This is a genomic window from Pseudoalteromonas sp. P1-25 (genome assembly GCF_001401805.1).
In the GTDB taxonomy this organism is placed as follows: Bacteria; Pseudomonadota; Gammaproteobacteria; order Enterobacterales; family Alteromonadaceae; genus Pseudoalteromonas.
Genome location: NZ_LKDW01000002.1, coordinates 288,357 through 346,027, shown reverse-complemented (window position 1 = coordinate 346,027; position 57,671 = coordinate 288,357). Strand labels below are relative to the sequence as shown.

The 57,671-nt window shown below is 41.1% G+C and carries 53 protein-coding genes and 9 tRNA genes (2 of these 62 cut by a window edge); 19 read left to right on the top strand and 43 right to left on the bottom strand.

The features are described 5' to 3' along the window. From AN393_RS03170 to AN393_RS03145, 6 genes are all read right to left on the bottom strand, one after another. Positions 1 to 69 (bottom strand) — tRNA-Cys (locus AN393_RS03170); it reaches 5 nt to the left of the window's first position. Positions 70 to 96: 27 nt separating this feature from the next. Then, positions 97 to 172, bottom strand: a tRNA-Gly gene (locus AN393_RS03165). Positions 173 to 380: 208 nt separating this feature from the next. Then, positions 381 to 926: a CDP-diacylglycerol--glycerol-3-phosphate 3-phosphatidyltransferase gene (pgsA, locus tag AN393_RS03160; RefSeq protein ID WP_055013860.1), complete on the bottom strand. Its 546-nt coding sequence runs from the start codon at positions 924 to 926 to the stop codon at positions 381 to 383. A gap of 42 nt (positions 927 to 968) precedes the next feature. Then, positions 969 to 2,792, bottom strand: coding sequence for an excinuclease ABC subunit UvrC (uvrC, locus tag AN393_RS03155; protein ID WP_055017282.1), 1,824 nt, complete (start codon positions 2,790 to 2,792; stop codon positions 969 to 971). 11 nt (positions 2,793 to 2,803) lie between these two features. Further along, positions 2,804 to 3,454 (bottom strand): UvrY/SirA/GacA family response regulator transcription factor, encoded by a 651-nt coding sequence (gene uvrY / locus AN393_RS03150; protein WP_004589511.1) that lies wholly within the window; start codon positions 3,452 to 3,454, stop codon positions 2,804 to 2,806. Positions 3,455 to 3,611: 157 nt separating this feature from the next. Further along, positions 3,612 to 4,763, bottom strand: a complete 1,152-nt coding sequence (locus AN393_RS03145) for a dicarboxylate/amino acid:cation symporter (RefSeq protein WP_055017281.1) — start codon at positions 4,761 to 4,763, stop codon at positions 3,612 to 3,614. Positions 4,764 to 5,134: 371 nt separating this feature from the next. On the opposite strand from AN393_RS03145, the gene cysK reads away from it, so the two are divergent. Together cysK and AN393_RS03135 are read left to right on the top strand one after the other, a co-directional pair. Continuing rightward, a complete protein-coding gene (gene cysK / locus AN393_RS03140; RefSeq protein WP_055017280.1) occupies positions 5,135 to 6,103 on the top strand; it encodes a cysteine synthase A in 969 nt (322 codons plus the stop codon). 145 nt (positions 6,104 to 6,248) lie between these two features. Further along, a complete protein-coding gene (locus tag AN393_RS03135) occupies positions 6,249 to 6,683 on the top strand; it encodes a hypothetical protein (RefSeq protein ID WP_055013864.1) in 435 nt (144 codons plus the stop codon). A gap of 78 nt (positions 6,684 to 6,761) precedes the next feature. Here the strand turns inward: AN393_RS03135 and AN393_RS03130 are convergent, their stop codons facing one another. Continuing rightward, entirely contained in the window at positions 6,762 to 9,038 is a 2,277-nt protein-coding gene (locus tag AN393_RS03130; RefSeq protein WP_055017279.1) for an acyl-CoA dehydrogenase, read from the bottom strand. Positions 9,039 to 9,205: 167 nt separating this feature from the next. Here AN393_RS03130 and AN393_RS03125 point away from each other — a divergent pair, with 167 nt between their 5' ends. After that, positions 9,206 to 11,053 carry a M2 family metallopeptidase gene (locus tag AN393_RS03125; RefSeq protein WP_055013866.1) on the top strand — a complete coding sequence of 616 codons (1,848 nt, stop codon included), beginning with the start codon at positions 9,206 to 9,208 and terminating at the stop codon, positions 11,051 to 11,053. An 82-nt stretch (positions 11,054 to 11,135) separates the two neighbouring features. Here AN393_RS03125 and AN393_RS03120 read toward each other — a convergent pair whose 3' ends face one another. The 8 genes from AN393_RS03120 to AN393_RS03085 form a co-directional block, all read right to left on the bottom strand. Then, positions 11,136 to 11,939: a putative porin gene (locus AN393_RS03120; protein ID WP_055017278.1), complete on the bottom strand. Its 804-nt coding sequence runs from the start codon at positions 11,937 to 11,939 to the stop codon at positions 11,136 to 11,138. A gap of 469 nt (positions 11,940 to 12,408) precedes the next feature. Next, on the bottom strand, positions 12,409 to 13,203 hold the full coding sequence (locus AN393_RS03115) for a putative porin (protein WP_055013867.1): 795 nt from the start codon (positions 13,201 to 13,203) through the stop codon (positions 12,409 to 12,411). A 198-nt stretch (positions 13,204 to 13,401) separates the two neighbouring features. Next, on the bottom strand, positions 13,402 to 13,776 hold the full coding sequence (locus AN393_RS03110; RefSeq protein ID WP_004589518.1) for a PH domain-containing protein: 375 nt from the start codon (positions 13,774 to 13,776) through the stop codon (positions 13,402 to 13,404). Beyond that, positions 13,776 to 14,684, bottom strand: coding sequence for an ABC transporter ATP-binding protein (locus AN393_RS03105; RefSeq protein WP_055017277.1), 909 nt, complete (start codon positions 14,682 to 14,684; stop codon positions 13,776 to 13,778). Before AN393_RS03105 ends, AN393_RS03110 begins: the two co-directional genes overlap by 1 nt. Then, positions 14,681 to 15,508 (bottom strand): ABC transporter permease, encoded by an 828-nt coding sequence (locus AN393_RS03100; protein WP_055013869.1) that lies wholly within the window; start codon positions 15,506 to 15,508, stop codon positions 14,681 to 14,683. The genes AN393_RS03105 and AN393_RS03100 overlap by 4 nt, the downstream gene beginning before the upstream one ends. Positions 15,509 to 15,672: 164 nt before the next feature. Next, positions 15,673 to 16,851, bottom strand: coding sequence for a cystathionine beta-lyase (locus tag AN393_RS03095; protein ID WP_055017276.1), 1,179 nt, complete (start codon positions 16,849 to 16,851; stop codon positions 15,673 to 15,675). Positions 16,852 to 16,860: 9 nt separating this feature from the next. After that, entirely contained in the window at positions 16,861 to 17,784 is a 924-nt protein-coding gene (gene nudC / locus AN393_RS03090; RefSeq protein WP_055017275.1) for an NAD(+) diphosphatase, read from the bottom strand. Positions 17,785 to 17,935: 151 nt separating this feature from the next. Further along, positions 17,936 to 18,439: an NYN domain-containing protein gene (locus AN393_RS03085; protein WP_055013872.1), complete on the bottom strand. Its 504-nt coding sequence runs from the start codon at positions 18,437 to 18,439 to the stop codon at positions 17,936 to 17,938. A 166-nt stretch (positions 18,440 to 18,605) separates the two neighbouring features. On the opposite strand from AN393_RS03085, the gene AN393_RS03080 reads away from it, so the two are divergent. After that, on the top strand, positions 18,606 to 19,229 hold the full coding sequence (locus tag AN393_RS03080) for a hypothetical protein (RefSeq protein ID WP_055017274.1): 624 nt from the start codon (positions 18,606 to 18,608) through the stop codon (positions 19,227 to 19,229). Next, entirely contained in the window at positions 19,229 to 19,972 is a 744-nt protein-coding gene (locus AN393_RS03075) for a DUF3307 domain-containing protein (RefSeq protein WP_055017273.1), read from the top strand. The genes AN393_RS03080 and AN393_RS03075 overlap by 1 nt, the downstream gene beginning before the upstream one ends. Positions 19,973 to 20,072: 100 nt before the next feature. On the opposite strand, the gene AN393_RS03070 is transcribed toward AN393_RS03075, so the two are convergent. Both AN393_RS03070 and AN393_RS03065 read right to left on the bottom strand, forming a co-directional pair. Then, the gene (locus AN393_RS03070) at positions 20,073 to 21,467 is read right to left on the bottom strand and encodes a DEAD/DEAH box helicase (protein ID WP_055017272.1); all 1,395 of its coding nucleotides are present in this window, start codon (positions 21,465 to 21,467) and stop codon (positions 20,073 to 20,075) included. A gap of 289 nt (positions 21,468 to 21,756) precedes the next feature. Further along, complete coding sequence (locus AN393_RS03065) at positions 21,757 to 22,596, bottom strand: isopenicillin N synthase family oxygenase (protein ID WP_055013875.1); 840 nt, start codon at positions 22,594 to 22,596, stop codon at positions 21,757 to 21,759. Between the two features lie 266 nt (positions 22,597 to 22,862). On the opposite strand from AN393_RS03065, the gene AN393_RS03060 reads away from it, so the two are divergent. After that, positions 22,863 to 24,065, top strand: a complete 1,203-nt coding sequence (locus AN393_RS03060; protein WP_055017271.1) for a bifunctional alpha/beta hydrolase/OsmC family protein — start codon at positions 22,863 to 22,865, stop codon at positions 24,063 to 24,065. A 31-nt stretch (positions 24,066 to 24,096) separates the two neighbouring features. Here AN393_RS03060 and AN393_RS03055 read toward each other — a convergent pair whose 3' ends face one another. Beyond that, entirely contained in the window at positions 24,097 to 25,926 is a 1,830-nt protein-coding gene (locus AN393_RS03055) for an ATP-dependent endonuclease (RefSeq protein WP_055017270.1), read from the bottom strand. Positions 25,927 to 26,027: 101 nt separating this feature from the next. Next, on the bottom strand, positions 26,028 to 26,783 hold the full coding sequence (locus tag AN393_RS03050) for an alpha/beta hydrolase (RefSeq protein WP_055017269.1): 756 nt from the start codon (positions 26,781 to 26,783) through the stop codon (positions 26,028 to 26,030). A 126-nt stretch (positions 26,784 to 26,909) separates the two neighbouring features. Here AN393_RS03050 and AN393_RS03045 point away from each other — a divergent pair, with 126 nt between their 5' ends. Then, positions 26,910 to 27,233, top strand: a complete 324-nt coding sequence (locus tag AN393_RS03045; RefSeq protein WP_055014122.1) for a hypothetical protein — start codon at positions 26,910 to 26,912, stop codon at positions 27,231 to 27,233. 76 nt (positions 27,234 to 27,309) lie between these two features. On the opposite strand, the gene AN393_RS03040 is transcribed toward AN393_RS03045, so the two are convergent. From AN393_RS03040 to aspS, 3 genes are all read right to left on the bottom strand, one after another. Continuing rightward, positions 27,310 to 27,906 (bottom strand): pentapeptide repeat-containing protein, encoded by a 597-nt coding sequence (locus AN393_RS03040; protein ID WP_055017268.1) that lies wholly within the window; start codon positions 27,904 to 27,906, stop codon positions 27,310 to 27,312. 29 nt (positions 27,907 to 27,935) lie between these two features. After that, the gene (locus AN393_RS03035; protein ID WP_055013881.1) at positions 27,936 to 28,166 is read right to left on the bottom strand and encodes a hypothetical protein; all 231 of its coding nucleotides are present in this window, start codon (positions 28,164 to 28,166) and stop codon (positions 27,936 to 27,938) included. Positions 28,167 to 28,369: 203 nt separating this feature from the next. After that, positions 28,370 to 30,148 (bottom strand): aspartate--tRNA ligase, encoded by a 1,779-nt coding sequence (gene aspS, locus AN393_RS03030; RefSeq protein WP_055017267.1) that lies wholly within the window; start codon positions 30,146 to 30,148, stop codon positions 28,370 to 28,372. 247 nt (positions 30,149 to 30,395) lie between these two features. On the opposite strand from aspS, the gene AN393_RS03025 reads away from it, so the two are divergent. Together AN393_RS03025 and AN393_RS03020 are read left to right on the top strand one after the other, a co-directional pair. After that, positions 30,396 to 31,244 carry a DUF72 domain-containing protein gene (locus AN393_RS03025; RefSeq protein WP_055013883.1) on the top strand — a complete coding sequence of 283 codons (849 nt, stop codon included), beginning with the start codon at positions 30,396 to 30,398 and terminating at the stop codon, positions 31,242 to 31,244. A 13-nt stretch (positions 31,245 to 31,257) separates the two neighbouring features. After that, positions 31,258 to 31,752, top strand: coding sequence for a M48 family metallopeptidase (locus AN393_RS03020; protein ID WP_055017266.1), 495 nt, complete (start codon positions 31,258 to 31,260; stop codon positions 31,750 to 31,752). Positions 31,753 to 31,938: 186 nt separating this feature from the next. Here the strand turns inward: AN393_RS03020 and AN393_RS03015 are convergent, their stop codons facing one another. Beyond that, on the bottom strand, positions 31,939 to 32,628 hold the full coding sequence (locus tag AN393_RS03015; protein ID WP_055013885.1) for a DUF3334 family protein: 690 nt from the start codon (positions 32,626 to 32,628) through the stop codon (positions 31,939 to 31,941). Between the two features lie 116 nt (positions 32,629 to 32,744). On the opposite strand from AN393_RS03015, the gene cmoA reads away from it, so the two are divergent. From cmoA to AN393_RS02990, 5 genes are all read left to right on the top strand, one after another. Further along, entirely contained in the window at positions 32,745 to 33,470 is a 726-nt protein-coding gene (gene cmoA, locus AN393_RS03010; RefSeq protein ID WP_004588942.1) for a carboxy-S-adenosyl-L-methionine synthase CmoA, read from the top strand. Positions 33,471 to 33,482: 12 nt separating this feature from the next. After that, positions 33,483 to 34,451: a tRNA 5-methoxyuridine(34)/uridine 5-oxyacetic acid(34) synthase CmoB gene (cmoB, locus tag AN393_RS03005; protein WP_055017265.1), complete on the top strand. Its 969-nt coding sequence runs from the start codon at positions 33,483 to 33,485 to the stop codon at positions 34,449 to 34,451. A gap of 201 nt (positions 34,452 to 34,652) precedes the next feature. Further along, positions 34,653 to 35,705: a phosphoribosylformylglycinamidine cyclo-ligase gene (gene purM / locus AN393_RS03000; protein WP_055017264.1), complete on the top strand. Its 1,053-nt coding sequence runs from the start codon at positions 34,653 to 34,655 to the stop codon at positions 35,703 to 35,705. Then, positions 35,705 to 36,352: a phosphoribosylglycinamide formyltransferase gene (gene purN / locus AN393_RS02995; RefSeq protein WP_004588939.1), complete on the top strand. Its 648-nt coding sequence runs from the start codon at positions 35,705 to 35,707 to the stop codon at positions 36,350 to 36,352. The genes purM and purN overlap by 1 nt, the downstream gene beginning before the upstream one ends. A gap of 16 nt (positions 36,353 to 36,368) precedes the next feature. Further along, a complete protein-coding gene (locus tag AN393_RS02990) occupies positions 36,369 to 37,106 on the top strand; it encodes a DUF3108 domain-containing protein (RefSeq protein ID WP_055017291.1) in 738 nt (245 codons plus the stop codon). Between the two features lie 71 nt (positions 37,107 to 37,177). Here AN393_RS02990 and AN393_RS02985 read toward each other — a convergent pair whose 3' ends face one another. After that, a complete protein-coding gene (locus tag AN393_RS02985; protein ID WP_055017263.1) occupies positions 37,178 to 37,942 on the bottom strand; it encodes a class II glutamine amidotransferase in 765 nt (254 codons plus the stop codon). A gap of 297 nt (positions 37,943 to 38,239) precedes the next feature. Between AN393_RS02985 and fadE the strand changes: the two genes are divergently transcribed. Continuing rightward, positions 38,240 to 40,696, top strand: a complete 2,457-nt coding sequence (gene fadE, locus AN393_RS02980; RefSeq protein WP_055017262.1) for an acyl-CoA dehydrogenase FadE — start codon at positions 38,240 to 38,242, stop codon at positions 40,694 to 40,696. A gap of 3 nt (positions 40,697 to 40,699) precedes the next feature. Here the strand turns inward: fadE and AN393_RS02975 are convergent, their stop codons facing one another. The 15 genes from AN393_RS02975 to dnaQ form a co-directional block, all read right to left on the bottom strand. Next, the gene (locus tag AN393_RS02975) at positions 40,700 to 41,812 is read right to left on the bottom strand and encodes a DUF6136 family protein (protein ID WP_055013891.1); all 1,113 of its coding nucleotides are present in this window, start codon (positions 41,810 to 41,812) and stop codon (positions 40,700 to 40,702) included. Beyond that, positions 41,809 to 42,399 carry an ATP-binding cassette domain-containing protein gene (locus AN393_RS02970; RefSeq protein WP_055013892.1) on the bottom strand — a complete coding sequence of 197 codons (591 nt, stop codon included), beginning with the start codon at positions 42,397 to 42,399 and terminating at the stop codon, positions 41,809 to 41,811. Before AN393_RS02970 ends, AN393_RS02975 begins: the two co-directional genes overlap by 4 nt. A 200-nt stretch (positions 42,400 to 42,599) precedes the next feature. Beyond that, positions 42,600 to 43,733, bottom strand: coding sequence for a PepSY domain-containing protein (locus AN393_RS02965; protein ID WP_055017261.1), 1,134 nt, complete (start codon positions 43,731 to 43,733; stop codon positions 42,600 to 42,602). Between the two features lie 17 nt (positions 43,734 to 43,750). Then, entirely contained in the window at positions 43,751 to 45,790 is a 2,040-nt protein-coding gene (locus tag AN393_RS02960; RefSeq protein WP_055017260.1) for a TonB-dependent receptor domain-containing protein, read from the bottom strand. 111 nt (positions 45,791 to 45,901) lie between these two features. Further along, the gene (locus AN393_RS02955; RefSeq protein ID WP_055013895.1) at positions 45,902 to 47,257 is read right to left on the bottom strand and encodes a histidine kinase sensor domain-containing protein; all 1,356 of its coding nucleotides are present in this window, start codon (positions 47,255 to 47,257) and stop codon (positions 45,902 to 45,904) included. Then, entirely contained in the window at positions 47,254 to 47,967 is a 714-nt protein-coding gene (locus AN393_RS02950) for a response regulator transcription factor (protein WP_055017259.1), read from the bottom strand. The genes AN393_RS02955 and AN393_RS02950 overlap by 4 nt, the downstream gene beginning before the upstream one ends. Before the next feature lie 240 nt (positions 47,968 to 48,207). Continuing rightward, a tRNA-Asp gene (locus AN393_RS02945) sits at positions 48,208 to 48,284 on the bottom strand. A gap of 53 nt (positions 48,285 to 48,337) precedes the next feature. Further along, positions 48,338 to 48,414, bottom strand: a tRNA-Asp gene (locus tag AN393_RS02940). 37 nt (positions 48,415 to 48,451) lie between these two features. After that, positions 48,452 to 48,528, bottom strand: a tRNA-Asp gene (locus tag AN393_RS02935). A 37-nt stretch (positions 48,529 to 48,565) separates the two neighbouring features. Next, positions 48,566 to 48,642: transfer RNA gene (locus AN393_RS02930), tRNA-Asp, on the bottom strand. 31 nt (positions 48,643 to 48,673) lie between these two features. Then, a tRNA-Asp gene (locus tag AN393_RS02925) sits at positions 48,674 to 48,750 on the bottom strand. A 41-nt stretch (positions 48,751 to 48,791) separates the two neighbouring features. Further along, positions 48,792 to 48,868: transfer RNA gene (locus AN393_RS02920), tRNA-Asp, on the bottom strand. Positions 48,869 to 48,895: 27 nt separating this feature from the next. Continuing rightward, positions 48,896 to 48,972: transfer RNA gene (locus AN393_RS02915), tRNA-Asp, on the bottom strand. A 98-nt stretch (positions 48,973 to 49,070) separates the two neighbouring features. Next, positions 49,071 to 50,441, bottom strand: a complete 1,371-nt coding sequence (locus tag AN393_RS02910; RefSeq protein WP_055017258.1) for a TIGR03503 family protein — start codon at positions 50,439 to 50,441, stop codon at positions 49,071 to 49,073. A gap of 8 nt (positions 50,442 to 50,449) precedes the next feature. Then, positions 50,450 to 51,163: a DNA polymerase III subunit epsilon gene (dnaQ, locus tag AN393_RS02905; protein ID WP_055013898.1), complete on the bottom strand. Its 714-nt coding sequence runs from the start codon at positions 51,161 to 51,163 to the stop codon at positions 50,450 to 50,452. A 68-nt stretch (positions 51,164 to 51,231) separates the two neighbouring features. Here dnaQ and rnhA point away from each other — a divergent pair, with 68 nt between their 5' ends. Further along, on the top strand, positions 51,232 to 51,696 hold the full coding sequence (gene rnhA, locus AN393_RS02900) for a ribonuclease HI (RefSeq protein WP_055013899.1): 465 nt from the start codon (positions 51,232 to 51,234) through the stop codon (positions 51,694 to 51,696). Between the two features lie 78 nt (positions 51,697 to 51,774). Here the strand turns inward: rnhA and AN393_RS02895 are convergent, their stop codons facing one another. Next, positions 51,775 to 52,551 carry a class I SAM-dependent methyltransferase gene (locus tag AN393_RS02895; protein WP_004585979.1) on the bottom strand — a complete coding sequence of 259 codons (777 nt, stop codon included), beginning with the start codon at positions 52,549 to 52,551 and terminating at the stop codon, positions 51,775 to 51,777. A 53-nt stretch (positions 52,552 to 52,604) separates the two neighbouring features. Here AN393_RS02895 and gloB point away from each other — a divergent pair, with 53 nt between their 5' ends. Together gloB and AN393_RS02885 are read left to right on the top strand one after the other, a co-directional pair. Further along, positions 52,605 to 53,378, top strand: a complete 774-nt coding sequence (gene gloB, locus AN393_RS02890; protein WP_055017257.1) for a hydroxyacylglutathione hydrolase — start codon at positions 52,605 to 52,607, stop codon at positions 53,376 to 53,378. 184 nt (positions 53,379 to 53,562) lie between these two features. Beyond that, complete coding sequence (locus AN393_RS02885) at positions 53,563 to 55,140, top strand: LysM peptidoglycan-binding domain-containing protein (RefSeq protein ID WP_055013901.1); 1,578 nt, start codon at positions 53,563 to 53,565, stop codon at positions 55,138 to 55,140. A 279-nt stretch (positions 55,141 to 55,419) separates the two neighbouring features. Here AN393_RS02885 and AN393_RS02880 read toward each other — a convergent pair whose 3' ends face one another. From AN393_RS02880 to AN393_RS02870, 3 genes are read right to left on the bottom strand one after another with little or no spacing between them, the layout of a single operon-like run. Beyond that, positions 55,420 to 55,869 carry a flavodoxin gene (locus AN393_RS02880; RefSeq protein WP_055013902.1) on the bottom strand — a complete coding sequence of 150 codons (450 nt, stop codon included), beginning with the start codon at positions 55,867 to 55,869 and terminating at the stop codon, positions 55,420 to 55,422. Continuing rightward, complete coding sequence (gene truC, locus AN393_RS02875) at positions 55,869 to 56,633, bottom strand: tRNA pseudouridine(65) synthase TruC (protein ID WP_055013903.1); 765 nt, start codon at positions 56,631 to 56,633, stop codon at positions 55,869 to 55,871. Before truC ends, AN393_RS02880 begins: the two co-directional genes overlap by 1 nt. Then, the gene (locus AN393_RS02870) at positions 56,626 to 56,946 is read right to left on the bottom strand and encodes a YqcC family protein (protein WP_055013904.1); all 321 of its coding nucleotides are present in this window, start codon (positions 56,944 to 56,946) and stop codon (positions 56,626 to 56,628) included. Before AN393_RS02870 ends, truC begins: the two co-directional genes overlap by 8 nt. A 105-nt stretch (positions 56,947 to 57,051) precedes the next feature. On the opposite strand from AN393_RS02870, the gene AN393_RS02865 reads away from it, so the two are divergent. Beyond that, a protein-coding gene (locus tag AN393_RS02865) for a DUF3549 family protein (RefSeq protein WP_055013905.1) crosses the window boundary here: on the top strand, positions 57,052 to 57,671 show its 5' portion. The gene runs 409 nt beyond the window's last position; 620 of the gene's 1,029 nt are visible here — the first part of the coding sequence; it begins with the start codon at positions 57,052 to 57,054; the stop codon falls past the right edge of the window.

Here is a 57,671-nt window from a genome sequence, read left to right as displayed (position 1 = left end):
GCGGAACCCGGAGTCGAACCGAGGTGGACGGATTTGCAATCCGCTGCATGGCCACTCTGCCATTCCGCCAAACCGTTGGACAACCTAATGAAAACTTGGAGCGGCACACGAGGCTCGAACTCGTGACCTCGACCTTGGCAAGGTCGCGCTCTACCAACTGAGCTAGTGCCGCATTATTATTTAATTATCTGCGTTATTCAACATCTTGCGATGTTTGCGCTGGTAATTAAGTAACTTTGGTTTTCTTTATCTTAGGGGCTATGCCCTCTCAACACGGACGCATTCTACAGAGATTATTAAACGCGTCAACACAAAAAATGCCACTTTTGAACTGTTTGATTATTTTTTATCTAAAACGGTGCGTTATTAGACGTTTACAATCAATTTTTGGTCAATTCACTCCATGCGGCCATTAAATATTGCACCATAGAACTCAGTGTTAAATAGGTAGCTATATACAATAAGGCAAAACTTAAATAGACCATCCACGTGTCAAATTGCCATATCAGGCCAATAATCGCCAGCATTTGCGCTGCGGTTTTTATTTTGCCCATATTTGATACTGCTACATTACCACGTTTACCTTGTTCGGCCATCCATTCGCGTAATGCAGAGATCACTATTTCACGGCTGATGATAATAAGCGCGGGGATTGTCATATACATAGACTGATAATGATCAGAGAGCGCAACAAGTGCAGCACACACCATAACCTTATCAGCTACCGGGTCTAAAAATGCACCAAAAGGCGTAGATTGCTCTAGCTTTCGCGCTAAATAGCCATCAAGTATATCGGTAATTGATGCCAGCCAAAAAATAAAAGCGGCAGCAAAAAACGCCCAGCTATAAGGCAAGTAAAATATCACCAAAAATATGGGGATAAGAAAAAGTCTAAAGGTTGTGAGTGTGTTTGGAATATTCCACATAACTACTTGGATATGTCTTTTTTTCTATATTCGCATGAAGGGCTAGCCCTTGTCATGCAAATGGTTAAATATCTTCTCAGCCATGTCAGGACTGATCCCAGGAACTTTTTTTAACTGTTCTATATTAGCAGCTTTTACCCCTTGCATGCCCCCTAAATATTTTAATAATGTTTGGCGACGCTTAGAGCCTACTCCGTTGATCTCTTCTAATAATGATTGCGTGCGCTGTTTTTGGCGCTTATTACGGTGCCCTGCAATGGCAAATCGATGCGATTCATCGCGTATATGCTGGATTAAATGAAGCGCTGGCGCATCCGAATCCATAGGAATCGTCTTTCGCCCGCCATCTATTAATAAGGTTTCAAGGCCTGGCTTTCTGCTTGTGCCTTTTGCTACACCCACTAACAGCGGCATTTTAGCATGTGGCCACGTAGCAAAGTATTGCTCAGCACGGCCTAGTTGCCCTTTACCACCGTCAATAAATATAACGTCAGGAATTTTTTCTTCATCTACCACTTTGTTATAGCGCTTGTTAAGGGCAAACTCCATTGCTGCGTAATCATCACCGCCGGTTATACCTGTCACGTTGTAACGCCTGTACTCTTTGTTATTTGGCCCTTGCGAATCAAATACAACACAACTGGCTACTGTGTTCTCTCCCATGGTGTGGCTGATATCAAAACATTCCATTCTGTTTATATCATCTAACCCTAGGGTCGCTTTTAATTGTGCATAACGTTTGTTTATAGAATCTTGCGTACTTTGTTTTACGGTAATACTGTTTAGTGCATTTTTATTAGCAAGCTGAAGGTATTGTGCTCGCTCTCCGCGGGTAACCACTTTAAGGGATACTTTGCGCTCACTAATTTGCGTTAGGGCTTCACTCAATGCACTACTTTCTTCAATCTCAAACGGTAAAATAATTTCTTTTGCTATGCGCCCTGTCGCACCCGGCGCTAAATAATATTGCCCTAAAAACGAAGTGAGTATTTCCTCTTGGCCTGAATCTTTAGGCACCTTAGGGAAGTAGGTTTTACTGCCTAACACTTTATGATCGCGGATCATTAATAAGTGAATCCCATTTAGTCCATTTAAGTGCGCAAAACCCACCACATCCATTTCAGCAAAATTACCTGAAATAGACTGTTGCTCCTGCATTTTGCGAAGCAGCATGATTTGGTCACGCACTTTTGCTGCGAGCTCAAAGTTAAGATCTTTACTCGCCGCTTCCATTTTTTTTATTAAATCGGCTATTACTTCGTGCGACTTGCCAGTTAAAAACTTACGTACATAATCAACTTGTTCGGCGTACTCTTGCTCCGTCACTTTATTAACACACGGTGCGGAGCAACGCTTTAGCTGATACTGCAAACATGGACGGCTTCTGGCACGGTAATAGGCATCTTCGCACTGACGAACCGGAAATATTTTTTGCATTAAACGCAAACTTTCTGACACTGCACCAGCGCTTGGGAAAGGCCCAAAGTACTCGCCTTTTACCTTGCGGCTGCCTCTATGAAAGGCTAAACGCGGATGTTTATGACTGGTCAGTAATATATAGGGGTATGACTTATCATCACGTAGTAAAATGTTATAACGCGGCTGATATTTTTTTATAAGGTTATTTTCAAGCAGTAGCGCTTCGGTTTCGGTGTTTGTAAGCGTCACTTCAATATCGCAAATATTACTCACTAACACACGGGTTTTGCTGTCGGTTAGATTAGATCTAAAGTAGCTACTTACCCGTTTTTTTAAGTTTTTAGCTTTACCGACATAAATAACTTGATGTTCACTATCAAGCATACGGTATACACCCGGCTCACTTGATAGCGTTTTTAAAAATTGGGCGTGATCGAATTCAGACATAAATTAAAAAATTAATGAGATACGTCTATATCAATCATTTTATGGCGAATAGCCAAATGAGTAAGCTCTACGTCGCCTCCTACGTTTAATTTTTCAAACATACGGTAACGGTAGCTATTTACTGTTTTTGAACTTAAATTTAAGCGCTCAGCAATATCTTGTGCTTTTTCACCTTTGGTGATCATTAGCATGATTTGTAGCTCGCGCTCAGATAAGCTTTGAAAAGGGTTTTCGTCGGTACGCCCTGTGACTTGCGCAAGGGCAATTTGCTGTGCAATTTCAGGGGCTATATAACGCTGTCCCGCATGAACAGAACGTATAGCACGAACCATTTCATCAGAACCCGCACCTTTGGTTAAAAAGCCATGCGCGCCAATTTGCATCACTTTTGATGGAAATGGGTCTTCGCAATTAACCGTAAGCACAATAATTTTTACGTCTGGGCAATAGCGACAAATCTTTTTAGTAGCCTCTAAGCCGCCCATACCAGGCATGTTCATATCCATTAATACAATATTAGGTGCGTGCTGGCGACAAAACTGTACCGCAGCCTCTCCATCTTTAGCTTCGCCTACCACTTTAAAACCACGTACGTCATCTAATATACGTTTTATACCAGTTCGTACCAGCTCATGGTCATCAACTAAAAGCACATTAATCAATGTAATACCCTCATTAACCTAACAATACGCGACAAACAATCTAATTTGCCACATTACCACAGTTAAAGCGAAACAATAACTAATATTATTGCTTCGCTTTAGGTGTACTCATCTTTTAGCATTATTTTACTACTGCTAAAAACCAGTACTTTAGTTTTTATGACGCTGCTTTTTCGCTAAAACGGTCTACCCAAAGGGCAATAATACCATCGCCTGTAACATTACACGCTGTACCAAAACTATCTTGCGCAAGGTAAAGAGCAATCATTAATGCAACAGCCCCTTCGTTAAAGCCAAGCATGCTGGTTAATAAGCCCAGCGCCGACATTACTGCTCCGCCAGGTGCACCTGGCGCTGCAATCATGACTACCCCTAACATCATAATAAACGGCAGCATCCCCATTAAAGAAGGTACTTCCATGCTTGGCGATAAAAACATTACGGCCATTGCACACGTCACAATCGTAATGGTAGAACCCGATAAGTGAATGGTAGCGCACAGTGGCACAGTAAAGTTTGCTACATCTTCTTTTACGTTATTTGCTTTACTTGATTGCAACGAAACTGGAATTGTAGCCGCGCTCGACATTGTACCCAACGCTGTAAAATAAGCAGGCAGCATATTTTTAACTAACTCCAACGGGTTACGTTTAAGCAGTAACCCTGTAGAAACATACAATACGGTTAACCACAGCCAATGCATAACAAGTGCTGCAATAAGCACTACACCAAATGTTTGCAGTGTATCTACCACGGTCCCTGCTACGGTCATTTCTGCAAATACACCCGCTATATAAAATGGTAACGCTGGAATAATTACTTTAGATAATAATGCATCGATTACATCGCGACCCTGATCAGACACTTTTTTAAGTGTTTCTAACTCAAGTTGGCTCATGCCTATGCCAAATACGAACGCAGTCACAAGGGCTGTCATTACCCCCATCAGCGGTGGGATTTCTAAATCAATAAAACTGCCAATTTCTGTAGCTACTTCAGCTTCAAATGTAATATTTCCACTTAAAAGTGGGATAACCGCACTTACCAATAAAAAAGCAAGCGTACCTGCAATTACTGTAGAGCTATAAGCAAAGCCAACTGTTTTACCTAGTAAATGGCCTGACCCTTTAGGCAAACCAGCAATTCCCGAAGCAATAAAAAATAAAATAATTAATGGGATGGTAAAAGATATGAGTTGGCCAATAAGTTCTTTAATAGTAAATAAAAGCTCAACACCAGTGAGAGGCACATAAAGCCCGACTAAAATACCGGCCACAATACCGGCAATTAATTTTAAGATTAACTTCATTGTGATTGCTTAGTTGAATTGAATATAGATAGAGTGTTTTTAACATGTTTTAGACGCGTTGTGTGATAAAAGTATTCAAGTTATATTCATGTGCACAAATAACACACAAAATCATCTCAATTATTAGCCTATCTCGCGCATTTTTTAACTAAGTGACAAGGTTTACTCTTTAAATTTAAAAATAAGCCCGCATTCTTAATAACTAAAGCAACAATAATAACTAATTTTTATTTCGGCTAGTTATAAGCTCAATAGATATATGTTATAGCCAAACTTTACTTTAGTTTTTTTAAACTCGCAGTAAAGTGTATTTATATAGTTAATAGCAAAGGCTATTAACACATTGATAAGATTGTATCCAAAGGAACATTATGTCTACTATTTTTGAAGATAACTCACTAAGCATTGGTAATACACCACTGGTAAAACTTAATCGCGTAACAGGCGGTAACGTTTACGCTAAAGTAGAATCGCGTAACCCTAGCTTTAGTATTAAATGTCGTATTGGTGCATCAATGATTTGGGAAGCTGAAAAATCAGGTCAGCTTGTTGAAGGTAAAGAACTAATTGAACCTACATCGGGTAATACAGGTATCGCCCTTGCATTTGTTGCAGCAGCACGTGGTTACAAATTAACACTCACCATGCCCAATACAATGAGCTTAGAGCGCCGCAAACTATTAAAAGCATTAGGCGCTAACTTAGTGCTGACAGATGGTGCTAAAGGTATGAATGGCGCAATTGAAAAAGCAAAAGAAATTCAAGCAACCGATCCAGAAAAATACATTTTATTACAACAGTTCGAAAACCCAGCTAACCCTAAAATTCACTTTGAAACAACGGGTCCAGAAATTTTTGAAGCACTTAATGGCAATATCGACTTTTTTGTAGCAGGCGTAGGCACTGGCGGTACTATTACAGGTGTTAGTCGTTACCTTAAAAACGAAAAAGGCCTAGATGTTAAAGCGATTGCAGTTGAGCCAACTAATTCACCTGTTATTAGCCAAACGCTTGCAGGCGAAGAAGTTAAACCAGGTCCACATAAAATACAGGGCATTGGCGCGGGCTTTATTCCTGGTAACCTTGATTTAAGTGTGATTGATGCTGCTGAGCAAGTATCAAACGAAGATGCGATTGCAATGGCTCATGAACTAATGAAAAAAGAAGGTATTTTAGTAGGTATTTCTTCGGGCGCAGCGGTTGTTGCCGCTAAACGCTATGCTGAAAAACCAGAAAACGCGGACAAAAACATTGTGGTAATTTTACCAAGTGCAACGGAGCGTTACTTATCAAGCCCACTTTTTGCAGAAGAATTTAGCGAGCAAGAATTAGTACAGTAAACTTCTCTCCTTGAGATACTAAAAAGGATGCTTATGGCATCCTTTTTTATTATTTATGATTCGATTTTCTATTTATTACGCGGTGCTGCTTTACATCTTGTTTAATTAATCACACACTTTAAAAAATTAATTAAAAAAATACACCATGAAAAAAATAACAACTTATTTAAGTTTTATAGTTTGCATATTTTTAACCGCCTGTGGCGATAACGTGCAAACACTGGGCGACTCACCCGGCGACACAGCCACTGCCTACTTTGATGCGTTATACAATCAAAAAGATTTACAAAAAGCCAGTACAATGGCCACCCCAAATCTCAGCCGCATAATGAAATCTTACGGCACCGCTAAACAATTTGCCCGAAACTTAGTCAACCTACAATACGATGAAGTTGTGATTGAAGTCGATATGACCAATATGAGTGTGCGCGAACAATATGGTGATAACGCCAAAATAAATCTAATTTTTACCGGTTATTTTAATGGCGATAAAATTGACGATATGCGCAGCGTAAAAATGCTTCGTAAAAAAGGGAAATGGTATATAGACAAAATAGTGGCAGACCCTTACGCACGCTAAACGCGAGCTGTAAATACTCAATTATAAAAAAGGCCTCAAATACGAGGCCTTTTGCATTTTAGCTAAATGTAAATTTTATCAAAGCTCACCGGGTTTAAAGTTATCAACCGCAATGGCTTGTTTTCTTAGTTTATTGGTATGGTGCATTGCATCGGCATCAGCTTGCTCTAAAAAGCCTTGCTCTAACGCATAATTAATCGCGCTTTCTATATCCAGTGTCGCAGGTACCTTACCTTTTCGCTGCCATTGTTTTAAGTCTTTAAACTGTGTTTGCATATCGTGCATAGCTAAAAAAGCATTTTCCATCACGCCCGTGCCCGCATTTTCATCTACATAACATAAGTGCGTTAAACGGTTTCTAAACACCCCTGGTTGCGTCATATGCTCGCAAATACTTTGGGCTGTTTCATCACTTGGCTTGTGGTAATGATTCCCCAGCGGAAACACAATGCGTTTAAGTAAAAAGTTAACCACCGGGTTTGAAAAGTTTTTGAAAAAGCCATCAAACGCTTGGCCAATTTCATACAATGAGTTTTCAATTGCGTATTTCACAAACGGTAAGTCAGCTTGCTGACGACCTTCATCTTCAAAGCGCTTTAACACTGTAGACGCTAAATATAAATGACTTAGTACATCACCTAAACGCGCTGAAATCATCTCTTTACGCTTTAGCTCGCCACCAAGTACCAACATGGCTACATCGGTTGTAAAAGCAAGGCCTCGACTCATTCTGCTTAGCTGTTTGTAGTAAACAGCGGTTGCACCACACACGGGCGCTTTAGCAAAACAGCTACGTGTTAAGCCATGCAAAAAAGCCATGCCTGCATTACTGGCTGCAAATAAAATATGCTTCATCAATAAACTATCAAATTGATCAAGTGCTGCATCGTCGTCTTCCATTGCGGCAGCTTCCATTTCTTTTAACACAAACGGATGACAACGGGTGGCACCTTGTCCAAATATCATTAGGTTACGCGTTAAAATATTAGCCCCTTCAACCGTAATAGATACCGGAATGCCCATATAACCATGGGCTAAATAGTTATTAGGGCCCACTTGTATTCCTTTACCTGAGTGAATATCCATTGCATCGTTCATTACCGTACGGCCCATTTCGGTCATATGGTATTTTGCGATGGCGGTCACCACCGAGGGGCTTAATTTTAAATCAATGGCACCGGCAGTCATTAACCGTGCTGACTCAAGTGTATATGTTAATCCGCCAATACGGGCTAGTGCTTCTTGTACACCTTCAAACTGGCCAATAGATACACCAAACTGCTGGCGCACCATGGCGTAAGCAGAGGTCATTTTTGACGCTAAATGCCCTGTTGCCGTACTCAGTGCTGGCAATGAAATACCGCGCCCAGCACTTAAACACTCAACCAGCATACGCCAGCCTCGTCCTGCACCTTGTTGACCACCAATAATCCAATCTAGTGGAATAAATACATCTTTACCGTAAGTAGTCCCGTTCATGAATGCCATATTTAAAGGATAATGGCGCTCGCCGGTTTCTACCCCTTCGTGATCGGTAGGAATTAGTGCGCAGGTAATACCAAGCTCTTTTTCATCACCAAGTAGCCCATCGGGGTCATACATTTTAAAAGCAAGGCCAAGTACAGTTGCAATAGGCGCCAGTGTAATATAGCGCTTAGACCAATTTAAACGCAGGCCTATTACCTCTTCACCATTATGCTGGCCTTTACATACTACGCCAGAGTCAGGGATACTACCTGCATCAGAGCCAGCTTCTGGGCCAGTAAGTGCAAAACACGGCACATCTTTACCGTTAGCAAGTGTTGGTAACCAGCGCTCTTGTTGTTCTTTTGTACCGTAATGTAGTAATAACTCACCTGGGCCTAAGCTGTTAGGCACCATAACCGTCACAGCGGCAGTTAAGCTTTTAGTGGCAATTTTTGACACTATGGTTGAATTAGCAATGGCAGAGAACTCTCTCCCACCAAATTTTTCAGGAATGATCAGCGCAAAAAAGCCTTCTGTTTTTAAGTAATCCCAGACTTCTTTTGGCAGGTCTTTGTCTTTTTGTACAATTTGGTAATCATCTAGCATCGCCAGTAGCGTGTTAACCTGATTATCCATAAAGTCACTTTCTTTAGCACTAAGCTCAGGTTTAGGAAAGTTATGCAGTTTTTGCCAATCTGGGTTACCACTAAATAGCTCACCATCCCACCATACATCGCCGGCTTCCATTGCCTCTCGCTCAGTTTGCGAGAGCGGCGGAAGTACCTTTTTAAACATTTTAAACGTAGGACGGCTGATCAGGTTGAGGCGAATATCTTTGACTGCAAAAATAACCACCACCACGACCAGCAATATTATAAATACCGACATGAGCACATTCCTTTTACATTGAATGAAAATAGTAACTTAATTATGACCCATCTTAGTTTAAATACAATCATTGCGCGATGTGCCACACGCCTTAACGTATTAATTTCATTGTTTTAAACATCGCTGCTATTATCACTCTCTTAATAACAATAAACCAAAGGAATACAATGAACACACCACGCTTTAAATTAAGTATGAGCGCCTTAATAGTCGCAAGCACATTAGCGCTGAGCGCCTGCGAAGCTGAAATAGCCATAGACACTACCGATTCAGCACAATCAGAGTCTCCTCTTACAAAACAAGATGCCAATGCGTTTATTGCCAAAGCCGAGCAAGAACTCAGTGAGCTTTACCTAGAGTCGAGCCGCGCTGAGTGGATTTACGCAAATTTTATAACACACGACACCTCGGCGTTATCTGCCGAGGTTAATCGTAAAATGACCGAGTCGGTCGTACGTTTAGCTAATCAGGCAGCCCAATTTGACGACTTAGCGCTGGATTACGATGCACGCCGCAAGCTTAATAAACTTAAACTTGCGCTTACTTTACCCGCTCCACAGGACGCTGAAAAAACAGCTCAGCTTTCAACTATTGTGGCAGAGCTAGGTGGTTTATACGGTAAAGGTAAATATTGTAAAGACGATGGCAGCTGTTTAAGCCTTGGTGATATGACCGCAAAAATGGCCACCAGCCGTGATTACAACGAGCTACTTGATTTATGGCAAGGGTGGCGTCAAATTTCAAAGCCAATGCGCCCACTTTACGAGCAACAAGTAACCCTAACAAACGAAGGGGCTAAAGAGCTAGGTTATGCTGATACCGGCGCAATGTGGCGCAGCAAGTACGATATGCCCGCCGATGACTTTACAACCGAGCTTGACCGCATTTGGGGGCAAGTAAAGCCACTTTATAACTCACTGCATTGCCATGTACGCGCTAAATTAGGCGATAAATACGGCACCGATAAAGTGCCACAAGATGAGCCTATTCCTGCGCATTTATTAGGAAACATGTGGGCACAAGCATGGGGTAACATTTACGATGTAGTCGCACCAGAAAACGCCGATCCGGGTTACGATGTTACCGAGCTATTAGCTAAAAATAATTACGACGAGCTTAAGATGGTAAAAGGGGCTGAAACCTTTTTTACCTCAATGGGATTTGAGCCACTGCCAGAGACCTTTTACGAGCGCTCATTATTTGTAAAACCAAAAGACAGAGACGTGCAGTGTCATGCCTCTGCATGGAATATAGACAGTAAAGACGATTTACGTATTAAAATGTGTATTCAACGCACAGGCGAAGAGTTCTCTGTTATTCATCATGAGCTAGGCCACAATTTTTATCAGCGCGCTTATAATAAACAGCCTTTATTTTATCAAGAAAGTGCCAACGATGGTTTTCATGAAGCGATTGGCGACACCATTGCCCTTTCGGTTACACCAGGCTACTTAAAAGAAATTGGCTTACTAGAGCAAGTACCTGATGAGTCAAAAGACATTGGCTTACTAATGAAAATGGCGCTAGATAAAGTCGCCTTTGTGCCCTTTAGCTTAATGGTTGACCAATGGCGCTGGCAGGTATTTTCGGGCCAAGTAAAGCCACAAGATTATAATAAAGCATGGTGGGAGCTACGTGAAAAATACCAAGGTGTGAAAGCGCCTATCGCACGCAGCGAAGACGACTTTGACCCTGGTGCTAAATACCACGTACCAGGCAACACTCCTTATACACGTTACTTTTTAGCGCATATTTTACAGTTTGAATTTCATCGTAGTTTATGTGAAATAGCCGGTAACGATAAAGCCATTCACCGCTGCTCTATTTACAACTCAAAAGAAGCAGGCGAAAAACTAAACGCAATGCTAGAAATGGGCTCTTCTCGTCCATGGCAAGAAGCCCTTGAAACCATCACTGGCAAGCCGCAAATGGATGCAACCGCCATGCTTGATTACTTTGCACCGCTGCAACGCTATTTAGATGAGCAGAACAAAGGCCGTAATTGCGGCTGGTAATATAATTAAGCTCAAACATTAAAAACAACAAAGCCCGCTCAAATGAGCGGGCTTTTTATTCATATTCTAATTTTTAGTTAAATTAGAACTGTAAGCTTAGATTTGCGAAGTAAGCATCGTAATCAGAATCATCCCAGTTATTGCCGTAACCTGCTTCTAAACCAACATTATTATTGAAGAAGTGTTGAGCACCAAAAGTGTAATCATCGTTCTTATTAACTGTCACAAATACTGATGTTGCTTTACTAAAATAGTAGTTAGATGCTAATTCCCAGTTACTTGAACCGCCATCAACATCTTCAAACTTACCTTCAACAGTTAAGTAGTTACCTTGCTGTAAATCAACAAAGTACTTAGCTGCTACTGTACGGTAGTCAAACTCATCATCTGCTGTTACTGTAAAGCCGATATAATCAGTGCTGTTTAGTTCGTGGTTATATGCTAGGTCAAACACAAACTGATTGTCAGCATCTTCTACATCTACAAACGTTGCTTTTAATACAAGGTTTGGGTTAAAAAAGTAACCAGCAGAAAGTTCAATTACATCCGTGCTTGAGCCAAAATCCGTATCGAAATTATTGTACTGTGCACCTAATACGAAATCCTGTACAAAATACTCACCGCCAATGTTAGTAACATCTACAAAATCATTATCGCTGTATGAACCATAAACATTTGTTTGCTTATTGATGTACTCAAATTGATCGTAAGGACCTAATGTCGCTTTTGGAGAGAAATAATAAATTGAGTCAACACTTACAGTGTCATCACCATCTACATCCACGTATCCTACATGGCTGATTGATTGGTAAGTATCCGCAGCCATTGCAGTGGTTGCAGCGCTTGATAATAAAATGCTCGAAATGATAACGGCTAATTTTTTCATTTTTAATTCCCTATAAATCTTTTTGTCTATGCTTAGGCTCTCTAGCCAAAGTCGGGGCGCATCCTAACAGTATAAAATGAACAAAAAATGAATGAGTGAACAAATTAAACTCTATACTGGCCACTCACATTGTTAACAGTTTCGAATAAATGTAAATATAAAATGCACCTTAAATCTATCAAAGAGTTATGTGTCATCATTTAAACCTAAAAAGTAACAATTAAGGTACAAACTATCGCTAAACTGAATCCAACTTAACTATTCGATAAACCTCACCAATGTAGCTTCCTTCAGTTATATTTTTTTCATTTTTCAAAAAATTATTTTTAATTTTAAAAATTAACTTAGATGAGCAGAGCAAAAGCCGTAATTGCACTTCGTAATACTTTTATCACGGTTTATTTAAGTTAAAAACAACAAAGCCCGCTACAGTAGCGGGCTTTTTGCTTTTAATTAAGTAAGGGCTTAATTAAAACTGAAAACGCATGTTTGCAAAGTATGCATCGTTATCAGAGTCATCTGCATTGTTCTCGTAACCTACTTTAAGACCAATGTTTTTATTGATGAAGTGCTGAGCACCAAAGCTGTATGTATCTTGCTTGTTGTAGTTAGCAAATACCGAGGTTGCTTTTGAGAAGTAGTAGTTAGTTTCTGCTACCCACTGGTTTTCTGCATCTTCAATGCTCTCGTATTTACCTTCAAACGTTAAAAAATTACCTTGTTGTAAGTCTATAAAGTATTTAGCTGCAACGGCGCGGTAATCAAAATCGTCATCTGCGGTAAGTGTTACACCTACGTAGTCTGTGCTGTTTAGCATGTGATTGTATGCTAAATCAAACAAAGCAAAGTCATCGCCGTCTTTGTTTTCAACAAGCGTTACTTTTGCTAATAAATCAGGGTTAAAGAAGTAGCCACCAGTTAGCTTGTAAAGCTCACCGTTAGAGCCCGAATCTGGGTCAAGGTTTTCGTAAGAAGCACCTACTAAAAATTCATTAATGAAGTACTCACCACCAACATTCGTTAAATCGCCAAAGTCGTCATCAGCGTAGCTGCCGTATACGTTAGTTTGCTTATTGATGTATTCAAACTGATCGTACGGACCTAATGTTTTTTTAGGAGATAGGTAATAAATAGAGTCTACAGCAACAGTGTCGTTGTTATCGCTATCTTTGTAGCTTAAATTACTGATTGAATTGTAGCTGTCTGCAGCAGCCGCAGTGCTAGATAATAAAATGCTTGAAATAATAACTGCTAATTTTTTCATTGTAAGACTTCCCTTTGTGCATTGCTTTTTATGCTTTAGCTCATTGACTAAAGTGGGGACATGCTAACGCTGAGAAACTGAATGAAAACTTAATTAAGCAGTTGTATTTATTAAGTTAATTGTAAGGAGGTGTAAGAAACTGTAAATTTAAAGTAGTTGCAACATATAGTCAACAACTACTTAAAACATGTGCATTATTTAAAGTGCATGCTGGCTAATTACACGATAAACCTCATTAATATTATCGCCCGATTTAAATTCTTTACTAATAGGCGTTGGATCTGACCCTATCCAAATTTTAAGCTCGGCGTCTAAGTCAAAGTGCCCTGCACTTTCTTTACTAAACTTAGTAATTTTAGAGTAAGCAATACTCACCATTTCCATTTTAGAGCCGGTCATACCTTGCTTATCAATTAAAATTAAACGCTTATTAGTAAAAATAAACATATCGCGAATCACCTTATAGGCTTTTTCTACTTGCTCGCCATCTATTAGCGTATTGGCAAGCACTTTTTCTAAATCAGAATCATCTACTTCGCTTGCGTTACCCATTAAACCACTGAGTAGTCCCATTATACTTTCTCCTGTGTAAATATTTGATTTTCTAATGTGTGGCCATTTACCAACTGCCTATATTGCCAATTTTGCTGATGGCAAAAGTTTAATAAAGCAATATCAAGTGGCTCACCGATTGGTTGGTACTCAATCACGTATTCTTTATGTTGGCTCATATACACACGGCTTACACCTGCTAACGCCTGCAGTTGCTGCTCCACATTTTGATACGCCTCGCTGAGCATTAAGGTATAAAAGTGAGTATGCATATTGTTGTCTTTTGTTTGGTGCTCGCTCAAAATGCCCTTATCTAGGTGGAGCACTTGGGAGCATAATCGCTCAAGTTCGGTTAAATCGTGCGAGCTTAAAATAAAGGTGGCCTCGCTACTTAAGCTCGATACCAGCTCGCGCACCTCTCTGGCATGAATAGGATCAAGCCCTGCTGTGGCCTCATCAAGCATCACTATTTTCGGCGAGCCAATCAGCGCTTGCGCTATCGTTACCCGTTTTCGCATACCATGAGATAAATCGCCCGCACGCTGTTTAGCGACTTCTTTTAAGCCAACTAAATCGAGTACGCGCAGCGCTTCATTGTGGCTTTGTTTAGCACCCATACCTTGCAACTTGCCATAAAACGCCAGTTGCTTATCTATATTAAAACGTGGATCTAACTGCGCATCTTGTGGCAAAGCACTCACTTGGTTAAACAATGCAGCGCTTCCAGGCTTATGTCCTAAAATACTCAGCTCACCATGGCTTGGGTTAATATAGCCGCACAATAAACTAAATAATGTGGTTTTACCGGCACCATTGGGGCCCACTAGCGCAACTGGCGCACCTTTACTAATTTCAAAGTTCACATTATTAAGTGCTTGCTTTGCGCCATACGATTTACTCAAGCCGCTGGCTTTTATTAATACGCTCATAGCGAACTCCTTGTAAATAATTTATGTGCAATAGCGATAAATACAGCACTTTGTATAAGTGGTACACCTAATGCGCTTAATAAAGGTAAGTTTTGTCCTGCTAATAACTCAGAGTTAACACCTGGGAATATATAATCGAGCGCATTTAAAGCCGGTACCTGCCATGCCAATATTCCTACAACAATGCCGCCTCCAGCAAAATATAAAATAGCCAATACAATGGCTAAACGTGATGAGCGAGCAAAGGTATTTATTAAACACATTAGTGCGATAAATGGGCTAAGCACTATTACCATGACCATAAAAATAGAAAGTGCGCGAATAAAGCCGCCCATTAACAAGCTGGGATCTCTATAACCAAGCACACCTAGTGTGGCAACAAGGGTTATAGCTAATAAACACGCCAATACACCAAGTTGCCCTAAAAAACGGCCAAATAAAATTTCAAAGCGCGTAGCGCGCAGCGATATAAACCTTAGCGTGCCACGCTCTCTATCGCCAACGGTTTGATCGCTTGATATAAAAATAGCAAACAGCGGAAAGCTATACAAAGCAACCAGCCAGTACATAGCAAATTCGGCTTCAGGCCAATCAAGTAACTTACTTAGGCCAATGCTGCCTGAAATATCGCGCACCATTTGTTCAAAATCAGGTGCACTAATAATGCTAACTGCTTGCCCTATTGGGTAGCGCAATATTAATAACCAAACTAGCGCAAAAGCGGCCATAGCAATTAAGCCGCGTTTAGTTAAAAACATACGTACTAGCTCAAAGCCCGCTATTTGGGTTAATCGCCCTATGTTTAGTAATGATGATGTTGCCATTGGCTTTCCTTAATGACGTTGCTCATGCTTTAAAATTAAGCGTAATATAACCACAGTAAGTGTAAACACCTTGAATTACCAGCAAAAAAAAGCTCACCTTAAGTGAGCTTTGTAACAAACCATTTAAATGTAACAGGCCAAACTCCGTTTATTTTGGCCAAATTTTATAAATGCTGCTGATATACTTTAAGCGCTTGGCTTAAGTCGTTAATTAAATCATCAACGTCTTCAAGGCCAATATGTAAGCGGATCACCGGGCCTAAATCCCAACCGGTTTTAGAGCGAAGCCCTTTCATGGTTAAATTAGCCGTCACTAGGCTTTCAAAACCGCCCCACGAAAAGCCCATTTTAATATGCTCAAGGCTATCTAAAAATGCATCAATGGCTTTTTGGTTACCGGTTTTCATTATAAATGAGAACAACCCATTGCTGCCATCAAAGTCGCGCTTAAAAAATTCATGCCCAGGGCAGGTTTCAAATGCAGGGTGGCGAATATGATCAACTAACTCATGTTGCTCAAGCCATTTTGCCACCTCTATAGCCGCCTTTTCGTGTTGGTTTAAACGCACCGCCATTGTACGTAAACCTCTAAGCGCTAAATAAGCATCATCGGCACTAGTACACTGCCCTAATAAATACGACTGTTCACGCAGGGTTGGCCAGTACTTTTTATTTGCCACTGCGACCCCCATCATTACATCAGAATGGCCAACAATGTACTTAGTTGCTGCTTGAATACTAATATCCACGCCGTGCTCAAGTGGGCGGTAATGCAAGCCATTGCCGTAGGTGTTATCTAGCATGGTCATAATATTATGCTCATTGGCTACCTTTACCATAGCAGGCACATCTTGTATTTCCATGGTAATAGAACCTGGCGATTCTAAAAATAGCACCTTTGTGTTTGGCTGAATATACTCTTTAATACCCGCGCCTATTGTCGGGGGGTAATACGTGGTTGTTATTCCAAGGCCTGCTAAAATTTTATCGCAAAAATCACGCGTTGGTTCATACACGTTATCAACCATTAATATGTGCTCGCCCGCTTTTACAAACGACAATAACGCTTGGCTTATTGCCGCTGCACCGCATGGGTAAAGCGCGCAGCCTTCGCCGCCCTCAAGCTCAGTAATCGCTTCTTGCAGGGCAAAATGCGTACTTGTGCCACGCCGACCATAAAATAAAGTTTTATCGCCGCGGGTTTTAGCCGCGTTTTTTAAATCGGCCACGCTATCAAATACAATCGTAGAGGCACGTTGCACCACAGGATTTACTACACCATGGGTATAGGCTTTTTTACGCCCTGATGACACTAACTGCGTGTTTTTATTTTTGCTCGACATTATTAATCCTTAAACCTTATTTGTAAGCCATTGTTCAATTAAAAAGCGCGAAATTGAATCGACCCGCGGGAGTTTATAATGATCGCCTTCATCGCCCATATTGCCAAACGCCCTCACTTCTTCGCGAGTAAACCATTTAGCATCGTCTAATTCGTCTTTATCTACGTTTATTTGCTCAGTTTTAGCCTCTGCAATAAAACCTAGCATAATAGATGAAGGAAAAGGCCATGGCTGAGAAGCAATGTAACGTACATTTTCAACATCAACGCCCGCCTCTTCTTTTACTTCACGCGCTACAGCTTGCTCTAGTGTTTCACCTGGGTCTACAAAACCCGCCAATGACGAATACATGCCTTGTTGCCATATTGCTTGGCGACCCAATAAACAGCGCTCTACGCCATCTTCAAATACTTTAGTAACCACCATTATTACGGCCGGATCGGTTCGTGGAAATGTAGGGTGCTTACAGTGCTCGTTTTCACATAGGCGTGAGTGCCCTGCCTCTACTAATGTATTTTTACTGCCACAACGTCCACAAAAACTATGCGTTGCATGCCAATAGCATAAACCGCGGGCTAAAGCGGCTATAGAGCCATCTTGTATATCAAGCAGAGGGCCATATTGACGTATATCAATAAACTGTGCGTCGCCTATAACGTGATTGAGTTCGTCGTCGTGTATAGCTGAAACATCTAATGCAAACACACCTTGTTGCTCGGTATTTGAGCCTAAATAAATAGCGTTTGATAAATCTAAATGGGCAATTTGCTGATACGTTAAGTAGCACACATGAGCGGGGTCTTTATAAAGCAAAGTGTGGTTATTATTCACCAAAAGCCACTTACTTTGTGCCGACATTTGTGCGTTTAACCACGCAGCGTTTTTACGAAAATTAGACCCGCGGTCCAATGGCATGTCGCTGTAATAAAGCATGTGAGTCCTCAATAACATGGTATGTCGTAAAATTACCACAACCGCTAAGTAAACCCAATTTATTACAGTAATAAAAAAGCCTATATTAGCTTTATAGGCTCTTTATTAAAAACTCTCATGTTGCAGGCACTTAGCTGCTATATTTCACGCTTTAAAGTAGCAAATTGTCATCAATTAAGTGAAACTGCTCAGCACTTTGTTTAAGCACCTCAGCGGTTAACTTATCGGCGCCGTACACATCGCATGGTACATTGTATTGATTTTTTAAATGCCCGAGCAATAAAGCAAAGTCGCCATCACCAGAGAGCAAAATAACTTTATCGAGGTTTTTACCTTGCTCTAGCATATCTATGGTTATGCCTACATCCCAATCCCCTTTTGCGCTGCCGTCACGGCGCTGAATAAACGGCTTTAGTTTTACCTCAAAGCCAATAGCACGCAAAATATTTTGAAACTGGTTTTGTTTTTCGTCACCACGGTGAATGGCATACGCGAACGCGCACTCTATTGAGTATTGCTGTTTCATAAGCGCCCAGAATGCATTGTAATCAAAGTTTTTACGGTAACTTTCGCGGCACGTGTAATAAATGTTTTGTACATCAACAAAAATACCGACTCGTGGCTTACTAGTTTGCTGATCGTTTTGTAAAGTCATTTGTTTCCTTAAGTACTCACAATTCAGCGTAGCTGAAATAAATAGCTATAAACGAGTGAGCCTTGCAATTTTGTTTTAAGTAACCTAAATTGGTTACTTAATTAAATGTAACCAAATTTGGTTACCTGATTTTATGTAACTGCATTAAGTTACTTTTTGGATTTTTATGATTGGTGTGATCAGCGGCGATATAATTAAATCGCAAAAAATACCTAAGCAACAATACGATGCCATGCTTTATCAGTTAGCGCAAAGTTTGCGTGCAAATTGTGACAAATCATCATTGTGGACCATGTACCGAGGCGATGCCTTTCAGCTACAAATAAACCAAAGTGAGCAATTAATAAAAACCGCTATTATTATTTATTTGCATTTAAAGTCGGCAGGTTATGAGCTGCGCCAAAGCATGGCCTTAGGCGAGATAGATAACCCACGCAGTGATATAAAAACAGCCACCGGCTCGGCCTTTGTGCTCTCTGGGCAAGGCCTTGATAAAATAGCCAACCAGCGCTTTACCTTACAGGTAGCAAAGCACAGCCTAGATGAAAGCTTTAGCCTTAATCTTGCCTTTGTAGATACTTTGCTTAGCAAAATAACGCAAAAACAAGCTAATGCGCTATACGTGTATTTAACTCAAGCCGATAACAGCCATGCAGCTTTAGCAAAAGAGCTCAATACCAGTCGCGAAAACGTGACTAAGTTATTAAACCTAGCAAATTATCATCTAATAGAACGCTTTATAATACATGCTAAGCAGGTCATAACCACGATTTCAAAAGGAAGTGAGTAATGGGGTTTTCGTTATTATTAGTGGCATTAATTATAGGCCACCTAGTCAGTGACTTTTTTTTACAACCAATGAGCTGGGTAAACGATAGAAACACCCATCACTTTAAAGCTAAAAAACTTTACCTGCATGTATTAGTGCACGGTGTGGTGAGCGCTATTATTTTAGCGTTTTGGGAGTATAGCTATGGCTGGCAACAACTAAGCACCGTGTTACTTTCCACAGCGGCAATTATGCTTAGCCACTACCTAATAGATATTGCTAAGTCGTACTCAAATAAAGGGGTTGTGCCCTTTTTACTCGACCAAATAGCGCATATAGCCGTAATAATAGCGCTGTGTATTTATATAACTGATAACCAAAGTTTAATCGCGTACGCAAGCGCACTTGCCACTAACCCGAAAGTACTTTGGGTTGTATGCGGATATTTAATTATATTAAGCCCAAGTGCCGTATTTATAAGAATGATGCTTGAAAGGCTCACCGCTAACTTTTCAAGTGAGGGCAGCTTACCTCTGGCCGGACAAAGCATTGGCATGCTAGAGCGCGTATTAATGCTGAGCTTTATATTACTTGAACAATTTGCGGGGCTTGGTTTTTTGCTTGCAGCCAAGTCGGTCTTTAGGTTCGGTGATTTAAGTGCCAGTAAGGATAAAAAGCTCACCGAGTACGTTATGCTTGGCACCTTATTAAGTGTAAGTGTTACCTTGTTTGTAGGTTTAGCCGTTAATTCGTGGATTAGGTAAGTGTAAATTTCAGATAATAAAAAACGCGCTACTTCTATTAAAAAGGTAGCGCGTTTTTTATTGGTGTTTAATTAAAGGCCAATACAATCATTAATAATGATTAATCGTTATTATTTGCACGACGACGGCGTTGGCCATTGCCACCCACCGATTGACGCTTTGCCCATGGGTTTTGTGCATTATCATCGGTTTTAGCCGCTGGTTTTTTAGAGCCACCACGGCGAGGGCCTGTACCGTTGCCGCCATTGTTAGGCTTTTTACTGCTTGGCTTATCAGACTTAGGTTTGTTAAACGGCTGCTTTGCTTTTTTAGGCTTTTTAGGTTTAATTGGGCGCGCATCTAATGCGCGCTCAGGTACGGGGCTAGTTGGTTCAAACCCAGGCTCTTCAGCGCGAGGGATAAGCTCACCAATAAAACGTTCAATACCGTATAAATCAGCAGCGTCATCGGCAGTTACAAACGAAATAGCATGCCCTGATGCACCAGCACGGCCTGTACGACCAATACGGTGCACGTAATCTTCGTATACATTTGGTAAGTCGTAGTTAACCACATGCGGTAGTTCAACAATATCTAGACCACGTGCCACTATATCGGTCGCTACAAGTACACGTACTTCACCGCTTTTAAAGCCATCTAATGCTTTAACACGGGCACCTTGTGATTTATTACCATGAATAGCGGCGCCTGCAATGTCATCACGCTCGAGTTGTTTAACTAAACGGTTAGCACCGTGCTTGGTACGGCTAAACACTAATACTTGTTGCCAATCGTTGCTACGAATTAAATGGCTAAGTAATGCGGTTTTACGCGATTTATCAACCGCATAAACGCTTTGTGTTACGCTTTTAGCCGTGGTGTTTTTTGCCGCAACTGATATTTCAACAGGGTCATTAATTAGCCCTTTTGCTAACGCACGAATATCATCTGAAAACGTGGCCGAAAACATTAAGTTTTGGCGTTTAGGTGGCATTTTAGCAATCAGGCGTTTAATGTCGTGAATAAACCCCATATCAAGCATGCGGTCAGCTTCATCAAGTACCAGTACTTCAACGCTATCAAACTTAACTGCGTTTTGATTATGTAAATCAATTAAACGCCCTGGGGTTGCCACTAAAATATCAACCCCTTTACGAAGGCGCTGCATTTGTGGGTTTATTTTTACGCCGCCGTACACTACAAACGAACTTACATCAGAGTGCTTAGCGTATTCTTCAACGTTTTCGCTTACCTGCAAAGCCAGCTCGCGCGTAGGCGCTAAAATAAGGGCACGTACGTTATTGCTTTTTGCTTTATTGCCTTTAGATAACAGCTCAATTAGCGGTAACGTAAAACCGGCGGTTTTACCTGTACCTGTTTGTGCGGCCGCCATTACATCGCGACGTTCAATAATTGCAGGAATTGCTTGAGCCTGAATAGGCGTTGGCGTTTCATAGCCCTTTTCTAAAACCGCGTTAACTAAAGACTGTGATAAACCTAAACCATCAAAACTCATAAAATCTCTCAATAAAATAAAGGCCAAACCGGCCAAGGGCGCATTATACGCAACTAACTTAGAAATGCATGGAAATATTCACTTTGCCAAATAAGCTCCCATCGCAAAAAAGCAAATAGCAATACAAAACAGCACGATGGCATTAAAGCAGGCACGTTTTTATTAAATCAAAATATGTACTACCAAGGGGCGATTAAATCGCAGCGGGGGGATAACCCAATGGGTTATGTAAAACAACAAAAGCGGCTAAAAAGCCGCTTTTGAATAGATGCTATTTAAAAAGCAGCTATTATTTAACGCCTAGCTCGCGTAAACGCTCTTGTAGGTAGCTGTCTGCAGTGTAGCGCTCAGAAAGCACAACATCAGGACGTGGGTGTAAAAACAGCGGTAAAGAAATACGCGACTTAGTCGACGCTTTACCCGTTGGGTTAATTACACGGTGAATAGTCGATGGGAAATACCCGCCCGACGCTTCTTGTAACATGTCACCAATATTAATAATTAAGCTACCAAAGTCACATGGCACATCTAACCAACCGCCATCAGTTTTTTGAACTTGCAGGCCTGGCTCGTTTGATGCCGGTAACACTGTTAATAAGTTAATGTCACCATGTGCTGCAGCGCGAATTGCACCTGGCTCTTCATCACCTGTCATTGGCGGGTAATGTAAAATACGTAACAATGTTTGCTCAGAATCAGCAATCATGTCTTTTAAATCGATAGAAAACTTAGCACGTACATCGGCTGGTGCCTCTGCTTGAACCCAGCTTAAAAGCGTTGCTGCAAATTCGTTAGCTAAGCGGTAGTACTCACGTACGTCGGCTTCAAGCTCTGCAGGCACGCGACCTTTAGGGTAAACATGAAAGTACTCTTTAATGTCTTTAACTGTAAAGCCTTTCGCTACCTCAGAGACAGAAGGCGGGAAATAACCGTCTTGTGTTTCTTTAGAAAATAAAAAGTCGTGCTTTTGCTCTGAATTAAAAAAGTCTTGCCATTTTTCGTAAATAGACTCAACTAAAGATTGCGGGATTGGGTGATTTTTTAATACACCAAAACCGGTGTTTCTTAACGATTCAACAAATTGAGCAGCCGCATCGGGAGCTTTATAATCAACAGTAGGTAATTGCATTGTACGTTCCAGTGAATAGGTTGTAAGAACAGTGCCGCTTTAAATATAGCTAATATGCCAAAATAAAGTAGCAAAGCCTTAATTATAGCGCTGTGCGAGGATAGACAAACCACCCCAAAAACATAAGGACAAATGTCCGCAAGGTGAATTAGTGAACAACTTACTTGATCGAGATCAAAGTATAAAAAACATTGAAATTGCACTCATTAGTGCTTATATCTTATCTATTATTGTAATGTATTTTCATGAAACACTAAGGCTCTTCTATGCGACAAAAAGTATCTTTTAAAAGCGGCGATTTAGAACTGGCAGGCCAGCTTGAGCGCCCAGCAGGAGATGTAAAGTTTTATGCTTTATTTGCACACTGCTTTACCTGTGGTAAAGATATTGCTGCCGCCACACGAATAAGCCGCGCCCTTACCCAACAAGGTATAGCCGTACTGCGCTTTGATTTTACCGGTCTTGGTAATAGTGACGGCGACTTCGCAAATAGTAACTTTTCATCCAATATTCAAGATTTAGTGGCCGCAGCCGATCACTTGCGCACACACTTTGACGCACCACAACTGTTAATTGGCCACAGCTTAGGCGGCGCTGCCGTACTGGCTGCTGCAGAGCATATTCCTGAAGTATCGGCTATTACAACCATTGGCGCCCCTTCAGATGCAAAACATGTTGCACATAACTTTGAAGCCCACTTAGATGAAATTAACGCTGCAGGCGAGGCAAAAGTGAGCTTAGCTGGGCGCGAATTTACCATAAAAAAACAGTTTGTAGAGGATATAGCAAAGTACGACCGTAGCCACATAGGAAAATTAAAACGCGCGCTTTTAGTTATGCACTCCCCTGTTGATACCACGGTTAATATTTCAGAAGCCGAGAAAATTTACGCATCAGCCAAGCACCCTAAAAGCTTTATCAGCCTCGATAACGCCGACCACCTGTTAAGCAATAAAGACGATGCCGAGTACGCAGCCACGCTCATTGCTAATTGGGCAAACCGCTACGTTAAGTATGAGCAAAGTAACTACAGCGCAAAATTAGAAAACGGCAAAGTACTGGTTGAAGAAAAAGACCATATATTTACTCAGCACGTAAGTACTAAAGATCATACATGGCTTGCCGATGAGCCATTAAAGGTAGGAGGCAGTAATTTAGGCCCCGATCCATACGACCATATACTCGCAGGCCTAGGCGCATGCACCTCAATGACACTGCGTATGTATGCAACCTTAAAAAAGCTGCCGCTTGACCATGTAAAAGTAGAACTTGAACACACCCGCGACTACTACCAAGATTGCGACAATGGCGAGTGCACACAAAACCTAGAGGCCATTACTCGTAAAATTACCCTACGCGGCGACTTAACTGAAGCACAGCGCCAACGCCTGCTAGAAATAGCCGATAAATGCCCAGTGCATAAAACCCTGCATAACAGCCCTATTGTAGTAAGTGAACTAGTTGAGTAACTAAAACAAAAATAGCGCAGCTATGGCTGCGCTATATTATTTTTTCAATAGTTTGTATAATAGGTGTAAATAACCTTTCTAGCCCACTATCAATAATTTGTTGATCTTGCATATCCTTTATATAATTACTGACTTTTTGTTTCCCCTTATTATCAAACCTATAATCAACATACATTAATTCCTCCTCTGTCAGATCACTTTTATACTCATGTACAAGTTGATTGTTATTAATCAATTCTTTTAACTTTGTATCAGTTAACTTTTCAGATTCATTCTCTACTTCTACAAGCCACCCTTCATCAAAAGCTAGCTTCCATATTTCAAACGAAAATAAGCTTTCTAAATCAGCACTGACATTGTAACCCTTTCTTTTCAAGTCAATTATTAACTTTCTAGGCTTTAATAGTTCGCAAGAAACAGCTTTTACCCCTGATACCCGCTCATTAAATTTTCCTTTTGCTTTATTACCTGCTGTATCAGCGTCCAATAAAACTAAACCTTTAACTTTATTTGTTTTATGTTTTTGAATCAGATTAAAAGCAACACCGCGGTCAACAGCTGCATTTGCACAGTTGTTGTCCTCATTCGGAACGTCAATAAAAACATTCTCTGATAAATTAAAAAACTGTAATAACCTAAAAATCACTGTTTTATCACTTCTACCTTCTAAAAAAAGCCTCGGCTTCCTATCATCTTCTAGTTGTTTGAGCAGATCGGTAGCTATAGACTCATATTCTTCATTCCTCTTTAGCCATTCATCCCTTTGTTTTTCGATGATAGGGCTCAAGAGCTGAAGAAAACCTATATTCCCATGTAGCTCTTCTTCATCGGTAGCATCTATTTTTGTTTCTGGAACATTATTCTCATTAAATTTTTTACTAACGTAATAAGTTCTAGTTTTGATATTACTTGGTAAATCACTAGAATTATTTAGTGAGTAAATAGCAGGTGAATGAGTAGTTATGAATACTTGTGTGTGTTTTCGCACTGCAGCTATAAACTGCTTGTTTAGCTCAAAGCATGTAGCAAATTCAACATTATTTTCCGGCTCTTCAAAACCCCAAATTAAAGGTTTTATCGCTAATCGCTTACCACTATTTTGATGTTTAGCACCTATAAACGACAACATCATAGGAATATGTCTAATTTTAACCCCATCCCCCCTTCTACCTAAAGGGATATTATCTGAGTTAAATTCTAATGCTTCGAATATATTTCTCAGGTTTTGAGGCATTCTGATTTCGTTATCGCCACTGAATGTTTTATCAATTTCAGTTAAAAGTTCTGTTACATGGCTTTTAATTTCCGCTTCAAAACTTGTAGCTGAGCCTCTTAACCCTTGTTCTGTGGTGGCGGCAATTACATCATATAATTGACCTTGCAGTTCTTTAAAGAAGTCTTTGTCTTTAATAGCTGGAACATACATAAAGTTTATATTACTGAGAAGGTTTGGAATTTTACTTCTAGGGGGAAAATCTTGCTTTTTAGTAACTCTTCCTTTGTTTAATACACAATACTGCTGTACCTCAGAAACACGATGAAGACCATTCTCTCTCCAAACCTTTTTCCAGTACACAGTATCTGGGTAACCTTCTTTTCTATAACTTTGGGGTAACTTTAAAACCAATTCTACCATTATTTCCTTAGCTCTTTGCTTATAGACTCTAGCATTGATATTAAAATCAGAGCTAAACGAAAATGGTTCTTGTGAATCAGTGTGATTATTAAAAAAAAGGTTTAATGCTCTTAATATGTTTGATTTACCAGCATCGTTTTTGCCAACAAAAGTAGTAATTTCTTCTGCATAAAAACTTTGTTTATTTACTGATCTAAAATTAGTTATTGTTATTTGACGAATCATATCGGTTTTATTATTTATTCCATTAGATTGATATTGTATGACTTTTAATTTAAAAAATAAATTAACTATTTGATAACTATAAAGTCTACTATTAAAAGTACTTACCTTCTCAATTTTAAAAACGCCTGCATTTCTTTACTCATTCTATCCACCAGCCATTTTGGCCCGCCATCATACATATCGTTATGGCGCGATTTTTCAATCATTACTTGGCTAACTGGAAACTCTTTAAGCTCTGTTTCATTTAATAAAACATTCGCATCGGCTTCGTAATCACTACCACGCAGTGTAAGCACGCGTATGTTTTTATTACGTGGGGTTAACATGCGGCGGTGATCGAGGGTAATTATTTGGCTTACTTCATTTGGGTATATTGAAGCATATAAAGCAGATATATCGCCGCCGTTAGAGTGGCCAAATAACGTGAGTTGGGAAAAGTCATACTCAGGGTATTGCGCACTGAGCTGATTAACTAAAAATTTAAGGCTAACCACACCGCGATGCCAGTTTTCCATGCGGGTGGTTAAATATGGCTGTATACGATTAAGTGCAGGGTCGGTTTTAAGCTCATGTGCGACTGCAATGCTTAAATAACCTTTTGCATTAAACAGCTTACTGGCAAACGTGTATTCATTGTGGCTAATGCCATAGCCTGCATTTACAAATGCTACGGGGCACTTTGCCTGCTCGTTGCATTGATTATTACTGTTATTTGGAAGCGTGATATTGATAGGTATGGTTCGATTGCGGCTTTGATCCACTATTACATTGTCATCAGCAACGCTTAATGGTGACATTAAACTCGCACTTAGGCTAAATGCGCTTAATGTTAGTAACTTCTTTATTATTTTATGCATGTTTTTAAATCGTATAAATTATTGTTTTTAAATAAAAATAACTTTTACTATAAAGGTTAGCGCGCGCCATTGCTAATGTATGCGATAATACAGGTATTATTTTTAGTTAATTTAGAAAAGTACCCCATGAAATCATACAGCACTATTGAACAACGTATCGACATTTTGCAAAGTCGAATAGAAGCCTATAAAGAAGAAATCGCCGTGTTACAGGCCGAGCCAAAAAGTAACAACGAGCGTATTATTTTTAAATTTATTGAAACGGGCAGTACAGGTAAAACAAAAGACTTTGTTCGCGAGCTTGGCATTAAGTCGCCGCGCGATAGCTTATATTCATCAGGTGATGTAACTAAGCTAATTAAAGACGGCGCTGATGACATTACCCCTGCACTGCTTGAAATTGCCCGCACACTTGCTAGCGCACGTAACAAAAATGGCCCTAGCTGTTAATTAGTTAGCTACTGGTCACTAACTTATTTAGAAGCTCGTAATTTGCAGCTTCTAAATAACCTCAATCATCGGATAATTAGTTACAGAGCTCTATATCAAGGCTTGTAAGCAAGTTAAGTGCTTCAAAGCGCTCGAACTTTGCCCCCGCTAATATATTATTGTTCAAATCAATATTAAACTCAGTTGCGCCAACAAAGTCACACTTAGTTAAATTGGTTTGAAAAAACTCACTATCGCGAAAATTACTCCCTGTAAATGTACTTTGCTTTAAATTGGCATGTCTAAAATCAACATTTTTTGCAAAGCAATGAATTAATTTGAGTGAATTTAACGTTAAGTCAAAAAAAGAGCTGTTACTAAGCTCACAGCTATTAAAGCTCACCGGCGCATCAATACTTAGGGCTCCCCAATCAGCATTGCTCCATTGCACGCTGTTTAACTTACAATGGCTAAAGCTTACACTTTCAAGGGAGCTATAGTCCCACTTGAGTGACGACAAATTACAATTTTTAAAACTGCACTCTATAAATCGGCACGTTTTAAATTGCGCCTGTGAGAAATCACACTCAGTAAACGTACACGCTTCAAATTCTGTGTTTTCGATTGTATTTTTTGCTAGCTGTAAGGCACTAAATTGCTGATCGCAATAATAGTTATTATTTGAAATTGGCACTGTGACTACGTGTCCATATTTAGGGTTGTTTAATGGGCATAAGGGCTGGTTTTTGGCAAATCTTGTTTAAGCGCTAATAAGGCGATAAAAATTAGGCCAAACAGCGGAAATATCGCTAAGCATCCACCTACAAAGGCTAACACGCCCGGCATGGTGCTTTTACGTTTACCTATTTTGTAGCTAATAAGCGCAAAAATTGGAATGCAAAATAAAATAAAAAACGCTAAAAATTCACCAAATAATGTGAGATTAAACGACATAAGAACTCCCTCTCTATTGGATACTACCAATCTGCTTAAGTTACTAACCATTTATAGCGACAAATAAATAGAATGATAAAAGGCTAAATATTTAAATCGATTAGTATAATATTTAAACTACTTTAAATTTAACCATAAAAAAACCCCTAGGCATACTCCTAAGGGCTTTTAAATCTAGCGAGGCGCATCTACTGCGCGCGATATTACTCTTCGCTAGGTATTGCTTTTTCTACCACACTGATCGCAAGCTCAGTTAACGAGTCGCTATTCGCTTTGCTAGGTGCATCGGTTAATAAGCACGATGCTTGAGTGGTTTTAGGGAACGCAATAACGTCACGAATGTTATCAGTGCCACATAAAAGCATAACTAAACGGTCAAGACCAAAGGCTAAACCAGCATGTGGCGGTGTGCCGTATTTAAGGGCATCAAGTAAAAAGCCAAACTTGTCTTGTTGCTCTTGTGCTTCAATTCCTAAAATTCTAAATGCGGCCTCTTGCATATCTGCATTATGAATACGCACCGAACCACCACCTACTTCGTAGCCATTTAATACCATGTCGTAGGCATCTGAAATAGCCGCTGCTGGGTTTGCTTCAAGCTCTTCTGCGCTGATATCTTTAGGTGCAGTAAATGGATGATGCACAGCATGTAACGTGCCTTCGTCATCTTCTTCAAACATTGGGAAGTCAACAACCCAAAGTGGCGCCCAACTATCAAGATTAGTGATTTCTAAATCAACACCAATCTTCAAGCGAAGCGCGCCCATAGCTTCGTTTACAACGTTGCGTGTATCGGCACCAAATAAAATAATATCGCCTGTTTGTGCGTTAGTACGCTCAAGTAACTGGGTAATTACCTCTTCGTTTAAAAACTTAGCCACTGGAGATTGAACACCCTCAGCGCCGGCATCACGGTCGTTTACTTTCATCCACGCCATGCCTTTAGCGCCGTAAATGCCAATAAACTTAGTGTAATCGTCAAGCTGCTTACGCGAAAGTTTAGCGCCACCTGGTACTGTTAATACAGCAACACGGCCTTTTTCGTCGTTAGCTGGGCCTGAAAATACGTTAAACTCTACGTCTTTTACCAAATCTGCAACATCAACTAACTTCATTGGGTTACGTAAATCTGGCTTATCAGAACCGTATAGGCTCATTGCCTCAGAGTAAGGCATAATTGGAAAATCGCCTAAATCAACGTTTAATAATGATTGCCACATTTCACGGATCATTTTTTCGGTCATAGCACGTACTTGATCAGAGCTCATGAACGAGGTTTCTAAATCTATTTGGGTAAATTCAGGTTGGCGATCGGCACGTAAATCTTCATCACGAAAACATTTAACAATTTGGTAATAACGGTCAAAACCCGACATCATCAACAATTGCTTAAACAACTGTGGTGACTGTGGTAATGCATAAAAGCTACCTTTATGAACACGACTCGGTACTAAGTAATCGCGTGCACCTTCTGGTGTTGCTTTGGTAAGTACAGGTGTTTCAATGTCTAAAAAGCCATTGTCATCTAAAAAGCGACGAACAAAGCTGCTTGCTTTAGCGCGCAGTTTAATACGGTCGCTCATTTCAAGGCGACGTAAATCTAAGTAGCGGTATTTTAAGCGACGCTCTTCTGAATTGGTCTGGTTAAAATCAAGCGGAAGCGGCTCAGAGCGGTTAATAATAGTTAGCTCAGTACCTAAAATTTCTACTTCGCCTGTTGCCATGTCTTTATTAACTTGGCTTTCTGGGCGTGCACGAACAACCCCTTTTAACTGAACACAAAATTCTTGACGAAGTTTGTTAGCGGTATCCATTAACCCTTCAACCTCTGGATCGAATACAACTTGTACTAACCCTTCTCTATCGCGTAAATCGACAAAGATAAGTCCACCAAGGTCACGTCGTTTGTTGATCCAGCCACATAGTTCAACTTCTTGATCTACGTGAGTTTTATTTAGCTGTCCGCAATATATAGAGCGCATAGTTTTCCTGTCAGATAAAAGGCTTGAACGGTTAAATTTATTTGTTTTAAGGCGTGTGATTTAAAAAACAGGTCACCACAATACAAATAAAGCCGCTAGCAATCTAAAAATAATCGAATTAAGCCCTGCATTATACCCAAGTAGTATCAAGATGCTAGGGCGTGTTGAACTTCGGCGGTTGAATTTACAGCAAGCACGGTATGTATTTGTTACACTAGCGCCACAAAGTCATTAAGCCACCCTTTTTATGTTATATATTGGATGCCCTCAGTGGTCGAGCAGCGCCTGGAAAGGCAACTTATTTACCCGCCAATGTAAAAATGTCGATATGCTAAACCAATATGCCCAGCATTTTAACTCAGTTGAAGGCAACACCAGCTTTTACGCAGATCCAGCACCAAGCACCGTTTTACGCTGGGCACAAAGCGTACCCGACAATTTTAAGTTTACGTTTAAATTTCATCGCCGTTTTAGCCACGAGCTTGCGCTTAGTAATGTTCAAACAGAACTTAATGACTGGCTTGCGTTATTTGCCCCAATACTTGAAAAAACAGGACAAATAATGTTGCAATTACCCAAAGCGTTTGGTCCAAACGATTTACCTAAATTAACGCAATTTATTAGCTTGCTCCCCAAAGAGCTAAATTACGGCGTAGAAGTACGCCATACTGATTTTTTTAAAAAAGGTGAGGCCGAAATTGCCCTTAATCAGCTATTAATGGCAAATAATATAAACCGTATTTCTATGGATACCCGTGCGCTTTTTTCAGTAAAGCCCACCACCGAGGCGCTAATAGATGCGCAACAAAAAAAGCCCCACTTACCTGTACATGCAATAGCGACTGGCTCGCAGCCCATGGCCCGCTTTGTCATAGCCGATTTACAAAACGACTATAAATCTTTTTACAAGCCGTGGCTTGGTAAAGTAAAACAATGGCTTGATGAGGGCAAAAGCCCGTATGTGTTTTTTCATACTGCCGACAACCAAGAGTCTCCGTTACTTGCTAGGCAGTTTTGTAAAGACCTAGGGTATAATCACCCGGTATTAAACCCATTCAGTGGCGAAAAAGAAGCCCACCAGCCAACGCTTTTTTAAATAGAGAATAAAAATGAGTGAATACGCACGTTACTTTACCGGCTACCCAGCTAACATTGTTGAGCAAGTATTAAGCCTTATAAATAACAACAAGGTGTGTGACTACTTACTTAAAAAGTACCCACACGCGCACACCATCACCACCGATAAACTGCTTTACAGCTACGCTACAAATTTAAAAAAACAGTATTTAAAAAACGCCCCACCGTTTGGCCGTGCTGCATTTAAAAAACAAGGCGATATGGTCACCAACGCACTCGGTACTCACACCTACCGCATGCAAGGTAAAACCCGAAAGCACGATTTAGCGATTAACAGTGATTTGCTGCGTGCGCCTGAGCCTTTATTAAAAGCCTTAGTGGTGCACGAGCTCGCACATTTTAAAGAAAAAGATCACAACAAAAGCTTTTATAAACTGTGCTGCCACATGGAGCCGCAATACCATCAGTTAGAGTTAGATTTACGAATTTTTTGTGTGGTGGTAGCTATGGGAGAGAATCCTTATTGATCAGCGGTCAGCGGTCATCAGTCAGCGAAAATATAAATACAACCTAACTCGTAATCAAAATGCTCAATAATAAAAAACGCGATTTAAAATCGCGTTCTCTATCGTAACTTTTATACTGACCGCTGATAGCTTAAAACTGACAGCTCAAAAGCGTGTTGGGTTTCGCTTCGCTCAACCCAACCTACATTACAGCCCTAGTTCAGCCATAAAGTCGTCATCGGCATCATCTTGCTCTGCTTCTTTTGACTTAGCTTTCTCTTTTTGAGCCTTTTGTTTAGCTTCATTTTCAATAATATCATCAGGGTCTATGGCTTCTACAATGTCGAAGTCGTGTAGTTTAATAAACTCCGTTTTATCCATTGCCAGCTCTAGGTAAAAGATATTTTGGTTGCGTGTAGTAAAGGTTACGCGGCGTGCTTGAGGGCGATCCATTGTAGTATCTACCGATATTTGCACTTGCTTGTTGATTGCCATCATTTTTGGCTGGTTTTGTGTAATAGAGGTATGTAATTGCTCGCGCACTTTAGAGGTAAAGTCGCCTACAATTTGGTTCATCAGCTCGCCCATTACATTTGAAACGTCATCGGATAAATGACTGTGGGCAATTTCCTCTTCAGGCATGCCCATATTGCGCATGTAATCGCCGTAAATTTCCATTGCCGCTTGCGCAGTAAAGTTGGTTACAACAAGGCCTGTAAAGCCACCATCAAATAATACAAAACAGCCAATGTCTGGTCGCATACAGGTGCGTGTTATTTTTTGCACCATGGCGGAGTAGCTAATTTCGTTGCCACTGGCTGATGACAGGACCCCAGTCACTGAATGACATAGGGTTGCTAATATATCGTCTGTGCTAATTACCTTACTTTTGCTCATTTAACGTTCTCTTTTATACTTATTATTCATAATTCTAGCCAAGCTACTGAATTTATCACTGACTATCCAGCATAAAATGTTAAAATAGTGCCATTATTTTTAAAGAGACTGCCTTAGTGAGTATAAAAGACAGTATTTACGCCTCTGAGCAACAAGTAAAAGATTTTAGCTTTGACCAAAATGTGGTTGAGGTTTTTCCAGATATGATCCAGCGCTCTGTCCCTGGATACGCCACCATTGTAAGCACTATGGGTAAATTGGCCGGTGAATATGCGCAAAGTAATTCAAACCTTTACGATTTAGGCTGCTCGCTTGGTGCGGTTACCCTAAGCATGCGCCGTAATATTCGCACCGATAACTGCCACATTATTGCTGTAGATAACTCACAAGCTATGGTTGAGCGTTGTAAGGTTCATTTACAAGGCTTTAAGTCAGACGTGCCTGTTACAGTAACTTTAGGCGATATTAACGAGCTTGAGATTCAAAATGCGTCGGTAGTGGCCATGAATTTTACCTTGCAATTTATTCCGCCTTTACAGCGCCAAGCCGTGCTTGAAAAAATTTACGCTAACTTAAAACCCGGTGGCGTACTACTTCTTAGCGAAAAAATTAAAGCCGAAAACGAACAGTGCGATAATTTATTAATTGATTTGCACCACGACTTTAAACGCCACAATGGCTACTCAGAGCTTGAAATAAGCCAAAAACGTACAGCCATTGAAAACGTGATGCGCCCCGATACACTAAGCACGCACTTTAATCGTTTAAGCGACATTGGTTTTAGCCAAACGCAGGTGTGGTATCAATGTTTTAATTTTTGCTCAATGGTAGCAATTAAATAAAAAGAGTAATGTATGTCTCAATGGTTTAACCAATTTTACGCAGCAATTGCACAAAGCCCGCTTAGCCACTGGCTAGAAACCCTACCCGGTCAATTAAAACATTGGCAAAACGAGGCAAGCCATGGCGATTTACCAAAATGGCAAAAAGTACTTAAAAATTTGCCTGAAGTAAAAACAACCCACGTTGATATTGCTACTAAAGTAGAAATTGGCGCACCGGGGGAAATGAGCGAAGGCGAGCAAAAACAAGCTACGCATTTATTAAAACGCATGATGCCATGGCGAAAAGGTCCCTTTACTGTACACGGTATTGCAATAAACACAGAGTGGCGCAGCGATTGGAAATGGGACCGTCTGCTTCCTCACATTGAGCCATTAAAAGGCCGTACAGTGTTAGATATAGGCTGCGGCTCTGGCTATCACTTATGGCGCATGCGCGGTGAGGGGGCAAAGTTTGTTGTGGGTATTGACCCGTCTGATTTATTTTTGTGTCAGTTTCAGGCTATTAAACACTACAACCCAGATGAAAACGTGCATTTATTACCGCTAGGTGTAGAGGCCCTCCCTGAGCTTAAAGCCTTTGATACGGTGTTTTCGATGGGGGTGCTTTATCATCGTCGCTCGCCAATTGATTTTTTAGCGCAGTTAAAAGCGCAGCTTCGCCCAGGTGGCGAGTTAGTGCTTGAAACCTTAGTGATTGAAGGCGACGAAAACACCGTATTGGTACCTACTGACCGCTACGCAAAAATGCGCAATGTGTGGTTTATTCCAAGTACTGCTGCACTCAAACTGTGGATGGAGCGCGTTGGCTTTAAAGATGTGCAAATAAAAGATTGCGCAATTACCACGCTTGATGAGCAACGCAAGACCGACTGGATGGAAAACGAGTCGTTAGTTGATTTTTTAGACCCAAACGATACTAGCAAAACCATTGAAGGTTACCCTGCTCCACTTAGAGCTATTTTAACTGCAAAAGCATAGCTGTTAATTTAACGCCTTTAATTACTAAAAAAACGCCTACGGGCGTTTTTTTGTTTATTTAAACAACAGGCAGCGGACAAGTGTCCTTGTTAATTATTTCAAAACTATATTTGAGCTAGCCGCGCAGTTGCAATTGTTGTAAAATACGCGCGTTTCTAAGCTATCGAAAAGCAACCCCAAGCAATTATTTGAGGAAAACCTGTGAGCGAACAAAAACAGTCATTAAGCTATAAAGACGCGGGCGTAGATATCGACGCTGGTAATGCACTTGTTGAGCGTATTAAAGGCGTAGTTAAAAAAACGCGTCGTCCAGAAGTAATGGGCGGAATTGGTGGTTTTGGCGCTCTTTGCGAAATTCCAGAAGGTTACAAACAGCCAGTACTAGTAGCAGGTACTGACGGTGTAGGTACTAAACTACGTTTAGCTATCGACTTAAAAAAACACGACACTGTAGGTATTGATTTAGTTGCAATGTGTGTAAACGATTTAATAGTACAAGGCGCTGAACCCCTGTTTTTTCTAGATTACTATGCAACAGGTAAACTAGATGTAGACACAGCGGCCGATGTAGTAACCGGTATTGGTAAAGGCTGTGAGATTTCTGGCTGTGCCTTGATTGGCGGCGAAACAGCAGAGATGCCGGGGATGTACGATGGTGAAGACTACGACATGGCCGGCTTTTGTACCGGTGTGGTAGAAAAATCTAAAATTATTGATGGCACAAAGGTAGCAGCTGGCGATCAACTTATTGCGCTTGCCTCTAGCGGTCCGCACTCAAATGGCTTTTCTTTAATTCGTAAAGTACTTGAAGTATCAAACGCCGATACTAACCAAGTAATTGACGGTAAGACATTAGGTGAGCACTTATTAGAACCTACACGTATTTACGTTAAACCTTTACTGGAGTTATTTAAGCAAGTTGACGTGCATGCCCTTTCGCACATTACTGGTGGCGGCTTTTGGGAAAACATTCCGCGCGTATTACCCGATTCTGCAAAAGCAGTGGTTAAAGGTGATAGCTGGCAGTGGCCAACCGTTTTTAACTGGTTACAAGAAAACGGCAATATTACTACCCACGAAATGTACCGTACATTTAACTGTGGTGTAGGCATGGTATTAGTAGTACCAGCCGATGCGCTTGAGCAAAGCTTATCAATATTAAAAGATTTAGGCGAAAATGCATGGCACCTAGGTGAAATACATGACGCGTCGCCTGGTGAAGAGCAAGTTGAAATTGTAGGTGGTGCTAAGTAATGGCACCCATTCGCTTAGTGGTATTAATATCGGGTAGTGGTTCTAATTTACAAGCCATTATTGATGCCTGCGAGCGCGGCGAAATAAACGGGCACATAGCAGCTGTTATCAGCAACAAAGCAGACGCTTACGGCCTAGAGCGTGCAAAACAAGCAGGCATTGCTACAAAAGTGCTCAGTCATAAAGATTTTGACTCGCGCGAGGCCTATGATGCGCAATTAATGAATGTAATTGACTCTTTTATGCCAAATCTAGTTGTATTAGCTGGGTTTATGCGTATTCTTACTCCTAGCTTAGTGCAAAAATATGTTGGAAAAATGTTGAACATTCATCCATCTTTGTTGCCTAAGTATCAGGGGCTGAATACCCACCAAAGAGCAATTGATGCAAAAGACGATGTTCATGGCGTAAGTGTTCACTTTGTAACTGAAGAATTAGACGGCGGTCCGGTTATTCTTCAGGCGCAAATACCTGTACTCAAGGATGATACAGCAGAGACATTAGCTAAACGCGTGCACGAACAAGAGCATATAATCTATCCTTTGGTGGTCAAATGGTTCAGTGAACACAGACTTACGATGGAAGCAGATTATGCAGTTCTTGACGAAAAACAACTTCCTGCACACGGCGCGCACTACCCACAATAAAAAAATAAGTGCCCTGCTGTTATGTGTGGGCGCTTTACTTCCTACTAGCCTAATTGCAGGCGAACTAACAGAATATCAAGCCAGCTACGATATTTTACGTAAAGGTAAAAATCATGGCGAGGCTGTACGCGAACTTAAAAAAGTTGGTGAGCAAACATATCAACTTACTTATCACAGCAATATTGAGTGGATGATTTTCTCTGACAAGCGAGAAGAAACCTCTGTATTTACTTTTTTAGATAACAAAGTCACGCCACATCATTACAACATGGTACGTACCGGCACCGGCCCAGATAAAGATTATAAAATAGACTTCGATACACAAAATAAAGTGGTCACCAGCAGCACCAGCGAATACCCGCTAAAATGCGAATGGACTGACGAATTTCAAGATGCTATTTCGTACCAAGTACAAGTACGCGAAGGTTTAAAAAAAGGCGAAACATATTTTTCGTTTCCGCTTATTGATAAAAAAGGCAATCGCCGCGACTACAACTTTGAAGTGGTTGGCAAAGAAATGATTTCGCTGCCAATTGGCAACGTAGAAGCTATAAAAGTAAAGCGTTTATACGATAACGATAAACGCCAAGCCCTTGCTTGGTTTGCGCCAGAAATGGACTACATGCTAGTACGTATGTGGAAAGGCGAAAAAGGCATGGAGCAGTTTGAAGTACAAATGAATTCATTTACGGTTACCCAACCTGTTTCTACTCCAGCCACTGGTAGCAGTGAAGTTAGGTCAGAAGCGCCGTAAACACGGTGATAGCAAACATAAAAAACGCGATTTTATAATCGCGTTTTTTTGTTTAATTAGAGGCTGTTTAATTAAATTAGCTCACCCATTTTAAATAACGCAAATTCACCCGGCTGCATTTTTTGCCAGCGCTCGTCGTTAGTGAGTGGCCTTGTAGCGATTACGGTTACTACATCATTTGGGGTTGTCTCTTTTTGAAAGTCTACCACCATATCAGCATCAATTAATGTCGCTTTACCAAATGGCGCACGGCGCGTTATGTAATGTAAGTTATTTGTGCAGTAAGCTAAAACAAATACACCATCGGTCAACAGCATATTAAATACACCCTTTTCACGTAGCGTATTTGAAAGCTTTGCCGCGTATCTAAAAACAGCGGCCATATTAGAGGGGCGTTTTGGGTACTTTTCGCGAATTTTGTCAAGCAACCAACAAAATGCCAGCTCGCTGTCGGTGTTACCCACAGGGCGATAATACTCTGGCTTTAAATCATGATAGTTAGATAACTGGCCATTATGTGCATAGGTGATCTCCCTCCCCCAAAGCTCACGGGTAAACGGATGGGTATTTTCAAGGCACACTCGGCCACGGTTTCCTTGGCGAATATGGCTAATTACCGACACACTTTTAATGGGGTAGGCTTTTACCAGTTTGGCAATTTCTGATTGATAACTTGGTTCAGGATCTTTAAAGGTTCTACACCCTTTGCCCTCGTAAAATGTAATACCCCAACCATCTTTATGCGGGCCAGTATTACCACCACGCTCTAATAGGCCTGAAAAACTAAAACAAATATCCGTAGGTACGTTGGCTGACATGCCAAGTAATTCACACATTAATAAACTAACCCTTAAAAAATACGTATAAATAGCGCTTTAATTTACTGTGCACTACAACAAACATACTTACTTAAAAAAACTTTTTTGGCTAGCTGATTTACTGATTTTTAGCGCTTAAATAAGCGTTGTGATTGAATTAAACACAGCAGTGGTGCATGCTTGTACCTAATAAAGGTAATTATGATAAGCAAAATAGCAAGTTTGTCGTTAATTTAACACTGTAATGTACTTGAAACTTACGCTCACTAGCGCTACTCTAACTGAGGTGGTCTGACCTCTATTAAGGAATAAGCAATGACACTCATATTTACACTCGGTTTAATCGCACTGCTCAGCATCGCGGTTTACCACAGAGCGAGTTGGAACACAGCACTTGGTGTTTCTGCCGCAACTTTATTAATTGGTACCTTTGCGGGTGCTTTTGGTTTAATTAGCTGGTTGATCTTTTTGATCATCGCGGTACCTCTTTCTGTTACTGGCATTCGTCAGCAATATATAATCAAGCCGATTTTTACTACCTTTAAAAAAGTAACGCCAAGCATGTCTGATACTGAAAAGTCAGCAATCGATGCAGGTACTACGTGGTGGGAAGCTGATTTATTTTGTGGTAACCCAGATTGGAAAAAGCTACACCAATACCCAGTACCTAAACTCACTATTGAAGAGCAAGCCTTTATTGATGGCACTGTCGAAGTAGTTTGTAGCATGCTAGATGATTGGGAAGCAACACACGAGCTTACCGATTTACCGCAAGATGTATGGCAATATCTAAAAGATAATAAATTCTTTGCCATGATCATCAAAAAAGAATACGGCGGTTTAGAGTTTTCTGCATTTGCACAATCATGTGTTCTGCAAAAACTAACCAGTAAGTCTACCCTGCTTTCTTCAATTGTAGGTGTACCAAACTCATTAGGTCCGGGTGAATTACTACAGCACTACGGTACTGAAGATCAAAAAAATCATTATTTGCCACGCTTAGCGCAAGGCCAAGAGATCCCATGTTTTGCATTAACCTCTCCAGAAGCAGGCTCTGACGCAAGCTCAATTCCAGACTACGGTGTAGTGTGTAAAGGGCAATGGAACGGCGAAGAAGTGGTAGGTATTAGCCTTACCTGGAACAAGCGTTACATTACCCTTGCCCCTGTGGCCACTGTACTTGGTCTTGCCTTTAAACTGCAAGATCCAGATGGTTTACTAAGCGACAACAAAGAGCCAGGCATTACCTGTGCACTTATTCCAACTAACACACCAGGTGTTGAGATTGGTCGTCGCCACTTCCCGCTTAACGTACCATTTCAAAATGGCCCGACCCGCGGTAAAGACATATTTGTTCCTCTTGATTACATTATTGGTGGCCCAGAAATGGCTGGCCAGGGCTGGCGCATGCTGGTTGAATGTTTATCGGTGGGCCGTGCAATTACGTTGCCGTCAAACTCTGCCGGCGGCATTAAAACAATCGCAACAGCAACAGGTGCATACAGCCGTATTCGTCGTCAGTTCCGCTTACCAATTGGTAAAATGGAAGGTGTTGAAGAATCGCTGGCTAAACTTGCAGGTTACGCTTACAGCTCTGATGCAGCAGTTAGCATGTCGACTGGTGCGGTAGATTTAGGTGAAAAGCCATCTGTTGTATCAGCTATTATTAAATACCACCTTACTGAACAAATGCGCGAGTCGACCATTCATGCAATGGATGTACTTGGCGGTAAAGGGATTATGCTTGGGCCAAATAACTATTTAGGTCGTGGCTATCAAGGTGCCCCTATTGCTATTACAGTAGAAGGTGCCAACATCTTGACCCGTAATATGATTATTTATGGTCAAGGTGCAATTCGTTGTCATCCATTTGTACTTACAGAGCTTGGTGCCTGTGAAATTGAAGACCGCGAAGAAGCGCTTAACGTATTTGATAAAGCGCTAATGGGCCACATTGGCTTTACTATGTCGAACCTTGTACGTACTAAGTGGCTTGCCCTTACCGGTGCACGTTTTACCAGCGTACCTTACAAAGACGACACCGCAGAGTTTTACCGTATAGCATCACGCTTTAGTGCATCACTTGCCCTAATGTCTGACATTAGCATGGCAGTATTTGGTGGCTCGCTTAAACGTAAAGAACGTATTTCGGCACGTTTAGGTGACTTACTAAGCTACTTATACTTAGTATCTGCAACGCTTAAACGTTACAACGATGAAGGCCGTAAGCAAGAAGATTTAGCCCTAGTAAAATGGAGCTGTCAGGATCATCTTTACCACTGCCAACGTGCTCTAGCTGATTTGATTAATAACATGCCGTCTGCTCCATTACGTGGCGTATTAAAAGTATTGTTATTCCCGTTTGGTCGCCCGGTTCGTAAACCTACCGACAAGCTTGAACATAAACTAGCACAGATTCTACAAGTACCAAGCGAAACGCGTAACCGTTTAGCAAGTTATGTTTACTTAAAAGATGAGCCACTAAATCTAGTTGGCCGTCAAGAGCAAACACTTAAAGATGTACTCGCTGTAGAGCCGTTATTTGAAAGAGTATGTAAAGAAAAAGGCGTTAAACTGCCATTCTTCCAACTTGATAAAGTAGCGCAAATGGGCCTTGAAGCTGGCATATTAAGCCAAGCAGAAGCTGATAAATTAGCTGCTGTAGAAAAAGCCCGTTTAGATGTAATTAACGTAGATGACTTTGACCCCGCTGATTTATTAGCAGGCAAAGCCGCACGTAAAAGTGAAGACAGCAAAGCAGATGCAGCTTAACCGTTAGGTTAACGCCGCCAACAGTCCGCCTGTTGTGATCACCCAAACCAGCGCGTAATGCGCTGGTTTTTTTTGTGCGATAACTTGTTGCAATAAGCACCAAATAATACCTATTAACACCAATACGCTATTTGTCAGATTGAATAAGATCATATACCCAATAAGTGCGGGCAATAACATAACTAAACTTGGGATAAATTGGCTAGCATAAAAGGCTGTTTGCTTGTTCTGCATTTTAAAAAACACACTGTATTGTTGATGTATATGACTACAATCAAAGTGCAATGAGCTACTAAACAACACCAAATAGGCAAGTGAAACAATACTGAAAATAGTAACTAAATCAGCTCGCTGTTGTAGCAACACCTGCGATACAACAAAGACGCACAGCAATAGAGCCCCTCGCCAAACTAAAGTCCAACTATTTTGCATAAAAAACATAAGCCAAAAGCCGGTAAGTGAGCTTAGCTCTAATTTAGCCGTAAAATTAAAAGGTACCATTAAGCTACTTAAGGCAAATAACAACACAAACCCACACTGATAAATCAGTGGACTTACATCAAACGGTAACATTAACCACATTGCGGATAACAAAAATCCATAAACAAGTGCTATTGGTTTGTATAAACATAGAATGCCTAGCGTAAATTGTAATAGTAAAAACACCAAAAAATGCGGCACTTGAAGCCACTGGTTTATGCTTAGATCGATTGCGATAACAAGGCTTGCAATCAACCAGCCATTACTTAACAGCAAAAGCTTTATATCTATTAAGACTAGCCAATATCGCTTTACCAACGTCTGTTGAAACGCTCGCTGGGGGGAGTTCTTTATTGCAGACTTCATTGCGCTTAACATGACACTTTGTAGCAACAAATACAGCCAGGCCATTTGCGCACCATATTGAGGTGCATCACTACTATCAATAATTTTTCCAAGCCCTAAAAGTAGTAGTAATACTAAACCTAATACTGATGAGCCTAACACCACTAAAAATAACAACCCAAAGCTTTTCAGTTGTAAAAATAATTGTGTAAGCTCGGCCTTGTATGCCCCAATACGATAATCCATAAAAAAGCGGTATTGGCCAATTGAGTGTTTTAAATTTGCAATCATAAAGGCATACACTCAAAGCCATGTTTTACAAAAGCAGCTGGCTCGTGACAGGTAATAATTATTTGACCCTGTGGCTTATGTACTAAATATTCATCAAGTAAAGTTAATAAATACGCAATACTCGCTTGATCAAGCGCTGCACTGGGTTCATCTAACAGTAAATACGGTGCATCGCGCATAAGCGCTAAAATTAACTGACATTTCTTTTGATTACCTGATGATAGAGCGTCAAAGCGTGTATTTAGAAATTCATTAAAATGAAATCCATCAACTATAGCTGTTGGCCAACGACAGCCAAATGTATTTGAGGATAAGTTAATTACTTGCTTTGCTGTTAAGAAGTCAGGTAAAGCAATACAATCTGAGGCTATAGCAACTTGCTTATGTGGTTCGGTTAATGTGTTTCCAGAAAACAAAAGCTCACCACTTTCGTAAGTTTCAAGCCCGGCTAGCATCATTAATAGCGTGGTTTTCCCTTGGCCATTAGGTGCTTCGATGCATAATTTAGGTGCTAAAAATTCTCTATTATAATTTTCATACAAAATACTATGACCAAACTGCTTATGTAATCCTTTAATTTGTATCATTGTTCACTCTATTTTTCAGACCCTTGTAGCAACATATCAAAAAGCACTATTCATTGTGATGTAACACTATACTTCTACACTCCCAAAGCGATATGTTGGGTCAAGTTGACGTGTTTTGCAATCCGCACCAATGAAAAAGCCGCCTTAATAAATTAAAGCGGCTTAGTTGACGAAAAGTTTATTTACTTATATTCGCTCTGCTAAGTTTTAACTTTGCGTCTAGGTACTAAACGCTGCCAGGCTAAAACAATACCAGTGTAAACCAGTAAACAGCACAAAAGTGAAGCAATACCAGCAATTGTTTGCCCAATGACACCAAAATATTCACCTGTATGTAAAAACCGCGCGGTGCCCCATGCTTGATCGCCAGGCGACCAATCCGATTTTCTTAAAGTTCTTATCTGATCTCCAGTTTGAGTATCTAAGTACAATGAATATGCTAGCTCCTGTCGATGACCAATACTGGTATCGATATAAAACCTAGCTACATGCTTTTTATTGCCCAGCTCTATCCAGATTGAATACCAATCAGCTGCACCATTATTATGTGCATGCGCTTTAGCCTGTTGCAGTAACACTTCATAAGGCTGAGTATCGGCCGATAAATCTGATACTGGCGGATGCCTCTCTCTTACTGGTACATCTTGAGAAAATGCGCCATACAACGCTTTATTGGCCCAATCAAAGTGAAACAAGGTTGCTGTCAACGACAAAACCAACAAGATAGGCAAACACCAAAAGCCAAACACAAAATGCCATTGCCGATCTCGTTGTTGAGTATGTTTATATTTTTTTGCGAGCAATAAACGGCCTTTCAGTGCCGATCGATTAAATCGTTTCGGGATCCAAAGATAGGCTCCTGATAGCAATAAGAAAATAAACAATAAATTGGCATAACCATTGATATTTTTTCCCACAGTTTGGGCTGGACCATGCAACAATAAATACCGATGCAGGTCTGTAACAACATGGAAAAAGTCTGCTGCAACCCCTTCACCCTCACGTAACACAGCACCAGAGTATGGATGTAATAAGTAACTATGTTTACCAGCCCATGCTGGAATAGCGGCCCCTCCCCTATTTACCCAACGAATGTAAATATGTGGCTCATCTGGGTGCATTTTTTGCAAAATAGCCACAACCTCATCGGTTGATAAGGTGTGTTGTTGGTCAACCTTATCCACCGTAAAGCGCATTTCACTGAGCTCTACGATTTGTCGTTCATAAGTTAAAATAGCCCCCGTAAAAGCCATTATAAAAATAAATAAGCCCGCTAAAACACCAATAACTAAGTGGGTCCAAAAGACCCACTTTTTAAATAATTTTAAGAACATAATATTAAAACTATGTCTTAAAATTGATATGAGACAGATAAGCGAATATCACGTCCAGCTTCATAAGGGCCAACAACGGTAGGGAAAACTTCACTATAGTCACCTACGCTTGAATGATCGATATAAAGCGAGTCAAATAAATTCGTAATTGCCACATTTAATAACAGCTCACTAGTAACATGCCACTGAGAATAAATATCAACGGTGGTGTAACTTGGCTTATTTAATGTGTAAATTGAATCAGTCCAGCCTAAATCAACCGCTTGATGTAATGTATCTAAATCCAGCGACTCAACGTTAGTTACACTTAAACCAACCTTTGCATCGGTATTAATTGTATAATCAACGCCAGCTACCCAAGTATTGCCTCGGCTATTACCTAAGCCAACAAATTCGTAACCATTAATATCAATTGCATCATAGTTTACAGAATATATGCCATCACGTGGTTCAAGTTCAGTATCAGTAGCAGAAAAGCCCAAGAAGAAATCAAATGCCTGTACTCGATAAGCTAGGTCAAACTCAACCCCTTTGGTATTAAGCGTACCAATATTATTGTATACCGAGTTACCTTCATACCCTTCAAAAATTACATCATCTAAGGCTGAATTATAAATACTGGCTTTAGCTGATAAGTTTTCACTTGAGTAAGAGATTGAAGCTTCAATATTTGTTACCGTCTCAGGAACCAGGCTTTCAGATACAACCGGCGCATCCGAGCCATCATATAAATACCCGTCAAGGGTGAAACCATCACCTATTTGTTTTCCTCTTGCAGCTTCTGCATAGCCTAAGCCGAACGTCCACGCTTCATTTATATCGTAGGCTAAGCCCACATTGAAGCTCACTTCACTGTCATCTAAACTTGATGCACTTTCTGTGATAGGCGTGCCATAGTATTCATCTAATAAAATGTGTTGTTGGAATTTGTAGCTGTCGTAGCGTACCCCGTAGCTCAGTAATAACTGGGGTGTAATATCGCTATAACCTTGAGCATATACACCTAAAACACTGCCTTGCTCAGCATTCTCTTTTGCTCCAGAGGCAGGGCCACTGCTGACTTCATCATCACGATAATCAACACCATAGATAAATTTATGTTCATCAATAATGCTGGTATTTCTAATATCAAAGCCATAGGTATCAATATCGGCAAGCCATGCAAAACGTCCACCTTCAAAAGATGATTCTGTTTTATATGCACTCAGTTCTAAATGTAATAACTGGCTATGTGAGAAGGTATAATTTGCAACATAAGTATCGCGTTGGGCTTCACTTGGGTATAACGCTCCGCCTTCTTGTACAGCCCAGTTAGGGCGAGCCGAAAACTCACCCTCTTCATCACGCTGCTCTACACTAAGCGAGAGGTAGTGGTTATTATCAAGCTCTCCGCTGGCTTTAATAAATAACATATCTTGATCTGCTGCAGTGCCATAAATGGTATCTCCATCGCCATCTTCCATGTTATTGCGCTCAACAGTGCTAAAGTAGCCTAAAACACCCCAGGTATCACTTAGCTTGCCATAGGCACTACCACTAAAACGAGTACCATCGTTTGAAAAGTAACTGGCTTTAACACGTCCGCCAAACTGTTCGTCTTCTTGTAATAAATCCTGTGCGTTTTTTGTTTTAAATCGAATTGAGCCACCTATTGCACCTGGACCGCTGGTTGCTTCGCCAGCACCGGCCTGCACATCAATCTGTTGTAATAAATCAGGGTCAATTGTTACACGGCCAATATGGTGAAATAGTGTTGACGTTTGCTGGGCGCCATCCATTGTAATGTTTAGCAAGGAATCCTCAACACCACGAATGTATATTTTTTGTGCTACCCCAACTGAGCCGCCCACGCTTACAGAAGGAGAGTAGCGGAAGATATCTGCTAAGTCATTAGCTTGATATTGCTCAATTTCTTCGGCTGAAACAGTGAGGTTAGTGGCAGAGCCCACAACCGTAATTTGTTCAACAGACGTTTTTGTTGTTTCGTTTTGTTGTTCAGCAACTGCAGATAAGCTAAATACACCAGCAATAGCGCTGGCTAGGGCTAACTTTTTCAAGGTAAGTATCCTTTTTTGTAAATAAAAAGAATTATCATTACCTTTAATGACTGTGTATAGCAATTTTACATTTGTTACATTTTAAACATAAAAAAATGCGCCTCTGCCAGTCTATTTTTTGGGTACCCATAGTGTCATGCTCAAGCCCCCTGTTGCGTTGTTATTTGCCACCACCTCTGCTGCAATCGCATGTAATTGACGTTGAGCTAAAGCTAGCCCTAAACCAAAGCTATCACTGTTACACGAACGAGAAGAGTCAACACGAAAGAAGGGTCTAAAAATAGTATTTAAATAATGCTCAGGAACCCCAGGACCTTGATCGGTAATAGTAATCCGGTATTTATTGCCACTATCGTGACAACTAATATCAACTTGTTTATTTTTTGGGGTATAGCGCAGTGCATTTCTTAATATATTTTCAATGGCTTGGCCAAGCGCCCTATGATTACTATTTTCAATAAGCGCTTGACTGGGTAACTGGGCTATTATTCTCTTATCGGGGTATTCAAAACGCGCATCTTCAATTAATATTTCAAGCAAGTCTACAATATCAAGCGACTCTACTCGTAACTGAGGTGATTCGTTGTCGAGCCAAGATAAAGTTAAGGTATCTTCAACCAGCTTACGAATATGTAACGACTCTTTATGAATGCGCTCTAATTTCGCTTGATTTGCGTGAGAAAATTCGTGCTGTTTGGCTAATAAGTTGTCTGTAGCAATATCTAGGCGTGTCAGTGGTGTACGCAGTTCGTGGGATAAATCGGTTAACAGCACTCTTTGATGCATAATTTGCTCGCTGATCCGCTCAGCCATTAAATCAAAAGTAGCTGCCAACTGGGTTAACTCATCTTTGCGAGAGCCAAACTGTTTTCTTACCCTCACACTATAGTCTCCCGAACTAAATGCGCGAGTGGCACTGTCCATTTCCCTAATGGGGTGCATAATATGGCGATATAACACAATGGATAAACACACTAAAATCAACATAGGTAAAAAAACCTGTAATGATAGGCGTGTAGCATTCCACAATGAACCAGGGCGCATACGCTCAGGCAGCTGCACTACTAAACTTGCTTCGTTATGAGTAAACGGTAATTGCATCACTGGGGCGTGATCAAAATACAGGTGAATTTTCCAATCAATACTACGACCCAAGTTATAACCGGTATATTCATAACGATGGTTTCGATTGCCAGCCAACTCAACTACATCTGCTCGGGCAATCACAGCCCAAATATTCTCTTGTTGTTGTAAGTTACTAACCCACTGTTCAAGCGCTTCAATATCGCCTTGGTGTAAAATATCTTCTGCTTGCTTTTGCCATTTAAGTAATTGCGCACGACTTGAGTCTGAGAGCATGCTCATATCGTTTTCAAAGTGAGTGACCGCAACATTGATTAAATAAAACATGGCCACCACACCGGTGCCAATAATTAAACATAGCTTCCAAAATAAACGACGGGTCATTTAATGCAATACCCCTTGCCGTGTACCGTTTGCAAACGCGTTCCGTCCCAGCCCGCATTATTAAGCTTTTTTCGTATTCGGCTCATATGCATATCTAGGCTACGATCATATTGACTAAAACGTTTATTCAATACCACTTGATATAAAAAAGGCTTTAGCAATATCTGCCCCTGATTTTTAATCAAAATATGTAATAAACCAAATTCAATAGGCGTAAAGGAAACTACTGCGCCATGTAAGCTCACCTGTTGATGTAAACTATCAACTTCGAGTCCTTCAATATTGGTAACATAAGGTGCTTTACCGTCTTGTTTAAAGGCGCGCCTTAACACAGAGTCGACTCGTAAAAGCAGCTCTTGGCTGTTAAATGGTTTGGCAAGATAATCATCAGCCCCTGCAGATAACCCCTTAATTCGCTCTTCTTCCGCATGTTTTGCCGAGACAATAATTACCGGGGTGTTATTACAACTGCGCAAGATATTTAACATCGTTAAACCATCTTTTCCCGGTAACATCACATCTAATAAGATCAGGTTAAAGCTTTGAGTTACCGCAAGGTGCAACGCATCATCACCGTCAAAACACGACGTTACAGCATAACCTTGAGCGGTTAGTAACTCACTCATTTGCTCATTGAGCAAGTTATCATCTTCAACGACTAAAATTTTAAATTCGAGGGTTGTGTGCTGAAAAGCGAAAGAGTTTGGCATATCAAACCAAGTTAGTTATCGAATGCAAAGAAATTAAAACAAATAGTAATACAAATCAATATCAAATATGTTAAATTAACTATTGTTCGTTATCTAATAAATTCAATAGTTGTATAAAAAATAAGCGTGACAGATAGCTTAAACACTAACGTTTTAAGGCTAAAAAACTTGAACAGGTAATTTCTAGTGATAATTATTTAAATAAGGTTTTTATAAGCTTGCTATTGAGGAAATAACAAGTGGCGGAGTGGACGGGACTCGAACCCGCGACCCCCGGCGTGACAGGCCGGTATTCTAACCAACTGAACTACCACTCCGCAGTGGCATGTGCATGGGGTAATGCACTTGCTAATTTTGTTACGATATCAAATGGCGGAGTGGACGGGACTCGAACCCGCGACCCCCGGCGTGACAGGCCGGTATTCTAACCAACTGAACTACCACTCCGCAGAGATATCATATTACTTGTCATTACTAAATTTGTTGGCGGAGTGGACGGGACTCGAACCCGCGACCCCCGGCGTGACAGGCCGGTATTCTAACCAACTGAACTACCACTCCAGCATACAAATTTTGTAATATAACAGTGTTTAAATAGTGGCGGAGTGGACGGGACTCGAACCCGCGACCCCCGGCGTGACAGGCCGGTATTCTAACCAACTGAACTACCACTCCAGCGCATATTTAAACTGCTATTTTTTCTTATTGGCGGAGTGGACGGGACTCGAACCCGCGACCCCCGGCGTGACAGGCCGGTATTCTAACCAACTGAACTACCACTCCATAATAAGAATATGTTTTACAACCATATGTTGTGTAAGTGTTGGCGGAGTGGACGGGACTCGAACCCGCGACCCCCGGCGTGACAGGCCGGTATTCTAACCAACTGAACTACCACTCCAGCGTCTACTTACAAATTGTCGAAAATTGGCGGAGTGGACGGGACTCGAACCCGCGACCCCCGGCGTGACAGGCCGGTATTCTAACCAACTGAACTACCACTCCGCATTTTCGTTTCTGCTTAGGTCTCCCTTTGCAGCGGCGTGAATAATACGAATCAGCCCCTACTTCGTCAAGGGCTTTTTTGTTTTTTTACAGGTTTTTTAGTCATCTGACATCGAAAGGTTTAAAATTTCACCTGATTTGTCACTTTTTGAGCCATTTTTGCCGACTTGATTTTTTTCTGCCTCGCCATCGTGCTGACCGCCTACTTCCTTTTTGTTTAAAAAAGGGAGTTTAAAGTTAAATTTGATTGGCTTTTTCTGTACAAAAATACGAATTGCTAACCAGCCTAACAATAAAATGAGCAAATTACAGCCCGCGATTAAAATCACTAAAGTAGAAGTGGCCATTTTTTCTTCAACGGGCTCGGTTTCTAAAGGGAGGTTTTGATCAATCAGCGTAGTTGGGTCTATTTCGGGCACTGCTTCTATGGGTCTTTCTATCTCAAACTTGTACGTTGGTATTGTGGCCATAAACTCACGCCCGTTTATATTAGTACCAAAAACAGACAGTTCAACGCTGTATCTTCCCCAATCATAGTTTTTAATTGCCAGTTGTCGTGTATCACCCGCTTGCGCGTCAATCGTAAACATCTGCTCTTCGTTGTTAGGGTAATAAATTTTCCCCTGTACAATAACGGTGTCGGGTTTAACTATGTTGCTATCTATATTAATAGTTAGCAAGTGCTCATCGGTATCAAGCTCTGCTAACGCTATTTCAGATTTAAATGGCGGTTCATGCACAATAATAGGGTCTTGCACAATACGTCGTTGTAGTAAAGGAGTGGCTATGTAGAGCTCAGGCGTCCACTGCCCTGCTGGAAAGTCTAATTTAAATTCGCCAGTAAACACCCCATCTTTAGGACGCTCGTCAAAGCCGCGCCCATCGTCTTTAAATTCGGCAACTTCTTGAATGCCGGCACCAAAGTTTGCGTAGCTTTCATCGTTGGTGCTTACAAAGTCAACGTTAAGGCTTACCACATCTTTAAATAAGTTTGCATCGATAGGCTCATCATCATTTAAAATTTCGCCCGTTATTTTTATTGTCTCACCTCTAAACAACATAGGGGGTAACGGCTGTGCTTTTAAAGACACCTCCCCCAAAACCACAATGCGGCTGTCGGGCAAAATACGGCCAATAACTTGCCATGGGCCCGCCATCGGTTTTTTTATGGTGATTAAATCGTAACTAAGCTCATCAAACCAATCGAGATTGGGATCTTTAACGGCGTTGGTGGCAAAGTATTTGCTGCCATCGGGCCTAACTAAAATAACCGCAGGCGACCCTGGCTTTCTAAAAAATAGTAAGGTTATTTCGTCTAATTGGCTGTCTATACGAAAACGGTTATCTAGCAGCGGTATTTCATTTTGTTGGCCGTCGCGTTTGAGCAGCTCTACTTGCTTAACGGCAAACGCACTGGCGCTAAAAAGCGAGGCGGCGCATAGTGCAGTTATAAAATACATCGTTTTCATAGTTGGCCTTATTCAGCGCGCCATAAACAGTGGCCGCCTTCTTTGTTTACAAGATCGAGTCGTGCTTCGTGTGCGCTTTGCTCTGCGTCATTTGCGCGCAATACAACCAAAGGTGCTCGGTCACTACTTAAGCGCCTTATGCCGCCAGCTTGTTGCTCGCTGCCGTCGTCTTTATTTTGGTTTAAGTTTAGCTTGGTTTGCCCACCAGTCATGGCAAGGTAAACATCGGCTAAAATTTCAGAATCCAGTAACGCGCCGTGTAAGGTCCGTTTGGCGTTGTCTATATCATAACGACGGCACAAAGCATCGAGGTTATTCTTTTGACCAGGATGCAAGTCACGCGCCATTTTAAGGGTGTCGAGAACTTGGCAGTACTCGTGCGTATTTGGATAGCCTTGGTTAAGCAATGCAAATTCGTTATCCATGTGGCCCACATCGAACGGGGCGTTATGTATTACAAGCTCTGCGCCTTTAATGTAATCAAAAAACTCTTGCGCTATATCGCGATAAAGCGGTTTGTCACGTAAAAACTCATTGGTAATACCGTGAACATCTATTGCTTCTTCTTCAATGCTGCGCTGTGGGTTAATGTAAACATGAAAATTATTTCCGGTTAGACGTCGGTTTACTAACTCTACACACCCAATTTCTATAATGCGGTGCCCCTGTTTGGGGTCGATGCCGGTGGTTTCTGTATCTAAAACTATTTGTCTACGTGCCATATCGAATTTAGCCTGACTCTGGTATCTTTCTATAATCACTTTATTGTACATAATATCAAGGTAAAACAGTGCAAAAAACCGTAGAGATTTACACCGATGGCTCATGCTTAGGTAATCCAGGCCCGGGTGGTTATGGTATTTTTATGATTTATAACGGCCACGAAAAAAAATTAAGCCAAGGGTATAAGCTCACCACAAACAATCGCATGGAAATGCTCGCAGCCATTGTTGCCCTTGAATCACTTACCCGCCCTTGCACAGTTAACCTCACCACAGATAGCCAATATGTTAAGCAAGGCATTGAATCGTGGATTGCAAATTGGAAAAAGCGAGGCTGGCAAACATCAGCAAAAAAACCGGTTAAAAATGTCGATTTATGGAAACGCCTTGATAGCGCTTGTAGCGAGCACACGGTTACATGGAAATGGGTCAAGGGGCATAGCGGGCATAAATATAACGAAATAGTTGACGATTTAGCACGTGAAGCAGCAAGCAGTAGCAATCTACTTGATGATGAAGGCTATCAGCCTTAACCCGTTAAAGCTTACGCACTTTTTAATGTCATGAATGTTAGGTTTATCGAGCCAATAAAAAAGTGCGTCTTACTTTCTTTAACTATTATTATTTTTTTGCTCACACTGCTTAAAGTGCTGTTTTGAGGTTTGCCTAAGCCCAGCCCCTTTTACAGGTGAAAACTGCGGCCTTGCATGCCACTTAGGTTTTATAGGCGTAAGCGGAGCTACGCGTTTTCGCGCCACCAGCATGTACACACTCCCCATAGGTTTTAAATACTGTTTGGCAAAACTGCGCCAAAATGCAAACCGCGAAAGCCTGTTACCACGCGCAAGAGATGAGTAAATAAAGCGCTCATCGCTAATAATTTCAAACCCCAATAAATTAAGCCAATCTTTTACCCGCGCAGGCGTAAAAAAACGCCCCGTCCACGGCAGTTTTTGGCCGCTAAAAGGCAACATTTGCGCCAATCCACATAAGCTAAACGGATTAAATCCGGTAATAACAATGTAACCACCGGGTATTAGCGTGCGGTGCGCCTCGCGTAATATGTGATGAGGGTCTGAGTGATACTCTAAGCAGTGGCTTAAAATACATGCATCCACACTGTGCTCATAAAAGGGCAACTCGTCTATATCGGCTATCACACCTGTGTAAGGCCCCTCTTCGGCAACACATACTTGGTGCTTTATAGTGCTTACACTGGTATTAAGCTCGCCACTTAAATTCCCCAATTTAAGCATATGGTAGCCAAACATACGTGGCAGCCATTGATCCATTTTTTGTTCAATGTCAGCACGTAAATAGTCCCCATGAGGGAACTGCTGCCATGACAGCGGTTTGGGTCCTTCTTGAAAACTAAGGGCTGGTTTCATTTTTATAGCTCGTTATACTAGGTGTTATCTGTCACTTTATAGAGCAAATTAATATGGTGCAAGTTAAAGCAATTAAAGCCTTTTCTGACAATTACATTTGGTGTTTAACTACCCATAATAGCGACCTAGCATGGGTGGTTGACCCTGGCGACGCTCAGCCCGTTATAGCACATTTAGCAGAGCATAATTTACAACTTGGTGGTATTTTAATTACCCATCATCATAGCGATCATACCGGTGGCGTAGGCGAACTTGTAAAACAGTTTCCAAGTATTGCCGTGTACGGCCCTATAAACAGTCCCTTTGCGGGAGTCACCAACACTCTGGTTGATGGCGATAGCATTGAGGTATTGGGTGTGCGTTTTAATATTATTACTACCCCAGGCCATACGCTTGATCACATTTGTTATACTCATGAAGAGTTGGCCTTTACAGGCGATACGCTTTTTAGCGGTGGCTGTGGGCGATTATTTGAAGGCACGCCAGAGCAAATGTGGCACTCGTTTAATAAGCTGCGTGAGCTACCTAAAACCTGCAAAGTGTATTGCACCCATGAATACACACAAGCTAATTTAGCATTTGCAAAAGCCGTAGAGCCGCGTAACCCTGAACTACTCCAATACAGCGATAAAGTAGATGCACAGCGCGCTAACAACGAAATTACACTGCCAAGTACAATAGGCCAAGAGCTAAAAGTTAATCCGTTTATGCGCAGCGACCTACCGACAATTACAGAGTTAATTCCAAAAGAGTTTGTGTTGGTTACAAAAAACAATGAACCCTGGGAAAACTTTGCCAGTCTGAGACGATTCAAAGACAACTTTTAGTTAGGATATGTTGACCTGCTGTTATTAATTTTGCAGCATCGTGGTTAGGTATGACCTAGATAAAACCATTGGTTTAAAAATAGCGAATGGTTTTATCAATATGTTAAAGTTGGTCGTTAAGTGGCAATGTTGACTCATAACGGGTAGTATTCGCCGAGTTTTTTTACCTGATGTATTGGTATATATGAATAAATCTCCTCTATTAATTGCCTTGGCGGTTGCGCTAAGTGGTTGTCAAACATTAACAACCGTAGATTCAGACGCACAAGCTGCTACCCAAGCAAATAAGCGCTTAGAAGGCGCAAGCCCTAACGATATTAACAATGCATTGATGGTAAACGCACAATATCAACACGTTGAACAGAGCGAAGGCGCCCCCGTTTTTGATGATGTGTGGGAGCGTATTCGCTACCAACTGTCTATTGATGTACCGCAAAACCGCCCTGTTGTTACTGAGCGCAATTACTATGCACGTCATCAAGCTTATTTAGATCGCATTTCAAAACGCGCAGAACCTTACTTACACTTTATTGTTGAAGAAGTAGAAAAGCGCGAAATGCCTATCGAAATCGCGCTTTTACCTATTGTAGAGAGCGCGTTTGACCCATTTGGCTACTCTAATCGCAGTGCTTCGGGTATTTGGCAATTTATGCCAGCCACAGGCGAGCGTTTTGATTTAAAACAAAACTGGTGGTACGACGGCCGACGCGACATAGTGCAATCTACGCGTGCTGCCCTTGATTACTTATCGTATTTACACAAAACCCTTGAGGGCGATTGGTTAAACGCCATTGCGGCTTATAATTCAGGCGAAGGGCGTTTAATGCGTGCGATTAAGAAAAACCGTAAAAAGCATTTACCCACCGACTTTTGGTCTTTGGATTTACCTAGCGAGACCACCGCGTACGTACCAAAACTTTTAGCCCTTGCCGATTTATTAAAACGCGCTGATGAGTTTAATGTAAAGTGGAAGCCGGTAATCAACGCGCAAGTTGTAGAAGTGGTTGATGTAGGCTCACAGATAGACTTAGCACTGGCCGCTGATATGGCCGATATGACCCTGACTGAGCTATACAGGTTAAACCCTGGCTTTAATCGCTGGGCGACCGATCCTAACGGCCCGCACTTTTTATTGTTACCCAGCGATAAAGCTGAGCAATTTAGCCAAAAGCTGGCACAAACCGATGTGAAAGACCGTTTACGTTGGCAACAATACACTGTGGCGCGCGGTGATAGCCTATCGGTTATTGCTAAAAAGTTTACCACCAGCACCAGTGCTATTCGCTCGCTTAATAAATTAAAGTCAAACACCATACGTATTGGCCAACAGTTATTGGTCCCCTTAACCGATGGGGCAATTAATAGCGAACATTTACCTAAGCAAATGCGTTTAGCCGCTAATAAAGCCACCCGTAAAAAGCTGTCGCACACGGTTAAAAGTGGCGACACCCTGTGGGACATTAGTCGTGAATACGATGTCACCATGGATGAGCTGGCCTCGTGGAATAAACTGAAGAAAAACGCAGTGTTGCGCTTAAATCAAAAGCTCACTGTGTATAAGTCAGCGAGTAAACCACAAGCAACTGCAAGTACTAATCGCACCATTACTTACAAAGTACGCCGTGGTGACTCGCTCGCACGTATTGCGTCTAAATTTAATTTAACCGTAAACGAAATTATTAAGTGGAATAACTTAGCCGGCCAAAAGTATTTACAACCAGGCCAAAAGTTAAAGCTTAAGGTTGATGTAAGAAGTAGTTAACCAACGGTTTAATATTTAAAAAAGGAGCGCATGCGCTCCTTTTTTGTTTTGTGCATATAATACCAATCCGCAATAATACTTAATCATTTTCAGGGACTAAACGTGTCACTATCTGCGTTTAAAAAATCTCATTTACGACTGCATGGATGCAGAAGGTAGAGCAATGCAGGAGCAATTGCCGAGAACAACTAAATCGCGAATTTTTTGCCTTGCTATCAACACGTTTATCCATCCTCAAAATAGATCACTTAATTATGCGCATTGGTATAAAGCAGTTTACTAAGCTGGTAACTTTTCAAGCCATGCTTTTAACCACGGCTCTGCTACAGGCCATGGCTCAAAGTCTTCACAGGCATCTATTTCTAAACGGTTTCCTATCGGCTTAGCTTGCAAGTCACGTAGTAGCTCATCAAAGCTGCGCCCTGCACCGCAAAACGTATCGCCGTAGCATCTATCGCCCATAGCAATAACACCAAATGGCTTATCGGTTAGCATCGGAAATGTGCTGTTCATAGCAAAGTAGAGCCCCGCTAAATTGCTAGGTACATCGCCCTGCCCTGTGGTTGAGGTAACAATTAATATATGTGAGGCGTTTTTTATATCATCAAGTGAGGCCTCACTAATAACGCTCGCAGTGTGCCCCGCTTTTTCTATTGTATTTGCAACGTCGTAGCTTAAACGTTCTGCGCCGCCGTTAACGCTGCCTACAAAAATACTAATATGTGCCATTAATAATCCTTTTCTTGCTGTGGCCAACCTAGTTGCTTACATATACTAAGCATGTCTTCACCTAGTGGCGCTTTAATTACGATGGGTTTATGCGTATAAGGGTGCACAAAGCTAAGCTGCGTTGCAAATAACATTAACCGCCTAAGTGCAAAATGCTCCCTAAAAAATTGATTGTGCTGATTATCACCATGATTTACATCACCAATAATAGGTATTGATAAATGATTAAGGTGGCGCCTAATCTGATGCTTTCGCCCAGTTTTTGGAAAACACTCTACGAGCGAGTAACGTACCGTGGGGTATTTACCGATAGGGATGGGTAGCGTGGCTTGATGCAGACAATTAAATTGCGTTTGCGCCGCTTGTGGCGCTTTATTTTGCGTAACAAATTTGTCAGCTATTTTATCAAGCTCTTCTTTTAATGGTTTATCTAAAAATACCGATTCAGGTGCAAAACCACGTACAAGCGCTAAATAACGTTTTGTAATCGTGCCGTCAATAAAAAGCGTGTTCATGTCTCGGGCGGCTTCTGAGCTTAGCGCAAATAACAGCACACCTGATGTTGGTCTATCTAGCCTGTGCACCGGAAATACATGTTGCCCTAGTTGGTCGCGCAGCATCTGCATTGCAAACTGCGTTTCGTGTTTATCTAAAAAAGAGCGATGAACCAATAAGCCTGCGGGCTTATCTATGGCAACAAAGTAGTCGTCTTGGTAAAGAATATTAAGCTCGCCGTACGCTATAGGTTCTCTCTTTTCAGTCATGGGGGTTACCTAAAAAAGCATCAAGCTCACTAAGTAACGCTATAATTTCGCCGCTGCCGGTTTTACCCACTAACGCCATTTCAGCCATGGGCGCAATAGCAAAATTTTGTGGTAATGGTTGGTTAAGCGTTATTAATTGCTGCATTTTTTCAATAAATACAAACTGTAACCACTGCTCAAATGCCATAGTATCGTGACAAAACGGCACTTGAGATTGTAATCTATTTGCCTCTATTGGCGTAATTTGCCACAGCTTATGTTTTTTTAAAAGTGTGCTTAATTGGTTTAAATAAGCCTGCGTTTGTTGATACATAACCACTCTTCTTTTTACGTTATGGGGCAATTATACCCTGTTCCCTCAATGCCTGCTATGGCGTATAATTGAGGTAATTTTGCAGTAAAAACAATTGAGATAACGATGAGCGAACACATAGCGACACTTGGCCAACTTTTAGATGGCGCCGGTACACAATGGCGTGCTTTTGATATTGGCAGGCATATTACTAAGCTTGATAAAAAACAGTTTTTAGCTATCGAGCAAGCGCAAGTTCCTTATCCTTATCCGCTTGCAGGGCATGCATGGCTGGCTATTCAATTTTGGGATAGCAAAGCAAGTAAAGAACCTTATGTGTGGTTTTTAAAATTTCCACTTGATGAGCAAAGTAAATTAGTGAGCGCGAGCCGCGATCATTTCGCTAATATGGTTATTGAGGCCCTAGGCAGCGAAATTACCGGCGAGCAAGCCGATGGTAAGCTAGATAATAACCCTTATGTTTTTACCCCTAATGCAAATAAATTAGCGGCTTTTAACGCCCAACTTAAAGTATTGTTAAAGCAGCCAGCCTCTAAATATTACGAGCATACGCAGCTGTACTTTAGTGGTGATTTAGGTTTTGATGATTGGCAAAGCGTTGCGCTACAAGGTATTGCGGATTTTGCACTGCGCCTAAATCACGACAACAACTTAGCAAACTTGCAAAATGCTTGGCCGCATTTACCACTTGAAGTATTACAGCCTCTGAGCGCTATGCTTGAACA

Excerpts from the sequence above, each read along its gene's own strand:
- pgsA (WP_055013860.1), bottom strand. The coding sequence starts at position 926 with ATGTGGAATATTCCAAACACACTCACAACCTTTAGACTTTTTCTTATC.
- uvrC (WP_055017282.1), bottom strand. The coding sequence starts at position 2,792 with ATGTCTGAATTCGATCACGCCCAATTTTTAAAAACGCTATCAAGTGAG.
- AN393_RS03145 (WP_055017281.1), bottom strand. The coding sequence starts at position 4,763 with ATGAAGTTAATCTTAAAATTAATTGCCGGTATTGTGGCCGGTATTTTA.
- cysK (WP_055017280.1), top strand. The coding sequence starts at position 5,135 with ATGTCTACTATTTTTGAAGATAACTCACTAAGCATTGGTAATACACCA.
- AN393_RS03135 (WP_055013864.1), top strand. The coding sequence starts at position 6,249 with ATGAAAAAAATAACAACTTATTTAAGTTTTATAGTTTGCATATTTTTA.
- AN393_RS03130 (WP_055017279.1), bottom strand. The coding sequence starts at position 9,038 with ATGTCGGTATTTATAATATTGCTGGTCGTGGTGGTGGTTATTTTTGCA.
- AN393_RS03125 (WP_055013866.1), top strand. The coding sequence starts at position 9,206 with ATGAACACACCACGCTTTAAATTAAGTATGAGCGCCTTAATAGTCGCA.
- AN393_RS03120 (WP_055017278.1), bottom strand. The coding sequence starts at position 11,939 with ATGAAAAAATTAGCCGTTATCATTTCGAGCATTTTATTATCAAGCGCT.
- AN393_RS03115 (WP_055013867.1), bottom strand. The coding sequence starts at position 13,203 with ATGAAAAAATTAGCAGTTATTATTTCAAGCATTTTATTATCTAGCACT.
- AN393_RS03110 (WP_004589518.1), bottom strand. The coding sequence starts at position 13,776 with ATGGGACTACTCAGTGGTTTAATGGGTAACGCAAGCGAAGTAGATGAT.
- AN393_RS03105 (WP_055017277.1), bottom strand. The coding sequence starts at position 14,684 with ATGAGCGTATTAATAAAAGCCAGCGGCTTGAGTAAATCGTATGGCGCA.
- AN393_RS03100 (WP_055013869.1), bottom strand. The coding sequence starts at position 15,508 with ATGGCAACATCATCATTACTAAACATAGGGCGATTAACCCAAATAGCG.
- AN393_RS03095 (WP_055017276.1), bottom strand. The coding sequence starts at position 16,851 with ATGTCGAGCAAAAATAAAAACACGCAGTTAGTGTCATCAGGGCGTAAA.
- nudC (WP_055017275.1), bottom strand. The coding sequence starts at position 17,784 with ATGCTTTATTACAGCGACATGCCATTGGACCGCGGGTCTAATTTTCGT.
- AN393_RS03085 (WP_055013872.1), bottom strand. The coding sequence starts at position 18,439 with ATGACTTTACAAAACGATCAGCAAACTAGTAAGCCACGAGTCGGTATT.
- AN393_RS03080 (WP_055017274.1), top strand. The coding sequence starts at position 18,606 with ATGATTGGTGTGATCAGCGGCGATATAATTAAATCGCAAAAAATACCT.
- AN393_RS03075 (WP_055017273.1), top strand. The coding sequence starts at position 19,229 with ATGGGGTTTTCGTTATTATTAGTGGCATTAATTATAGGCCACCTAGTC.
- AN393_RS03070 (WP_055017272.1), bottom strand. The coding sequence starts at position 21,467 with ATGAGTTTTGATGGTTTAGGTTTATCACAGTCTTTAGTTAACGCGGTT.
- AN393_RS03065 (WP_055013875.1), bottom strand. The coding sequence starts at position 22,596 with ATGCAATTACCTACTGTTGATTATAAAGCTCCCGATGCGGCTGCTCAA.
- AN393_RS03060 (WP_055017271.1), top strand. The coding sequence starts at position 22,863 with ATGCGACAAAAAGTATCTTTTAAAAGCGGCGATTTAGAACTGGCAGGC.
- AN393_RS03055 (WP_055017270.1), bottom strand. The coding sequence starts at position 25,926 with ATGATTCGTCAAATAACAATAACTAATTTTAGATCAGTAAATAAACAA.
- AN393_RS03050 (WP_055017269.1), bottom strand. The coding sequence starts at position 26,783 with ATGCATAAAATAATAAAGAAGTTACTAACATTAAGCGCATTTAGCCTA.
- AN393_RS03045 (WP_055014122.1), top strand. The coding sequence starts at position 26,910 with ATGAAATCATACAGCACTATTGAACAACGTATCGACATTTTGCAAAGT.
- AN393_RS03035 (WP_055013881.1), bottom strand. The coding sequence starts at position 28,166 with ATGTCGTTTAATCTCACATTATTTGGTGAATTTTTAGCGTTTTTTATT.
- aspS (WP_055017267.1), bottom strand. The coding sequence starts at position 30,148 with ATGCGCTCTATATATTGCGGACAGCTAAATAAAACTCACGTAGATCAA.
- AN393_RS03025 (WP_055013883.1), top strand. The coding sequence starts at position 30,396 with ATGTTATATATTGGATGCCCTCAGTGGTCGAGCAGCGCCTGGAAAGGC.
- AN393_RS03020 (WP_055017266.1), top strand. The coding sequence starts at position 31,258 with ATGAGTGAATACGCACGTTACTTTACCGGCTACCCAGCTAACATTGTT.
- AN393_RS03015 (WP_055013885.1), bottom strand. The coding sequence starts at position 32,628 with ATGAGCAAAAGTAAGGTAATTAGCACAGACGATATATTAGCAACCCTA.
- cmoB (WP_055017265.1), top strand. The coding sequence starts at position 33,483 with ATGTCTCAATGGTTTAACCAATTTTACGCAGCAATTGCACAAAGCCCG.
- purN (WP_004588939.1), top strand. The coding sequence starts at position 35,705 with ATGGCACCCATTCGCTTAGTGGTATTAATATCGGGTAGTGGTTCTAAT.
- AN393_RS02985 (WP_055017263.1), bottom strand. The coding sequence starts at position 37,942 with ATGTGTGAATTACTTGGCATGTCAGCCAACGTACCTACGGATATTTGT.
- fadE (WP_055017262.1), top strand. The coding sequence starts at position 38,240 with ATGACACTCATATTTACACTCGGTTTAATCGCACTGCTCAGCATCGCG.
- AN393_RS02975 (WP_055013891.1), bottom strand. The coding sequence starts at position 41,812 with ATGATTGCAAATTTAAAACACTCAATTGGCCAATACCGCTTTTTTATG.
- AN393_RS02970 (WP_055013892.1), bottom strand. The coding sequence starts at position 42,399 with ATGATACAAATTAAAGGATTACATAAGCAGTTTGGTCATAGTATTTTG.
- AN393_RS02965 (WP_055017261.1), bottom strand. The coding sequence starts at position 43,733 with ATGTTCTTAAAATTATTTAAAAAGTGGGTCTTTTGGACCCACTTAGTT.
- AN393_RS02955 (WP_055013895.1), bottom strand. The coding sequence starts at position 47,257 with ATGACCCGTCGTTTATTTTGGAAGCTATGTTTAATTATTGGCACCGGT.
- AN393_RS02950 (WP_055017259.1), bottom strand. The coding sequence starts at position 47,967 with ATGCCAAACTCTTTCGCTTTTCAGCACACAACCCTCGAATTTAAAATT.
- AN393_RS02910 (WP_055017258.1), bottom strand. The coding sequence starts at position 50,441 with ATGAAAACGATGTATTTTATAACTGCACTATGCGCCGCCTCGCTTTTT.
- dnaQ (WP_055013898.1), bottom strand. The coding sequence starts at position 51,163 with ATGGCACGTAGACAAATAGTTTTAGATACAGAAACCACCGGCATCGAC.
- AN393_RS02895 (WP_004585979.1), bottom strand. The coding sequence starts at position 52,551 with ATGAAACCAGCCCTTAGTTTTCAAGAAGGACCCAAACCGCTGTCATGG.
- gloB (WP_055017257.1), top strand. The coding sequence starts at position 52,605 with ATGGTGCAAGTTAAAGCAATTAAAGCCTTTTCTGACAATTACATTTGG.
- AN393_RS02885 (WP_055013901.1), top strand. The coding sequence starts at position 53,563 with ATGAATAAATCTCCTCTATTAATTGCCTTGGCGGTTGCGCTAAGTGGT.
- AN393_RS02880 (WP_055013902.1), bottom strand. The coding sequence starts at position 55,869 with ATGGCACATATTAGTATTTTTGTAGGCAGCGTTAACGGCGGCGCAGAA.
- truC (WP_055013903.1), bottom strand. The coding sequence starts at position 56,633 with ATGACTGAAAAGAGAGAACCTATAGCGTACGGCGAGCTTAATATTCTT.
- AN393_RS02870 (WP_055013904.1), bottom strand. The coding sequence starts at position 56,946 with ATGTATCAACAAACGCAGGCTTATTTAAACCAATTAAGCACACTTTTA.